Source organism: Streptomyces sp. NPDC059080 (genome assembly GCF_042739975.1).
Lineage (GTDB): Bacteria > Actinomycetota > Actinomycetes > Streptomycetales > Streptomycetaceae > Streptomyces > Streptomyces benahoarensis.
In genome coordinates this window covers 24,326-67,735 of sequence record NZ_JBHYGX010000032.1, presented here as the reverse complement: position 1 = coordinate 67,735, position 43,410 = coordinate 24,326, and the positions used below count along the sequence as shown (strand labels likewise).

Sequence of the window (43,410 nt, the reverse complement as noted above, 5' to 3'; positions counted from 1 at the left end):
GGGGGGGGGCCCCCCCCCCCCCCGGCGCCGGGGTGCCGTAGGTGTCGGGCGGGGGCGACGCTGCCGCCGGACGGAATCCGTACCGGTGCGCCCGGGGCGGCGAAGCGAGTCCGTCAGCCGCGGGGGAATCGGGGCCCGGCAGGCCGTCGAGTCCAGGCCGACGCCCCCGTAAGCGGCCCGTGCCGCCCCGTCCGCGCCCGGATCAGAGCGCCGCGAGCGCCGTCTCGAGGATGTCCAGACCCTCGTTGAGCAGGTCCTCGCCGATGACCAGCGGCGGCAGGAAGCGGACCACGTTGCTGTACGTACCGGTGGTCAGGACCAGCAGGCCCTCCTGGTGGCACGCCTTCGCGACCGCGGCGGTAGCCTCGGCGTTCGGCTCCTTCGAACCGGACTTGACCAGCTCGATCGCGATCATCGCGCCACGGCCGCGGACCTCGCCGATGATGTCGAACTTCTCCGCCATCGTGCCCAGGCGCGCCTTCATGATCTCGCCGATCCGGCGGGCCTTGGCGTTCAGGTCCAGCTCGCGCATGGTCTCGATGGAGCCCAGCGCCGCCGCGCACGCCACCGGGTTGCCGCCGTACGTGCCGCCGAGGCCGCCCGCGTGCGCCGCGTCCATCATCTCGGCGCGGCCGGTGACCGCGGCCAGCGGCAGACCGCCGGCGATGCCCTTGGCGGTGGTGATCAGGTCCGGGACGATGTTCTCGTCCTCGCACGCGAACCACTGCCCCGTGCGGCAGAAGCCGGACTGGATCTCGTCGGCGACGAAGACGATGCCGTTCTCCTTCGCGAAGTTCGCGATGGCGGGCAGGAAGCCCTTCGCCGGCTCGATGAAGCCGCCCTCACCGAGCACCGGCTCGATGATGATCGCCGCGACGTTCTCCGCGCCGATCTGCTTGGTGATCTGTGAGATGGCCTGCTCGGCGGCCTCCTGCGCGCAGTTCTCCGGGCCGGTCAGCCAGCGGTACGGGTAGGCCAGCGGCACCCGGTAGACCTCGGGTGCGAACGGGCCGAAACCGTGCTTGTACGGCATGTTCTTCGCGGTCAGCGCCATCGTGAGGTTCGTACGGCCGTGGTAGCCGTGGTCGAACACGACGACCGCCTGGCGCTTGGTGTAGGCGCGGGCGACCTTCACCGCGTTCTCCACCGCCTCCGCGCCCGAGTTGAACAGCGCGGACTTCTTCGCGTGGTCGCCCGGCGTCAGCTCCGCGAGCTGCTCACACACCTCGACGTACGGCTCGTACGGCGTGACCATGGCGCAGGTGTGGGTGAAGTCCGCGAGCTGCGCGGTGGCGCGGCGCACCACGGCCTCGGCGCTGTTGCCGACCGACGTCACGGCGATGCCGGAGCCGAAGTCGATGAGGGAGTTGCCGTCGACGTCCTCCAGGACGCCGCCGCCGGCGCGCTTGATGAAGACGGGCAGCACCGCACCGACGCCACCCGCCACGGTGGCCTGCTTACGCTCCCACAGCGCCTGCGACTTGGGGCCGGGAATCGCGGTGACGACGCGACGCTCCTGGGGGAGGGCGGGGCCTCCGGACAGTTCGGTCATGGCAGTCTCCTGGGGGTGGAAGGGGACGTACGAAAGGTCTTTTCTCGCAGGCTAGGGGTGGTGGGCCGGGTCTGGCATGTTCCGTTCGGGAGAAGTGCGCGTGTTGCGTTGTCCGCGCCGGACATAGCGACGGCGCGGGGCCAGTAGATTGAGCGGCGGCGTACCGCACGGCGGCGTACCGCACGGCGGCGTACCGCACGGCGGCGTACCGCACGGCGGCGTACCGCACGGCGGCGTACCGCACGGCGGCGTACCCGCGCCGTCGCCGACGCGGATGGTCCACGAACGACGCAGGCACAGTCCAAGGGGGACGAGGGGCACCGGATGGACACCGAGGGTATGCACGACGCACCGCACACCGTTCCGCCGCCACCGCACGGAGCACCCCGACCCGAACCCACCGTCCCGCGCCCCGCGGCACCGCCCGCCGCCCCGTCGGCGGCCGCCCCGCCGCCCCCCACGGCCCCGCCACCCGTCCCGCATGGGGCGGCGCCCGAACCCCCGGTCCTGCGCTGGCTGCGCACCCCCCGCCCCGCCGCCGCGCCAGGCATCTGGACGTACGGTCACCGCCCCCGCCCGGCCGCCGACCCCGACCGCGCCCCGTTGCGCCAGCTGATCAGCGGTGCGGTCATCTCGGGTCTGTGCGGGTGGCTGCTGTGGTCGTTGTTGTGGAACAACTACCTCGGCAACTACTGGGTGTGGCCGCTCTACGCCCTCACCCCGGACTCCTGGCGCACCAGCGGCACCTTCGCCGTCTGGATCGTCAACCTCTACTACGCGGTGTGGATCGCGGGGATCGCCACGATCTTCGGCCGCCTCGGCCGCTGGCCCGAACTGTTCCGCCGGGTGGCCGGCCCGCTGCTGCGCCGGATACGGGAGGGTGCTCCGGTGGCGAAGCCCGAACCGGCCGTGGACCGGGCGCAGTGGCCCGAGCTGCGCGCCGCGGGCGCCGTCGACGCCGCCGACAAGCTCACCGCCGAGGCCCGCGCGGGGCGGATGAACGACGTCGACGTCGCCCGCATCGACCACGCATGGCGCGCCGCACGGGGCGGCGCGGGCGGCGTCTCCTCCTTCACCGACACCGTCCTGCGGCACGGCGCCGCCGCCGAGGCGCACCCGTCCGGCGCACGCGATCTGTCCCGCCGGACCGCCCACCACGACCTCCTGGCGCACCAGGTGCGCATCGGTGTCGCCGCCGACCACGAACGCAACCCGCACCAGCACCGCGGCGCCGGACTCGCCCTCGATCCGGGCCTGTTGGGCACCTCTCTGCTCGCCGTCGGCCCGTCGGGCAGCGGTAAGACCAGCCGGGTGCTCAAGCCGGTCGTCGAGTCGATGTGCCTCCAAGCGCTCGCCCGGCGGTGCGCCGTCGTCGCCGTCGGCCCCGTGGGCGCGGACCTCGGCCCCGATGACGCCTTCGACGTGGTGGTCCGTGTCGGCCGCCCCGGTCAGGACACCGACCTCGATCTCTACGGCGGCACCACCGACCCCGACGAGGCCGCGGGCATGCTCGCCGAGGCGCTGGTCGGCGATCTGGCGACCGGGCAGCAGGGCGCGGACGGCCGACGCGCGGCGACCGCACTGGGGCAGCTCCTCGGCCCGTTCCGGACCGCCCACGGCCGTTTCCCCTCGGTGCCGGAGCTGCGCGAACTCCTCGACGGTGCGCAGGAGCCGGTGGCGGAGCTGCGTGAGGCCCTGCGAGCCGCCGGTGCCACGGCGCAGCTGCGTGAACTGGATGCCCGCGCCCGGCAGTCCGAGCGGCCGGGTGACACCGGGGCGCTGCTCGCCGACCGGATCGCGCTGCTGGACCGCCCCGCCTTCGCCGGATTCTTCGACACCACGGGGCGCACCCGTCAGGTGTCGCTGCGCTCCCTCGACCAGCCGCTGCGGATACGCGTCGAACTCCCGGAACGGGGGCACGCCGAGGCGTCACGGATCCTCGCGCGGCTGGTGCTGGCCCAGTTCACCGAGGCCGCGGTGGCCCGCACCGACCGCTCCCTCTTTGCCTGTCTGGTCCTGGACGAGGCGGCGCACACCATCACCGCCGAGGCGCTGCGGGGCTTGCAGCGGCTGCGAGCGGCCAACGCGGGCGCGGTGCTGACGCTCCGTGCGCTGGACGATGTCCCCGAGTCGCTGCGCAGCGCGCTGCTCGGCGCGGTCGGGTGCCGGATGGCGTTCGCCGGCGTCACGACCTGGGACGGGGCGCGGTTCGCCGAGGTGTGGGGCAAGGAGTGGGTGGAGACCCGCGACGTCACCGACCGGCAGATCATCGCGTACAGCGCCGCGGGCAAGGTGTTCCACATGTTCCGCCAACTGGCCACGGGCAAGGCGGCCACGGCCAAGGCGATCACCGTCCGCACCGTCGAGCGCGAACGCTGGTCCGCCTCCGATCTCGCCAACGCCGTCCCGCCCGGCCATGCGGTGCTGTCGGTCACCTCGGTACGCGGCGAACACGCGCCTCCGGTGCTGGTGGACCTGCAGCGGTAGCGGGGCGGGGTGGGGCGGCGCTCCGTGCGGGCCGCCCCAGGGAGCGCGCCAACGCTCCCTGCACGGGGCGGCCCCATGCGCGGTGCCTCAAGGGGGGTGCCCAGGCTCTCTCCGCGGCGCCCCATGCGGGTGCCCCATGCGCGGCTCACTGCGGACGAGCCGCCCCGCGCGAAGCGCCCCGGCCCCACACTGCCCGTGCCCTGCCCCCGTACCGTCCGTGCCCCATGGACGCCCGCCATGCGGCGTGGCATGGGGCGCGTCCGGAGCGGATGCGCCCTGGCCGGCGGCCCGTGCCGCCCGGTTGCTTCGACCGCCACTGAGGCAGAATCGGTGGTGACCGTTCCTACGGGACGGCCCCACCTCGGGCGTGCCGCCCCCGTCCCACCGGCGGTGGCCGCCGCCCCCGTCGCCGTCGAAGGTTCCATGCCGCACACCCTCGCCTCCCTGGTCAACCACACCGCGCTCAAGCTGACCGTGCTCGCGGGCGAGGAGCGGCTCGACGTCCCCGTGCGCTGGGCCCACGCCAGCGAGCTGATCGACCCGGTGCCCTATATGGAGGGCGGTGAGCTGCTGCTGATCACGGCGCTGAAACTGGACGCCGAGGACGAGGAGACCGCGCGCGCCTACGTACGCCGGGTGGCCCGCGCGGGGGTCATCGGTCTCGGTTTTGCGATCGGCGTCAACTACGACGAGGTGCCCGAGGCGTTCGTCGCGGCAGCGCGCGCCGAGGGGCTGCCGCTGTTCGGCGTGCCCCGCCGGACCCCGTTCATCGCCATCAGCAAGGCCGTGTCCGCCGCCGTCGCCGCTGACCAGTACCGTGCCGTGACCGCCGGGTTCGAGGCGCAGCGGGAACTGACCCGCGCCGCGCTGAGCGCCGAGGGCCCGGCCGAACTGCTGGCCCGGCTCGCCGCTCACCTGGACGGCTGGGCCGCGCTGTACGACGCGTCCGGCGCCGTGCTGGCCGCCGCGCCCGAATGGGCGGCTCGGCGCGCCGCCCGGCTCGCCGCTGACGTCGCCCGGCTGCGGGAGCGCCCCGCGCCCGCCAGCGCGGTGATCAGCGCGGCGGAGGGCGACGATCGCGTCGAACTCCAGTCACTGGGCACGGGGCGGCGGGCACGGGGCGTCCTCGCCGTCGGCACAGGGGCGGCACTGGGCACGGCGGAACGCTACGCCGTCCACTCCGCCGTTGCCCTCCTGACGCTCGCCACGGAGCGCTCCCGCGCCCTCCAGGACGCCGAGGCCCGGCTCGCCTCCGCCGTGCTGAAGATGCTGCTGATCGGCGAGCCGGACCATGCGCGGTCCGTGGCGGGACGGCTCTACGGAGGCTTGCTGGAGGCCCCGTTCCGGGTGCTGGTCGCCGAACCGGTGGCCGGTGGCAACGGTGCCGCCCGCACGGGGCCCGGTGTGCTCGACGGCCTTGCGGACGCCCTTGAGTCCGCCGCCGCCCGTACGGGGGAGGCGGTGCTCGTCGTTGCCGAGACGGGGCGGCTGACGGCTCTGGTCGCCGATGGCGGGGCCGCGGCCGACGCGTGCGCCCGCTTCGCCGCGGACGTCGAGGACCGTCCGGCCGCACCGTCCGCGCCGCGCGGCGGCGCGCCCCGTGGCGAGGCCCCGTACGGCGGTGAGGGGCTGGCGGCCGGGCTCTCCGCCCCGACCGCTCCCGCCACCGTGCCGACCGCGCACCGCCAGGCCGAACAGGCGCTCTCCGTCGCCCGTCGGCGGAGCCGCGCGCTGATCGAGCACGAGGACGTCGCCGCCGGATCCGTCCTTCCCCTGCTCGCCGACGACGCCGTCCGGGCCTTCGCCGACGGGCTGCTGCGTGCCCTGCGGCAGCACGACGCGACCGGCCGGGGCGATCTGGTGGCTTCGCTCCGCGCCTGGCTCTCGCGGCACGGGCAGTGGGACGCCGCCGCCGCCGACCTCGGGGTGCACCGCCACACTCTGCGGTACCGGATGCGGCGCGTCGAGGAGATCCTCGGCCGCTCCCTGGACGACGCGGACGTCCGGATGGAACTGTGGCTGGCCCTCAAGGTGACCTCGGGCACCGCGGACACACACGGCACACCGGGTACGCCGGGGGAATGAACACACCCGCCCCGGCCTTACGCTCCGCATGGGGCATGGGGCATGGGGCATGGGGCATGGGGCACGGGGCGCACCACTCGTGCCAGCCTTCCCCGCCCCGCCCCGCCTCCCATACGCCCCTGCCTCGTCCATCGCGGAGAGACACACGGACGGATTGCGCCGCTTCGGACAAACGCCACGGCGGCGTCGCACCCCTACGGTGGGGGCAGAGTCGACAGCGCGGATCTGCTCGCCGGTCCGTGCGTACCACCCACCACTTCGGAAGGGCCGGGATCCACTGTGCCGAACAATGCTGCAGCCCCCACCGCCTTTTGGGTCGCCGGCCGCGAGGCCACCGGTGACACCACCTTCGACGTCACCTCCCCCTGGGACGGACGTCTCGTCGGCACGGTGAGCGTCCCGACCGAGGAGCAGGTCGAGGAGGCCATCGCCGCCGCCCTCGCCGTTCAGGACGAGTTCGCCGCCACCCCCGCCCACGTCCGCGCCGCGGCCCTCAGCCATGTCGAGCACCGGCTGGTCGAGCGTACGGAGGAGATCGCGCAGCTGATCTCCGCGGAGAACGGCAAGCCCATCAAGTGGGCACGCGGTGAGGTCGGCCGCGCCGTGTCCGTCTTCCGCTTCGCTGCCGAGGAGGCCCGCCGCTTCAACGGTGGCGAGGCGCAGCGGCTCGACACCGACGGCGGCGGCGCCGGCCGCCTCGCGCTGACCCGCCGTTTCCCGCGCGGCACGGTGCTGGGCATCGCCCCGTTCAACTTCCCGCTCAACCTCTGTGCCCACAAGGTCGCCCCCGCCATCGCGGCAGGTGTGCCGATCTTCCTCAAGCCGGCCCCCGCCACCCCGCTGTCCGGTCTGATCCTCGGTGAACTCCTCGCCGAGACCGACCTCCCGGCCGGTTCCTGGTCGATCCTGCCGGTTCCCAACGACCGCATGGCGGCGCTGGTCCAGGACGAGCGGCTGCCGGTCATTTCGTTCACCGGCTCCGAGAAGGTCGGCTACGACATCCTCGACTCGGTGCCCCGTAAGCACTGCACCCTGGAGCTGGGCGGCAACGGCGCGGCCGTCATCCTCGGCGACTACGCCTCCGAGGCGGACCTGGACTGGGCGGCCCAGCGGATCGCCACCTTCTCCAACTACCAGGGCGGTCAGTCCTGCATCTCGGTGCAGCGGGTGATCGCCGACGCACAGGTCTACGACCGCCTGGTGCCCAAGATCGTCGCGGCGGTCGAGGCGCAGGTCACCGGCGACCCGTCCGACGCCGCGACCGAGGTCGGCCCGCTGGTCAGCGAGGCCGCGGCCGAGCGCGTCGAGACGTGGGTGGACGAGGCCGTCGCATCCGGTGCCAAGCTGCTCACCGGCGGCAAGCGGGAGGGCGCCTCGTACGCGCCGACCGTGCTCGCCGAGCTGCCCGCCGACACCACCCTCGCCTGCGAAGAGGTCTTCGGCCCGGTGCTCTCGGTTGCGAAGGTCGACGGGGAGGCCGCCGCGTTCGCCGCGGTCAACGACTCCAAGTACGGGCTCCAGGCCGGGGTGTTCACCCACGACGTACAGGCGGCGTTCCGTGCGCACCGTGCGCTGGAGGTGGGTGGTGTGATCATCGGCGATGTGCCGTCGTACCGCGCCGACCAGATGCCGTACGGCGGCGTCAAGCTCTCCGGCGTCGGCCGTGAGGGCGTCCGCTACGCCATGGACGACTACACCTACGAGCGGGTCCTGGTGCTGACCGGCATCGACCTCTGAGGGACGGTGCCCGGCCCACCGGCCGCGGCACACCCCGTTCGCCCGACCCGGCCTGGACCGGTGGACAGCGCGGTCGCCCCCGAGACCGTCACATGAGTCCGGGCCAGGTGCCGGTCCGTCCCCTCCCGTGGACCGGCCCCGGCCGCGGCGCGTTCCGGCATCCTGTTCCGGAGCGCGCCGCGCCCCCTTTGGGCCCGGCCCCGGGGGCGCTCCAGATCTTGACGGTACGGCCCCGCGCGGGCCGTTTCTTCGTGCCTGAGGGGGCTCGGCCCGTCTCCCGCGCCCCCTGCCCTGTGCGTGGGGCGGCGGCCCTCAGGCATGGGGCGGCCACCGTCCCGCGCATGGGGCAGCCGAGCCCCCCTCGCGGAGGGGGCAGCCCCCCGCATGGGGCAGGAGCGCGGCTCCGCCTCATGCGGCGGCCCTCGCCCCCGCCCCATGCAACAGCTCCCGCTCGGCCCCATGCGGCGGCCGCATGCGACGGCCCCATGCGACGGCCCCATGCGGCGAGCCCCTGCCCCGTCCCCACGGCCGCGTACCCCTCACCGGCGCAACACCGCCCTACGGGTTTGAGGCCCGCCATCCCCAGCCGATGGGCCTTGTGAGGGCGTCCGACGGCGCCGCGTAACTGGTGAAACTGCCGCATACCGGGTAATTCTCACAAGTAGTCCATGAGTGTCCATGGGCGCCGTCCCGTTGGCCCCGGTCCGTCGGCACGGTCCATCCGAACGCGGCGAGGTGAGCCCGACATGTCCGCTCCGACCACCCGCAACGTCTCCGAGCGCGAGGCACGGCAGGTCGCCGAGGCGGCCCGGGAACAGGACTGGCGCAAGCCCAGCTTCGCCAAGGAACTGTTCCTGGGACGTTTCCGGCTCGACCTGATCCACCCGCACCCCAGCCCGGCGGCGGAGGACGTACGGCGGGGCGAGGCGTTCCTGGCCGCACTGCGCACGTTCTGCGAAACGCGGATCGACGGCGCCCGGATCGAACGCGAGGGGCGGATCCCCGACGAGACCGTCAACGGTCTCAAGGAGCTCGGCGCGCTCGGCATGAAGATCGATACGAAGTACGGCGGACTCGGCCTCACGCAGGTCTACTACAACAAGGCGCTCGCCCTCGTCGGCTCCGCGAGCCCCGCCGTCGGCGCGCTGCTCTCCGCGCACCAGTCGATTGGCGTTCCGCAGCCCGTGAAGCTCTTCGGCAGCCAGGAGCAGAAGGACGCCTTCCTGCCCCGTTGTGCCCGTACCGACATCTCGGCGTTCCTGCTCACCGAGCCGGACGTCGGCTCGGACCCGGCGCGGCTGGCGACCACCGCCGTTCCCCACGGCGACGGATACGTCCTCGACGGCGTGAAGCTGTGGACCACCAACGGCGTCGTCGCCGACCTGCTGGTGGTGATGGCGCGAGTCCCCGCCGTGGCGGGCAACCGGGGCGGCATCACCGCCTTCGTCGTCGAGACCGCGACGCCCGGCATCACCGTCGAGCACCGCAACGCGTTCATGGGCCTGCGCGGGCTGGAGAACGGCGTCACCCGCTTCCACCAGGTGCGGGTGCCCGCCGCGCACCGTATCGGCCCCGAGGGCGCCGGCCTGAAGATTGCGCTGACCACCCTCAACACGGGACGGCTGTCGCTGCCCGCGATGTGCGTGGGCTCCGGCAAGTGGGCCCTGAAGATCGCTCGGGAGTGGTCAGCCGTCCGCGAACAGTGGGGCAGGCCGATCGCCGCGCATGAGGCCGTCGGCGCCAAGATCTCCTTTATCGCCGCGACCACCTTCGCCCTGGAGGCGATTGTCGACCTCTCCTCCCAGATGGCCGACGAGAACCGCAACGACATCCGGATCGAGGCCGCCCTCGCCAAGCTCTACGGGTCCGAGATGGGGTGGCGGATCGCCGACGAACTGGTGCAGATCCGCGGCGGCCGCGGTTTCGAGACCGCCGACTCGCTCGCCGCACGGGGCGAACGCGCCGTGCCCGCCGAGCAGTTGCTGCGCGACATGCGCATCAACCGCATCTTCGAGGGATCGACGGAGATCATGCATCTGCTGATCGCCCGCGAGGCCGTCGACGCCCATCTGTCCGTCGCGGGCGACCTCATCGACCCGGAGAAGAGCCTCGGTGACAAGGGCAGGGCCGCCGCCGACGCCGGTCGCTTCTACGCCCGCTGGCTGCCCCAACTCGTCACCGGGCCCGGCCAACTGCCGCGTGCTTACCAGGAGTTCGGTCCGCTGGCGGGGCATCTGCGGTACGTCGAACGGTCCTGCCGCAAGCTGGCCCGCGCCACCTTCTTCGCGATGTCGCGCTGGCAGGGGCGGATGGAGACCAAGCAGGGCTTCCTCGGGCGGATCGTCGACATCGGCGCCGAGCTGTTCGCGATGAGCGCCGCCTGCGTACGGGCCGAGCATCTGCGGCTGACCGGTGACCACGGGCGGGCGGCGTACCAGCTGGCCGACGCGTTCTGCCGGCAGTCCCGCATCCGCGCCGACGAGCTCTTCGCCCGGCTGTGGACCAACACCGACAGCCTCGACCGCAAGGTCGTCTCCGGCGTCCTCGACGGCGCGTACCGCTGGCTGGAGGAGGGCGTCGTCGACGCCAGCGGCGAGGGCCCCTGGATCGCCGACGCCACCCCCGGCCCCAGCCTCCATGACAACGTCCACCGCCCCATCCGCCGCCCCGGCTCCGAGGCACCGTAGGTCCGGGCGACGCGCCATGGCGGAGCGACGGGGCGCTGCCCGCTCCCATGGGGCGCCCGCCCTATGAGGCGCCCGCCCCATGCGCTCCGCCCCATGCGCTCCGCCCCATGCCCCGTGCATGGCGCCCCGCCTCACGCAGCGTCGCCCCACGCCCCACCCCACCCTGCCGATGCGCCCCACCCTGCCGATGCGCCCCACCCCGCCGATGCGCCTCAACCCGGCCGCGAGGCCCCCGCCGCCTCCGCGACCGGCCACAATGGACCCCATGACGGACTCCCTCGCCCACCCGCACCTGCGGTTCGCCCCGGTTTCCGCGGATCTGGACGCGCAGCACGGCCCCCGCGACATCGTGATCCTCGGATCGACCGGTTCCATCGGCACCCAGGCGATCGACATCGTGCAGCGCAACCCCGACCTTTTCCGGGTGACCGCGCTCTCCGCGGCCGGTGGCCGGGTGGAGCTGCTCGCCGAGCAGGCGCACCAGCTGCGGGTCCGCACCGTCGCCGTGGCCCGCGAGGAGGCCGCCCCGGCGCTGCGCGAGGCGCTGCGCGCGCGGTACGGCGCGGGCGAGCCGCTGCCGGAGATCCTCGCCGGACCTGACGCGGCCACCGACCTCGCCGCCTCCCCCTGCCACACCGTCCTCAACGGCATCACCGGTTCCATCGGCCTCGCGCCGACGCTCGCCGCCCTCAAGGCCGGACGGGTGCTCGCCCTCGCCAACAAGGAGTCGCTGATCGCCGGCGGCCCGCTGGTCAAGGCCGTCGCCGCCCCCGGGCAGATCATCCCCGTCGACTCCGAGCACTCCGCGCTGTTCCAGGCGCTGACCGGTGGCACCCGCGAGGAGGTCCGCAAGCTCGTCGTCACCGCGTCCGGCGGCCCGTTCCGCGGCCGCAGCCGTGCGGAGCTGGCCGGTGTCACCCCCGAGCAGGCGCTGGCCCATCCCACCTGGTCCATGGGGCCCGTCGTCACCATCAACTCCGCGACCCTCGTCAACAAGGGTCTCGAGGTCATCGAGGCGCACCTGCTGTTCGACGTCCCCTTCGCACAGATCGAGGTCGTCGTCCATCCGCAGTCCTACGTCCACTCGATGGTGGAATTCACCGACGGCTCCACCCTCGCCCAGGCCAGCCCGCCCGACATGCGGATGCCCATCGCGCTCGGCATGAGCTGGCCCGCCCGCGTCCCCGACGCCGCGCCCGGCGTCGACTGGGCGACGGCCCGGACCTGGGAGTTCTTCCCCCTCGACGAGAAGGCGTTCCCCTCCGTCCCGCTCGCCTGCCACGTCGGCGACCTCGGCGGCACCGCGCCCGCCGTCTTCAACGCCGCGAACGAGGAATGCGTCGACGCCTTCCTCCACGGCGGGCTGCCTTTCACAGGGATTGTGGATACGGTCGCCGAAGTGGTCGCCGAACACTCCGTGCCCGGCCGGGGAACTTCCCTCACCGTCGCGGACGTACGGGAGGCGGAGACCTGGGCGCGCGCCCGCGCCCGCGAACTGGCCGCCCGTGCGGCACGTACACCTTCGGAGGCTCGCGCATGACGACCTGGATGACCATCCTCGGCATAGTCGTCTTCGTCGTCGGCCTGCTGTTCTCCATCGCCTGGCACGAGCTCGGCCATCTCTCGACGGCCAAGATGTTCGGCATCCGCGTGCCGCAGTACATGGTGGGCTTCGGGCCGACGCTCTTCTCCCGTAAGAAGGGCGACACCGAGTACGGCATCAAGGCCGTCCCGCTCGGCGGCTACATCCGCATGATCGGGATGTTCCCGCCCGGCGACGACGGGAAGCTCCAGGCCCGTTCCACCTCACCGTGGCGTGGCGTGATCGAGGACGCCCGTTCGGCCGCCTTCGAGGAGCTCCAGGAGGGCGACGAGAAGCGGCTCTTCTACACGCGCAAGCCGTGGAAGCGCGTCATCGTGATGTTCGCCGGGCCGTTCATGAACCTGATCCTCGCGGTCGCGATCTTCATGAGTGTGCTGATGGGCTTCGGCATCAACACCCAGACCACCCGGGTCGGCTCGGTCTCCGACTGCGTCATCGCGGCGTCCGCCAAGACCGACAAGTGCCCCGCCGGTGCCAAGGACTCCCCGGCCAAGGCCGCGGGCCTGCGCGCCGGTGACAAGATCGTCAGCTTCAACGGCCGGGCCCTCCCCGACTGGGACACCCTTCAGGGCCAGATCCGCGACACCACCGGGCCCGCCACGCTCGTCGTCGAACGCGACGGCGCCCGCCACACCCTGCACGCCGACCTCATCGAGAACAAGGTCGCCAAGACCGACGGCCACGGCGGCTACGTCGACGGCCAGTACGTCACCGCCGGATTCCTGGGCTTCACCCCGGCCAGCGGCGTCGTCCAGCAGTCCTTCGGCCAGTCCGTCGACCGCATGGGCAACATGGTCCAGCAGGGCGTCACCTCCCTGATCAACCTCCCCGGCAAGGTCCCCGACCTGTGGAACGCCGCCTTCAACGGTGCGGAACGCAAGGCGGACTCCCCGATGGGCGTGGTCGGCGCCGCGCGCGTCGGCGGAGAGGTCTTCTCCCTCCACATCCCCCCGGAGCAGCGCGTCGCGACGATGCTCTTCCTGGTGGCGGGCTTCAACCTCTCCCTCTTCCTGTTCAACATGCTGCCGCTGCTCCCGCTGGACGGCGGGCACATCGCCGGCGCCCTGTGGGAGTCGATCCGCCGCGTCTTCGCGAAGGTCGTCCGCCGACCGGACCCGGGCCCGTTCGACGTCGCCAAGCTGATGCCGGTCGCGTACGTCGTCGCGGGCGTGTTCATCTGCTTCACCCTGCTCGTCCTCGTCGCCGACGTCGTCAACCCGGTCACGCTCACCGGATAGCGGGCAGCGCAGGTCACACACGTGGACGGCCGGACGTCCCGCGGAGCGCCGCGGGTGTCCGGCCGTCGCCGTACGGCGCCGCCGCGCAGCCAGGATGTGCTTCGGGGAACCCCGGTGCCGTAATCTCGGAGGCCGGAGCCCGCCGACTTCGGGACCTAGATCCACACCTTGGGGTTGCTCGCCAGATGACTGCCATTTCGCTGGGAATGCCGGACGTACCGACCAAGCTTGCCGACCGCAGGGTCAGCCGCAAGATTCACGTCGGGTCGGTACCCGTGGGCGGAGACGCACCGGTGTCGGTGCAGTCGATGACGACCACCCGCACCTCCGACATCGGCGCCACGCTCCAGCAGATCGCCGAGCTGACCGCCTCCGGCTGCCAGATCGTCCGCGTCGCCTGCCCGACCCAGGACGACGCCGATGCGCTGCCGGTCATCGCGAAGAAGTCCCAGATCCCGGTGATCGCGGACATCCACTTCCAGCCCAAGTACGTCTTCGCCGCGATCGACGCGGGCTGCGCCGCGGTCCGCGTCAACCCCGGCAACATCAAGAAGTTCGACGACCAGGTCAAGGAGATCGCCAAGGCGGCCGGTGATGCGGGCACCCCGATCCGCATCGGCGTCAACGCCGGTTCGCTCGACGCCCGCCTGCTCGCCAAGTACGGCAAGGCCACCCCCGAGGCACTCGTCGAGTCCGCCCTGTGGGAGGCGTCCCTCTTCGAGGAGCACGGCTTCCGCGACATCAAGATCTCGGTCAAGCACAACGACCCGGTCGTGATGGTCAACGCCTACCGCCAGCTCGCCGCGCAGTCCGACTACCCGCTCCACCTCGGCGTCACCGAGGCGGGCCCCGCCTTCCAGGGCACCATCAAGTCCGCGGTCGCGTTCGGCGCGCTGCTCTCCGAGGGCATCGGCGACACCATCCGCGTCTCGCTCTCCGCGCCGCCCGCCGAGGAGGTCAAGGTCGGCCTCCAGATCCTGGAGTCCCTCAACCTCAAGCCCCGCCGCCTGGAGATCGTCTCCTGCCCGTCCTGCGGCCGCGCCCAGGTCGACGTGTACAAGCTCGCCGACCAGGTCACCGCCGGTCTGGAGGGCATGGAGGTGCCGCTGCGCGTCGCCGTCATGGGCTGCGTCGTCAACGGCCCCGGTGAGGCCCGTGAGGCCGACCTCGGCGTCGCCTCCGGCAATGGCAAGGGCCAGATCTTCGTCAAGGGCCAGGTCATCAAGACCGTCCCCGAGTCGAAGATCGTCGAGACGCTCATCGAAGAGGCCATGAAGATCGCCGAGCAGATGGAGAAGGACGGGGTCACCTCCGGCGAACCCGTCGTCACCGCCGCGGGCTGAGCGCCCCGTCACCCGCCGCACGGCGCCCGTCGTGGCCGAGCCCCGCCGCCCCGTACCCAGGGGCGGCGGGGCTCGCACGTAGCGCCACGGGTGGTGTCCGACGGCGGGAGGTACAGTGCGAGAACCTGCTCCTGCCTGGCCTCCCAGGCCCGCACCGGTGAGGCTTTCCGACACGTGCTGACGACCACCACCCTCAAGGTCCTGGAGCCAGGGGAGCTCGACGCCGCCCTGGAGATCCTGGACCGCGACCCGGTCGCCAACGCCTTCGTCGCCGCCCGGGTCCAGGTGGCGGGGCTCGATCCGTGGCGGCTCGGCGGCGAGATGTGGGGCTGGTACACCGGCGGCCGCCTGGAGTCCCTCTGCTACGCGGGGGCCAACCTCGTCCCCATCTGCGCCACCCCCGAGGCCATCCGCGGCTTCGCCGAACGCGCCCGCCGTCAGGGCCGCCGCTGCTCCTCCCTCGTCGGCCCGGCCGAGGCCACCGCCGCACTGTGGTCCCTCCTGGAGCCCGCATGGGGCCCCGCCCGCGAGGTCCGCGCCCACCAACCCCTCATGGTCACCACCGCCCCGTCCGCGGAGATCGCGCCCGACCCCTACGTCCGGCGCATCCGCAAGAACGAGATGGAACTGATCATGCCCGCCTGCGTGGCCATGTTCACCGAGGAGGTCGGCATCTCCCCGATGGCCGGCGACGGCGGACTCCTCTACCAGGCACGCGTCGCCGAACTCGTGGGTGCCGGCCGCTCTTTCGCACGGGTCGAGAACGGCAAGGTCCTCTTCAAGGCCGAGATCGGCGCCGCCACGCCCCGCGCCTGCCAGATCCAGGGCGTCTGGGTCGACCCCGACCATCGCGGCAAGGGCCTCTCCGAGACCGGCATGGCGGCTGTCCTCCGCTACGCCCTCGCCGACGTCGCCCCCGTCGTCAGCCTCTACGTCAACGACTTCAACGCGGCCGCGCGGGCGGCGTACCGGCGGGTGGGGTTCGAGGAGGTCGGGGCGTTCATGAGTGTGCTGTTCTGACCCGTGCTGCGGTGGCGGCCGGGACGTGCCGTTGCCGCTGCGTGCCGCGCGGTGGGCGCCCCGCCTCGGCCGCACCGTTGTGCGCTCCGTGCCTGTGGTCGTCCCGCTTCGGTCGCGCCCCGGTGCCCACCATGCCGCGGCCGTCCGGCTCCGCACCGTTGCGCCCCATGCCCGTGGTCGTCCCGCTCCGCCCGCACCGTCGTGACCGTACGCGTGACGTGCTGTTCGGGCCGTACGCACCGTCGTGACCGTACGGCTGTGACCGTGCTGTTCGGGCCGTACGCCTTGTACGCTCCCGACCATGGATGACATCGCGGTCGGCCCCCTCGATCTCGCCGCCCGCGTGGACGATGCGCTGGCGGTGCAGGCCCTCGCCTTCGGCCTCACAGACGGGGAGATGGCCATCCGCCGCCCCATCGTGCTGCGGCATCTGCAGTGCCCCGGGGCCCGCGCGCTGGGCGCCACCACCCCCGCCGGCCGCCTCGTCGGCTTCGTCTACGGCATGCCCAACGACCGCGCTCACTGGTGGTCCGGCGTCGTCGAGCCCTATCTGCGCGCCCAACAGCTCGACCACTGGCTCGACGACTCCTTCGTCATCACCGAACTCCACGTCCACCCCGCGTACCAGCACCGCGGTATCGGCCGCCGGTTGATCACGGAACTGACCGACACCACCACGCGGCCCCGCAGCATCCTCTCGGCCCTCGACACCGAGAGCCCCGCCCGCGCGCTCTACCACTCCCTCGGCTACCAGGACCTCGCCCGCCGCGTCCTGTTCCCCAGCGCCCCCACGCCTTACGCCGTCATGGGCGCCCTGCTGCCGCTGCCCCGCCACTGACGTTGCGCCCGTACGGCGTGGGGCGGGTACGGAGGGCAGGGCATGGGGCGGAGCGCTGCATCTGGAGCGCCGGGCCCCATGCGCCGCGCCCCATGCGCCGGGCCCCATGCGCCGGGCCCCATGCGCCGGGCCCCATGCGCCGGGCCCCATGCGCCGCGCCCCATGCGGCATGCCCCGCGCCCCGGGTGGCCGCCCCATGGCGTACGCACCAGGGGCCCGGGCCCCCGCGTGACGCCCCATGCGGATGCCCCATGCGCGGGCGCGGGGGGTCCGCGCGGTGCGCCGCGCCCCCTGCGCGGCGGGCAACCCATTTCCGTGCGCCATGCCCCGGCGGCTAACCTCCAGGGAGTCACCTTTCTTACGCAGGAGAAATTCCCATGGCCCACGCCGCTCAGGTCCAGCGCATGTCCCGATTGATGATCAAGACGCTGCGCGACGACCCGGCCGACGCCGAGACCGCCAGCCACAAGCTGCTGGTACGCGCCGGGTACGTCCGCCGTACGTCCGCGGGCATCTGGACCTGGCTCCCGCTGGGCAAGAAGGTGCTGGAGAACGTCTCCCGCATCGTCCGCGAGGAGATGGACGCCATCGGCGGCCAGGAAGTCCTGCTGCCCGCCCTGCTCCCCAAGGAGCCGTACGAGGCGAGCGGCCGCTGGGAGGAGTACGGCGACCTCCTCTTCCGCCTCAAGGACCGCAAGGGCTCCGACTACCTCCTCGGCCCCACGCACGAGGAGATCTTCACCCTCACGGTCAAGGACCAGTGCACGTCCTACAAGGACCTGCCGGTGATCCTCTACCAGATCCAGACCAAGTACCGCGACGAGGCCCGACCCCGCTCCGGCGTGCTCCGGGGCCGCGAGTTCCAGATGAAGGACTCGTACAGCTTCGACACCACCGACGAGGGCCTGGCCACCTCCTACGCCCTGCACCGCGAGGCGTACACCAAGATCTTCGAGCGGCTGGGCCTGGACTACCGCATCGTCTCCGCCGTCTCCGGCGCCATGGGCGGCTCCGCCTCCGAGGAGTTCCTGGCCCCCGCCGCGGCCGGTGAGGACACCTTCGTGGACTGCCCCGCCTGCGACTACGCCGCGAACACCGAGGCCGTCACGGTCAAGGTCGCCCCGGTCGAGGACGCGGACCACGGGCCCGTCGAGGAGCTGGACACCCCCGACACCCCGACCATCGAGGCCCTCGCCGCCCACCTGGACGTCCCGGCGTCGGCGACGCTGAAGAACCTCCTGGTGAAGGTCGACGGTGAGATCGTCGCGGTCGGCGTCCCCGGTGACCGCGAGGTCGACCTCGGCAAGCTCGGCGAGCACCTCGCGCCCGCCACCGTCGAGCTGGTCACCGCCGAGGACTTCGTGGACCGCCCCGACCTGGTCCGCGGCTACGTCGGCCCGCAGGGCCTGGCCGGGACCGCGTTCCGCTACCTCGCCGACCCGCGGATCGCCCAGGGCACCGCCTGGATCACCGGCGCCAACAAGCAGGGCATGCACGCGAAGAACGTCGTCGCGGGCCGCGACTTCGAGGTCGACCAGTACCTCGACGTGGTCGTCGTCCAGCCCGGCGATCCCTGCCCCAAGTGCGGCGCCGGCCTGCGCATCGACCGCGCCATCGAGATCGGCCACATCTTCCAGCTCGGCCGCAAGTACGCGGACGCCTTCGAGCTGGACGTGCTCGGCCAGAACGGCAAGCCCACCCGCGTCACCATGGGCTCGTACGGCATCGGTGTCTCCCGCGCGGTGGCGGCGCTCGCCGAGCAGAGCCACGACGGGTCCGGTCTGTGCTGGCCCCGCGAGGTCGCCCCGGCCGATGTGCATGTCGTCGCCGCCGGTAAGGCCAAGCAGACCGAACTCGCCCTGGAAATCGGCGAGAAGCTCGGCGCCGCGGGCCTGCGGGTGCTGGTCGACGACCGCGCCGGTGTCTCGCCCGGCGTGAAGTTCACCGACGCCGAGCTGATCGGCGTCCCGACCATCGTGGTCGCGGGACGCCGCGCGGGCGAGGGCGTCGTTGAGGTCAAGGACCGCCGCACGGGCGAGCGCGAGGAGCTCTCCGTCGAGGACGCGGTCGCGCGGCTCGGCGCGTAACAGCGACGAAAGGGCCGGCCGGGGCGATGACGTCCGGGTCGGCCCTTTCGTATGCCTGGGGTGGCCTTGGCGGGGGGCGCGGGGCGAGTGATGGGCGCGTTCCCGTGGGCGGGGTGGCGCTGTCTTCCGCCTGGTGCGGGGTGCCCCATGCACCTGCCCCGTGCGCCTGCGCTCGCCCCGTGCGCCTGCCCCATGCGCATGCGCTCGCCCCATGCGGAGAAGGCCAGCGCCCCATGCGCGAAACGGCGGCTGGCCTCTCATCCGCAAAGGAATCCGAGGCACGGAGCCGAACGCTGGGGGCTTGGGGCACGGCGCATGAGGCATGGAGCCGAGCACAGGGGGCCCGACGCATGGCGTGTGGGGCACGGCGCATGAGGCGCGCCGCCCCACGCCCCACCCCGCCGCGCCGCCCCGCCGCCCCACCTCGCCGCGCCGCCCCACCCCGCCGGGCCCGGCACACCGCTGCCGCCATAGGCCGAGGCGACCGAGAACGTGACCGCTCAGAGCCAGGTGGCGAATTCCAGGAGGAGTTCGCCGTGACGGCGGTCGCCCGATACGGTTTCGCGGACTCCGGCGGCCACCGCGCGGTAGAGCGTCCAGTCGCGCAGCCGGTCGCGGTCGACCTCCAGGGACTCGGCGAGTTTCGCCACCCGGCGACGGGTCGCGGCCGCGGCGCCCGAGCCGGCCGCCAGGTCCTCGAAGCGGTCCGTGGCCAGCGCCGCGAGGTCGTAGGCCCGCTCGCCGACCACCGGGACGGGGCCCACCGCCAGCCACGGCGCCCGCTCCCCGGCGAGGATCTTGCCCTGGCGGAACGCGCCGTGCAGCACGTACTCCTCGGCGGCGGAGGACGGTAGCGCACGCCGCAGCTCCGCCGCCTGCTCCACCAGGGGAGCGGCCGTCGGCGTCAGGGCGCCCGCCGTGCGCAGTGCCTCTATCGCCTCCTCCGTGCGGTCCGACAGCGTCTCGAAGCCGTGGTCCGAACCGGGTGCCACCCATAGGCGGCGTACCGTTCCTGCAGCCTCCAACAGCGCCCGCGCCTCCGGCAGCGACCGCAGTGAGACCGAGCCCTGGAGACGTTCCAGGAGCAGCGCACCGCTCGCCTCGTCCGCCCGCAGCAGCCGGACCGCGCCCCAGCCGTCCCACAGCCGCAGTACCGCGGCCTCCCGCGCGTGCGAGCGGCCCGGGACGGGGAACTTGAGCGCCGCCGGGGTCCCGTCCTGCTGCCGGACGAGCGCGACCAGGCTGCTGCGGCCCCCGGGCGTGTCCACCCGCTCCAGCGTCAGCCCCCACGCGTCGAGCCGCTCGTGGACCGCCGACGGCAGCGCGGCCAGCCAGGCGCGCACGGGAGCGGCCGGGTCGCTGCCGAGGGAGTTCACCAACCGCCGCGGCGGTTCGACGGGTGCCGTTGCCATGCCTTGCCGTCCCTTTCCAGGATCAAGGGCCGCCCGGCCTGCCAGGGCCCGCGGCCGGTCGTCAGAGCGCGTTCGCGGAGGCGCTCACGGACGGGGACGGGGCGCCGTTCGCCGCCCGTTCCGCGAGCCCAGGGAAGGCTACGCCGCTGCCGCGCCAGCGCACCGCACGCACCGCCGCCTCACGGAGCGCGGCGGCCGCGTCCGCGCGGCGCTCCTCGTCCCCCGCACGCACCAGCCCCGCGTAGACGGCGGCGAGCCGGTCCTCCAGCTGGGCGGCGAGCCGGACCGCGGCGGCGGCGTCCGGCACCGGGAAGGGCAGCTCGTACGCGGCGGCCGCCGCCGCGGGGGTGCCGCCGAGGTCGCGCACCGTGCGGTGCAGCGCGTCGCGGCGCGCGCGGTGGGCGTCGTAGGCGTCGCGGGCCTCTTTGCGGCGGTCGGCGGCGATCCGCCCGCCGACCACGCCGTAGCCGTAGACGGCGGCGTGCTCGGCGGCCAGGGCGCTCTGCACGGCGGACAACTGCGTGGGGCGGGCGTCGGCGGTGCGCGGGGTGGGCGTCACGGGGCGGGCCTGTTCCTTCGGTGGGTGGGGGGTGTGCCGGGACGGGGCACGGCGCGGTCCGCATGGTGCGGGTGCCCCATGCGGACCGGAGCAGGGCCCGGGGACCGTACGTAGGGGGCGCCCGTCCGGTCCGGGGCGGCGGTCCGGCGTACCGGCCGTGTCACCCGGCGGCGGTCAGCAGATACGCGTGGGCGGCACCGGCGGCGGCCACCGAGGCCAGCAGACGGGCCAGATCGGGCGGCGCGGTGCGCAGCGTGCGGGCGCGGGCGTCGGACAGGCGGCGCTCGGCGTCGGCCAGCGCGGCGCGCGCCGCCTTCTCGTCGCCGGGCACACCGGAGCCGGACGCCGCGGACCCGGCGTCGGCCTTCTCCGGTGCCCCGGCCTTCGGCGACGCGTCGGAACCCTCCGAGGCGTCCGGCTTCCCCGAGGCGCCGGGTACGGACGGCCCGGCCGGGCCCTCCGTACTGCCGGAGGGGGAGGGGGCGCCGCTGCCACCGGCGGGCCGGGCGCCGAACGCCTCGGCATGGCGCGCCACTTCGGCGCGGAGCGGCCCCAGACGGGGACCCAGGGCGGGATGGGCGGCGAGGGTCGCGTCGTAACGGGCCAGCAGGCGCGTACTGTCGCCCGCCGCCGCGGCACGCAGCCGCTCAGCGGCCGCCGTCTGCCGCGCACGAGGCGGCCCGGAGCCGTCGGAACAGCCGGTCAGCAGGGGGGCGGCACCGAGCGCGGCACCGGCCAGCAGGGTAGTTCTGCGCGTGAGCGCCACGTTCGGCACGTTCCACATCCCGGGTTTTCCGTAGTGATCACCGCAGGCGAGCGTATCCGCGACCGGCCACCGAATCGTCAGTACCCCGCCGGAACAGATAGGCTTTGACCCGACACGCGACCCACCCACAACAGCACACGCGGCCGAGGAGTCACCCGGATGAGCACCACCCAGAGCGAGAGGCTGCGCGGGCTGCTTGAACCGCTCGTTGCCGCGCGAGAGCTGGATCTGGAAGAGATCGACGTGACCCCCGCGGGCAAACGGCGGGTGCTGCGGGTCGTGGTGGATTCCGACGCGGGCGTCCAGCTCGACGAGTGCGCCGAGCTCAGCCGCGAGGTCTCGCAGGCGCTGGACGACTCCGATGTGATGGGCGGCGCCCCGTACACCCTTGAGGTCACCTCGCCTGGTGCCGACCGGCCGCTGACCGAGCTGCGGCACTACCGCCGCGCCGTCGGCCGGCTGATCAAGGCGCAGCTGCGCGAGGGCGGCGAGCTGGTGGCCCGTATCCAGGCGGTGGACGAGGACGGCCTCGATCTTGAGGTACCGGGGGTCAAGGGCCGCAAGCCGACAGAGCGGCGCCTCGCCTTCGACGTGATCGGCAAGGCGCGGGTCGAGCTGGAGTTCAACCGTAAGAGCGAGTCGTCCGATCAGCGCGGTGCGCAGGACGACGAGAAGATCGACGAGAGTCAGGAGGAGGCGTAGCCGTGGATATCGACATGAGTGCCCTGCGGGGTTTGGTGCGGGAGAAGGAGATCTCGTTCGACCTGCTGGTCGAGGCGATCGAGTCGGCCCTCCTCATCGCCTACCACCGCACCGACGGCAGCCGCCGTCGGGCACGGGTGCAGCTGGACCGTGGTACCGGCCATGTGACGGTGTGGGCGAAGGAAGACGCGGCGGACCTGGAGCCGGGCGAGGAGCCCCGCGAGTTCGACGACACCCCGTCCGGTTTCGGCCGGATCGCGGCGACCACCGCCAAGCAGGTCATCCTGCAGCGGCTGCGGGACGCCGAGGAGGAGATCACCTTCGGCGAGTTCGCCGGGCGTGAGGGCGACGTCATCTCCGGCGTCGTCCAGCAGGGCAAGGACCCCAAGAACGTCCTCGTGGACATCGGTCCCATGGAGGCCATGCTCCCCGTGCAGGAGCAGGTCCCCGGGGAGGACTACTCGCACGGCACCCGGCTGCGGTCGTACGTCGTCCGGGTGGCCAAGGGCGTCCGCGGTCCGTCCGTGACGCTGTCGCGCACGCACCCCAACCTGGTGAAGAAGCTCTTCGCCATGGAGGTGCCGGAGATCGCCGACGGTTCCGTCGAGATCGCTGCCATCGCGCGGGAGGCCGGGCACCGTACGAAGATCGCGGTGCGCTCCACGCGGTCCGGACTCAACGCCAAGGGCGCCTGCATCGGCCCCATGGGCGGCCGGGTGCGTGCGGTCATGGCCGAGCTGCACGACGAGAAGATCGACATCGTGGACTGGTCCGACGACCCGGCCGAGCTGGTGGCGCACGCGCTGTCGCCGGCGCGGGTCAGCAAGGTCGAGGTCGTCGACCTCGCCGCGCGTTCCGCCCGGGTCACCGTCCCCGACTACCAGCTGTCCCTGGCCATCGGCAAGGAGGGGCAGAACGCCCGCCTCGCCGCCCGGCTGACCGGCTGGCGCATCGACATCCGCCCGGACACCGAGCAGCAGGCCCCCCGGGACTGAGCCGCACGGCACGCCCCCGCGGACCGCTCATGAAAAGGAGTGGTGCCGCGGGGGCCGACCGGGAATTCTGAGCAGTCGTCCGGCCTTTACCCCATCGGGGTGAGGTCGGCGCGGGGAGGTAGACTTAATCAGTGTCTGGCCGGACGCATGCCCGCGCATGCCCTGAGCGAACCTGTGTGGGATGCCGGGAGCGAGCGGCCAAGGGCGATTTGCTGCGCATCGTGGCGATCGAGGGTGAGTGTGCCCCCGATCCTCGCGGTACGCTGCCCGGCCGGGGTGCTCATGTGCACCCGACACGGGTCTGTCTCGACCTGGCGGTCCGCCGCCGGGCGTTCAACCGGGCCTTCCGGGGCCCGGGGCCGTTCGATGCAGGGGCCTTGCGGCAGTTCATCGAAGGCGTCGAGCAGCGGCCCGGGCAATAACGCACAGTACGAATGCACAGCGCACGGAAAACCCCGTGCGGTCAGGTACCTCGCGAGTCGGAAGTAGGTCGAGATTGCGATGAGCACTCGATGAGTACGCGATGAGTACGCCCATGAAGTAGCGACGGTCCGGTGGACAACCCGGACCTAGAAGGAGCGAAGTGGCTAAGGTCCGGGTATACGAACTCGCCAAGGAGTTCGGAGTGGAGAGCAAGGTCGTCATGGCCAAGCTCCAAGAACTTGGCGAATTCGTCCGATCGGCATCCTCGACGATCGAGGCGCCGGTTGTTCGCAAGTTGACCGACGCTTTCCAGGCGGGTGGCGGCAGCGGCCGCGCCGCCGGTAAGCCCGCGGCGCCGCGTAAGGCTGCGCCCGCAAAGCCGTCCGCGCCCTCCCCGGCGCAGGCGGCCCGTCCGGCTGCCCCGAAGCCGGGCGCCCCCAAGCCTGGTGCGCCCAAGCCGGGCCCCGCGGCCCCGGCCGCACCCGAGGCACCCGAGGCACCCAAGACACCCGAGGTGCCCAAGACACCCGAGGTGCCCAAGAGCAGCGCGCCCACCCCGGGCCCGCGCCCGGCGCCGGCCCGGCAGGCTCCCAAGCCCGCTCCGGCCGCCCCCGCGCAGCCCGAGTTCCAGGCCCCGCCGTCCGCGCCCGCCGCACAGTCCGGCTCGCGCCCCGGCGCCACTCCCGGCCCGCGTCCGGCGCGCCCCGCGCCGCAGGGCGGTCAGGGCGGTCAGGGTCGCGGCAACGCCCCGCGTCCCGGTGGCGAGCGTGCCCCGCGTCCCGGCGGCGGTCGTCCGTCCGGCCCGCGTCCGGGCAACAACCCCTTCACCTCCGGTGGCTCCACGGGCATGGCCCGTCCGCAGGCCCCCCGTCCCGGTGGCGCGCCGCGCCCCGGCGGTCAGGGTGGTCCCGGTGGTCCCCGTCCGCAGGGCGGCGGCCAGGGTGGGCCCCGTCCCCAGGGTCAGGGCGGCGCCCGTCCGACCCCCGGTGGCATGCCCCGTCCGCAGGGTGCGGCCCCCGGTGGCGCCCCGCGTCCCGGCGGCGGTAACCGCCCGAACCCGGGCATGATGCCGCAGCGTCCGGCCGCCGGCCCGCGTCCGGGCCCCGGCGGCGGTGGCCGCGGCCCCGCCGGTGCCGGTCGTCCCGGTGGCGGCGGTCGTCCCGGTGGTGGCGGCGGCTTCGCCGGTCGTCCCGGTGGTGGCGGTGGCGGTCGCCCGGGTGGCGGCGGTGGCGGTTTCGCCGGTCGTCCCGGTGGCGGTGGCCCCGGTGGCGGCTTCGGTGGCCGTCCCGGTTTCGCCGGCCGTCCCGGCGGTCCTGGTGGCCGCGGTGGCACGCAGGGTGCGTTCGGCCGTCCCGGCGGTCCCGCGCGTCGTGGTCGTAAGTCGAAGCGGCAGCGGCGCCAGGAGTACGAGGCCATGCAGGCCCCGTCGGTGGGCGGCATCATGCTGCCGCGCGGCAACGGCGCGACGGTTCGCCTGTCGCGTGGTGCCTCGCTGACCGACTTCGCCGAGAAGATCAACGCGAACCCGGCGTCGCTGGTCCAGGTCATGCTGAACCTCGGCGAGATGGTGACCGCGACCCAGTCCGTCTCCGACGAGACGCTGGAGCTGCTCGCCGGCGAGATGAACTACGTCGTCGAGATCGTCAGCCCGGAGGAGGAGGACCGCGAGCTGCTCGGGTCCTTCGACATCGAGTTCGGCGAGAACGAGGGCGGCGAGGAGATGCTCGTCTCCCGTCCGCCGGTCGTGACCGTCATGGGTCACGTCGACCACGGTAAGACCCGCCTGCTGGACGCGATCCGCAAGACGAACGTCATCGCGGGCGAGGCCGGCGGCATCACGCAGCACATCGGTGCGTACCAGGTCGCGACCGAGGTCAACGACGAAGAGCGCCGCATCACCTTCATCGACACCCCCGGTCACGAGGCGTTCACCGCCATGCGTGCCCGTGGTGCCAAGTCGACCGACATCGCGATCCTCGTGGTGGCGGCCAACGACGGTGTCATGCCGCAGACGATCGAGGCCCTGAACCACGCCAAGGCGGCCAACGTGCCGATCGTGGTCGCGGTCAACAAGATCGACGTCGAGGGCGCCGACCCGACCAAGGTGCGCGGTCAGCTCACCGAGTTCGGTCTGGTGGCCGAGGAGTACGGCGGCGACACCATGTTCGTCGACATCTCCGCCCGTGAGGGTCTCCACATCGACCAGCTGCTGGAGGCCGTGGTCCTGACCGCGGACGCCTCGCTGGACCTGCGCGCCAACGCGGAGCAGGACGCACAGGGCATCGCGATCGAGGCCCACCTCGACCGCGGCCGCGGCGCCGTGGCGACCGTCCTGGTCCAGCGCGGCACCCTGCGCGTCGGCGAGACCATGGTCGTCGGCGACGCCTACGGCCGCGTCCGCGCGATGCTCGACGACAAGGGCAACAACGTCGAGGAAGCGGGTCCGTCGACCCCCGTCCTGGTCCTGGGTCTCACCAACGTCCCGGGCGCCGGCGACAACTTCCTCGTCGTCGACGAGGACCGTACGGCCCGTCAGATCGCCGAGAAGCGCGCGGCGCGCGAGCGCAACGCCGCCTTCGCCAAGCGCACCCGCCGGGTGTCCCTCGAGGACCTCGACAAGGTGCTCAAGGCCGGCGAGGTGCAGCAGCTCAACCTCATCATCAAGGGTGACGCGTCCGGTTCGGTCGAGGCCCTGGAGTCCTCGCTGCTCCAGCTCGACGTCGGCGAAGAGGTCGACATCCGGGTGCTGCACCGCGGCGTCGGTGCGGTCACGGAGTCCGACATCAACCTGGCGTCCGGCTCCGACGCGATCGTCATCGGCTTCAACGTGCGCGCCGAAGGCCGTGCCACGCAGATGGCCGACCGCGAGGGCGTCGACGTCCGGTACTACTCGGTCATCTACCAGGCGATCGAGGAGATCGAGGCGGCCCTCAAGGGCATGCTCAAGCCGGAGTACGAGGAGGTCGAGCTCGGTACCGCGGAGATCCGCGAGGTCTTCCGCTCGTCCAAGCTCGGCAACATCGCGGGTGTCCTCATCCGCTCCGGCGAGGTCAAGCGCAACACCAAGGCGCGCCTCGTCCGCGACGGCAAGGTGGTCGCGGAGGACCTCACCATCCACGGTCTGCGTCGCTTCAAGGACGACGTCACCGAGATTCGCGAAGGTTTCGAGGGCGGTATCAACCTCGGCAACTACAACGACATCAAGGTCGACGACGTCATCGCGACGTACGAGATGCGCGAGAAGCCGCGCGGCTGATCACGTAGCGCACTGTCCGCGCGGAGCCCGGCCCCCTTCGGGACGGCCGGGCGGCGGGCGGACCCGGGGCCGGTCGGCGGAGCGTATTTCCGTCGATCGGCCCCGGCCGTTGCGTGTACGGTGCGAGGGACTCGCGATTCCGAGGCCCCACGGGTGGCTCTACCCGTCGTACATGTACGTAGGGACACTGTCCTTTGATCTGCTTCTCGGCGACGTACGGTCGCTCAAGGAGAAGCGCTCCGTCGTCCGCCCGATCGTCGCCGAGCTGCACCGCAAGTACGCGGTGAGCGTCGCGGAGGTCGGGAACCAGGATCTGCACCGCCGGGCCACCATCGGCCTCGCGGTGGTCTCCGGGGACGCGGGGCATGTCACCGAGGTGATGGACCGCTGCGAGCGCCTGGTCGCTGCACGGCCCGAAGTGGAGCTGCTGTCGGTACGCCGACGGCTGCATGGCGACGACGACTGGTCATGACGGCCGGGCGGACGGACGCCGGTGGAAGCACAATTGTGGAAGATACGAAGGAGACGGACCAGTGGCCGACAATGCGCGGGCGAAGAAGCTGGCGGACCTCATCCGGGAGGTGGTCGCCCAGAAGCTGCAGCGCGGAATCAAGGACCCGCGCCTCGGTACGCACGTGACCATCACGGACACCCGGGTCACCGGCGACCTGCGGGAGGCGACGGTCTTCTACACGGTGTACGGCGACGACGAGGACCGGGTCAGCGCCGCCGCGGGCCTGGAGAGCGCCAAGGGCATCCTGCGCTCGGCGGTCGGCGCCGCGGCCGGGACGAAGTTCACGCCGACGCTGACGTTCGTCGCGGACGCCCTGCCGGAGAACGCCAAGACGATCGAGGACCTGCTCGACAAGGCGCGGGCCTCGGACGCCAAGGTGCGCGAGGTGTCGTCGGGCGCGCAGTACGCCGGCGAGGCCGACCCGTACCGCAAGCCGGGCGACGACGAGGACGATGAGGGCGCAGCCGCAGAATGAAGCGTAAGAACACCGGGCCGGACGGTCTTGTCATCGTCGACAAGCCGTCCGGCTTCACGTCGCACGACGTCGTGGCGAAGATGCGGGGCATGGCGCGGACGCGCCGGGTCGGCCATGCCGGGACCCTCGACCCGATGGCGACGGGCGTCCTCGTCCTCGGCATCGAGCGGGCCACCAAGCTGCTGGGCCATCTCGCGCTGACGGAGAAGGAGTACGTCGGCACGGTGCGGCTCGGGCAGAGCACCGTCACCGATGACGCGGAGGGCGAGATCACCGCGTCGAAGGCGGCGCACGGCCTGGTGCGGGCGGACCTCGACGCGGGGGTTGCCGCACTGTCCGGCGCGATCATGCAGGTGCCGTCGAAGGTCAGCGCCATCAAGATCGACGGCAAGCGGTCGTACTCGCGGGTGCGGGACGGCGAGGACGTCGAGATCCCGGCCCGGCCGGTCACCGTCTCGTCGTTCGTCGTCCACTCCGTGCACGAGGCCGAGGCGGAGGACGGCACCCCGGTGACCGACCTGCTGGTCTCGGTCACCTGCTCCTCGGGGACGTACATCCGCGCCCTGGCCCGGGACCTGGGCGCGGGGCTGGGCGTCGGCGGCCATCTGACGGCGCTGCGGCGTACCCGCGTCGGGCCGTACAAGCTCGACCGGGCGCGGACCCTGGAGCAGTTGCAGAGCGCGGTGGACGACACCGAGGGCGCGGGGCTGCCGGTGATGCCGATCGGTGAGGCGGCGGCTGCCGCCTTCACCCGCTGGGACGTCACCGTGGCGCAGTCCCGGCTGCTGGTGAACGGCGCGCGGATCCCGATGCCGCTGTTCGAGACCGACGGCCCGGTCGCGGCCTTCGACCCGGACGGCACCTTCCTCGCCCTGGTGGAGAACCAGGGCGGCAGGGCCAAGAGCCTGGCGGTGTTCGCGTAGAGCGGACGGTCGTACGGTGTGGCCGGGGGAGCCGGTCCGGGGCCTGGGGCTTCGGGCCGGCTCTTCGGGTTGGGGGAGGAGACGGGCGGTCGCTCGTGGTGGTGGCTGTGCCCGGCGCGTGGGGCATGTGCCCCGTGCGGGCGCGCCCCGTACGTGACGCCCCGTGCGTGGTGCCCTGCGGCCCCATGCGGCGGCCCCATGCGGCGTCTCCGCCCCGCCCTCCACGCGAGGGCCGGGGCCCGCCGCCCGCGCCCCATGCGCCCGCCCCACGGGGCCCGCATGGTGCCCGTCCCGGGCCCTTCAGGGCGGTGAGGTCACCCTTCTGGGGTGGCGGGGGGCCCGGCATGGCAGTCTTAGACCTGCGTCATGCCGAATTGACGCAGTGGACGGACAAGAGTTCGGGCGAGGAGCGGGCACAGTGCAGCGCTGGCGTGGCTTGGAGGACATCCCCGAGGGCTGGGGGCGCAGCGTCGTCACCATCGGCTCGTACGACGGAGTGCACCGCGGCCACCAATTGATCATCGGTGAGACCGTCGCGCGCGCCCGGGAGCTGGGGATCCCCGCGGTGGTCGTCACCTTCGACCCGCACCCCAGCGAGGTCGTCCGCCCCGGTACCCACCCGCCGCTGCTCGCTCCGCACCACCGGCGCGCGGAGCTGATGGGGGAGCTGGGCGTCGACGCCGTTCTGGTCCTGCCGTTCACCTGGGAGTTCTCGCAGCTCGCGCCCGCCGACTTCGTGGCGAAGGTGCTGGCCGACAAGCTGCACGCGCGGATCGTCGTCGAGGGCCCCAACTTCCGCTTCGGGCACAAGGCGAAGGGCACCGTCGAGACCCTCGCCGAGCTGGGCGTTGCCCACGGCTTCACCGTCGAGGTCGTCGATCTCGTGGAGCGGGGTTCGGCGGGCGGCGGGGTGCCGTTCTCGTCCACGCTCACCCGTCGGCTGGTCGCCGAGGGCGACGTCGCGGGCGCGGCGGAGGTCCTGGGGCGGCCGCACCGCGTCGAGGGCATCGTCGTCCGCGGCGCGCAGCGGGGCCGTGAAATGGGCTTCCCCACCGCCAATATGGAGACGCTGCCGCACACCGCGATCCCGGCCGACGGGGTGTACGCCGGGCTGCTGCACGTCGAGGGCGAGGCGATGCCCGCGGCCGTATCGGTGGGCACCAACCCGCAGTTCGACGGGAAGACCCGCACGGTCGAGGCGTATGCGATCGACCGGGTGGGGCTGGATCTGTACGGGCTGCACGTCGCGGTGGACTTCCTCGCGTACATCCGGGGGCAGGAGAAGTTCGCCACGCTCGACGCGCTGTTGGAGCGGATGGCGATCGATGTGAAGCAGGCACGTGAGCTGATCGCCGCCGCGGGCTGAGCCCGACGGGGCGGGCCACGCCGCGCGACAGGGCGTCCGGGGAAGCCCCCGGGCGCCCTTCGTCGTCCGCCCCGTGCGCCCGCATGGTGCGACGGCTGCCGCGTCACTGCGGAGGCTGCTGCTGCCATCCCTGCTGATCGTGCTGCGGCGCGTCCGGGGCGGGCTGCTGCTGTTGCCAGTGGGCGGGCGGCTGCTGCGGCTGCTGGGTCCAGCCGCCCTGCTGCGGCGGGTAACCGGCCGGCGGCTGCGCCTGGGGCTGCTGCTGCTGCGGTTGACCCTGCTGCGGGTACTGCTGCTGCGCGTACGGGTCCTGGGCGTACGGGTCCTGCGCGTACGGATCCTGGCCCATCTGCTGGCCCTGCTGCGGGTACATCCCCTGGGCCTGCTGGGCGCGCGAGAAGTCCTCGGCGACCAGGGCGGACAGGTGGAAGTACGCCTCGCGGGTCTTGGGCCGCATCATGTCGAGGTCGACCTCGGCACCGGCGGCCAGATGCTCGTCGAACGGCACGACGACCACACCGCGGCAGCGCGTCTCGAAGTGCGACACGATGTCGTCGATCTTGATCATCTTGCCGGTCTCACGGACCCCGGAGATCACCGTGATGCCGCGCTGCACCAGGTCGGCGTAGCCGTGCGCGGAGAGCCAGTCCAGCGTGGTGCTGGCGCTGCTCGCACCGTCGACGGACGGCGTGGAGATGATGATCAACTGGTCGGCGAGGTCCAGGACGCCGCGCATGGCGCTGTAGAGCAGGCCCGTACCGGAGTCGGTGAGGATGACGGGGTACTGGCGGCCCAGGACGTCGATCGCGCGGCGGTAGTCGTCGTCGTTGAACGTCGTGGAGACCGCGGGGTCGACGTCGTTGGCGAGGATCTCCAGGCCCGACGGCGCCTGTGAGGTGAACCGGCGGATGTCCATGTAGCTGTGCAGATGCGGGATCGCGTGCACCAGGTCACGGATGGTCGCGCCGGTCTCGCGGCGGACACGTCGGCCGAGGGTGCCCGCGTCCGGGTTCGCGTCGATCGCCAGGATCTTGTCCTGCCGCTCGGAGGCGAGCGTGGCGCCGAGCGCGGTGGTGGTCGTCGTCTTGCCGACGCCGCCCTTGAGGCTGATCACCGCGATCCGGTAGCAGGACGTCACGGGCGTGCGGATCAGCTCCAGCTTGCGCTGACGCTCCGCCTCCTCCTTCTTCGCGCCCAGCTTGAACTTGGACGGCTGCGCGTTGGCGCCCGGCTTGCGCCGCTTGGGCTGGTTGCGCAGGAGGCGGTCGGAGGTCAGCTCGACCGCGGCGCTGTAGCCCAGCGGCGCGCCCGGGGCGGCACGCTGCTGCGGCTGCTGCTGACCCGGCTGCGAGTACGAGGCGTAGTTCGCGGCACCACCGGCCTGCTGACCCGGAAGCGGCTGATGCGGAACCTGCCCTTGCTGTGCCGCCTGTGCGGCCTGTGCCTGTTGTGCCTGCTGTGCGGCCTGTGCCTGTTGTGCCTGCTGTGCGGCCTGTGCCTGTTGTGCCTGCTGTGCGGCCTGTGCCTGCTGTGCCGCTTGGGCCTGCTGCTGCGCGGCCTGCTGGGCGGCCTGCGCCTGCGGGTCGTAGCCGGTCTGCGCGGGCTGGCCCTGCTGCGGGTACCCGGCCTGGGCCTGCTGCTGGGCGGTCTGCTGGGCCTGCGCGTCGTAACCGGCCTGCGGGGCGGCCTGCTGCGGGTGCGTCTGCGGCGACTGCTGCGGGTATCCCTGCGCGGCGGGCTGCGGATAGCCGTACGCCGACTGCTGCGCGGGCACCTGCTGTTGGGGCTGCTGCGGGTAGCCGTACGCGGGCTGCGGATAGCCGTACGCGCCCTGCTGCTGGGGCGCCGGCTGCGGGTAACCGCCCTGCTGCGGGTACCCGCCTTGCTGGGGGTAGCCCTGCTGCGGGAAACCGGCCTGCGGCGCGGCCTGGGGCTGGGCCTGCTGCGGGGGCAACTCCTGCCCCGGATACGACTGTTGGGCCTGCTGTGGGGGCAACTCCTGTCCGGGATACGGCTGTTGAGCCTGCTGCGGCTGCGGCTGCGGCTGCGACTGCTGCTGGGCCTGCGCCTGCTGGGCCTGCGCCGTGCGCGGATCGGCGGGCTGGTACTCCGGCGGCAGCGGCGGCAGCCCGCCCTGACCGGGCACACCCTGCGCGGCGGCGTCCGGCTGTGCGGGCCACGGGGCACCCTGCGGCGGCACGCCCGGCTGCGCCCCGCCCTGCTGCGGAGCGTCCTGCGGGGCGCCACCCTGCTGCGGCGCCTGGGGCAGGGCCTGCTGCGGCTGCACGGCGGCCTGCGGCGCCTGCTCCAGCTGGGCGGCCTGCGCCTGATCGGGCTGCGGGGCCTGCTGCGGCACCGGTTGCACGGCGGCCTGCGGTGCCTCCGGGCCCGGCTGTTCCGGTGCCTGCGGGGCGGGCGCGGTGGCCGGCGCGGCAGCGGCCACGGACGCCTCGGCCGCCTGCGGCGCCGCCGGTGCCGTCTCCTCGGCCGGTGCGGCGTCGTCCTCGTCGTCGTCCCACAGCGAGGCGGACGGGTCGGCGCCCGTACCGGAGCGGACGTTGCCGCCGCCCGCCGGGGCGTCGGCGGCGGGCGCGGGTGCCGGGGTCTCCGCCGACGGCGCGCCCTGGGGTGCGTCCGCGGGCTCCTGCGGGCGCAGCATCGGGAAACCGGGCGGCGCGGTGTCGGCGGGCGGCGGCACCGGGGCGCCGACGGGGCCGGGAGCGCCCTGCGGGCCACCGGCCGACGGCGGGCCCGCGACGCCCTGGCCGGGCAGCGGCTGCCCGACAGGGGGCGGGGGAGGGGCGGGCGCCATGGGGGTGCCCGCGCCGCCGCTGGTGTCGTTGCTCGCGTACCAGGCTGGGGCCGCGAAATCGATCTTGAATTCGCCCGTCAGGTCGAACTCGGCCTGCTCGTCGTCAGGGTCGTTCCCGTCCGGGCGGAAAGCCTCCCGCTCGTTCACTGTGCCTCCTGGTGTACTGCAACGCACCTGAACGGCAGGACCGGATACAGGCGGATCGATCGGATGTCACGGAATTCGGAACACGCCGCCCGGGATTGCGCCAACACTGCTTTCTCCATCCCCGTATCGGCTGCCGTCCGGTGTGCTCCTGCGGCGTCATACAGCCTAATCAAGAGTCGGGCCCGAACGGCAGTCGACGTCATGTCGTCTTCTGACCCTGTGGCACGCCTACGGGCGCATCCGAGGATGCGCCCGTAGGAAATGCCCCGGCCTGCGGGCGCGGTGCGCCCGGGCCGTCAGTCCATCCGGCGCGGCCCGCCGAGCAGGTTGGTCTCCGCCTCGGTGGGCTGCGTCATCACGAACTGGTGGCTGTCGCGGGTGCACCAGAGCATCGCGTTGTCGCTGAGCGTCGGCAGCACCGCGCCGACCTGCTCCGGCAGCCGCATGACGCGCGTCACGACCTCCGCCTCCTCCGGCGACAGCCGCTGAAGCCCGACCAGATCCGCCCGGCTCAGCATCTGGGGCGACCGCGGTCCGAGGAACGGCAGCACGGTGAGCACCGACTGCCACGGGCTCGGCGCCAGCTGATTGCGCGGGGGGCGCGCGCCCATGTCCCGCACCACCAGCACGGGGCTGGAGACCGACGGTCCCTGGGGCGCGATCTGACGCACCTCGTGCACCGACACGCACTGCTGACCGCCACCGGCGGCCTGCGCCATCTGCCCCCAGGCCGGCGGCCGCGCCGTCTCCACCGCGACCCGCGCCCCGGTGGCGACCGTACGCAGCGCCAGCACCTGCGCCATCCACATGCTGCCGACCAACGCGATCTCCAGCGGCGCGGGGCGCAGCAGGCTCAGCACCGCGGGCTGGTTCTGCGGGTCGATGCCGATGATGACACCGTCGTCGCCGACCGGCAGGGTCAGCGAGGCCAGCGAATCGGCCGTCAGCACATGCGGGCTGCGGCGCGGACCGCGCAGCCCGAAGCCCGGCTGCGGCGTCGGCCCGGACTGCCCCGACCGCTGCTCGTCCGGACGCGGCTGGTGCGACGGGCGGCGCTCCTGGCCGGTGTCCGGCGCGCCGATGGGCGGATTGCGCCAGCCCGTCCCCGAGTTGTTCACACGCGGCTGATAGGTGGGAGAGGCCATCAGCGGGTACCTCCGAGGGGGAGCGTGGCGAGCAGGCCGGGCAGCTGTTCCCGGTCGAGCCGGACGAGACCGACCTTCGCCGAGCCGGAACGCCGCTCCAACTCCCGCTGTGCGGCGTCGAGTTCGTTCTCGCTGCGGGTCGACAGCCGGACGTAACCCGAGATCGCGGGCGCCCGCCCGCTGCCGTGCGTCGCGGTCAGCGCGAAGGTGCTCGCCATCGCCGGGGTGCTGGTCAGCAGTTGGGTGACGGCCGCCAACGGCGCGCCGCCGGGGCCGAGCTGGGGCCAGCGCCCGATCCAGTACGTGGTGTGCCAGCGGTCGTCGCAGCGCCATGCCCGCGTCGTCTCCTGGGTGCGGCGCCCGGAGCGGCTGTCCCGCGCCATGGTGCCGTTGGCGGCCCGCGGGCTCACGCACACCGCCGTGCCGACTGCGGCCACGACCTCCCGCTCGGCCAGCACACGCGCCCGGACGCCGTGCGAGGTCAGACGGCTCACCAACTGGTCGGCGGCGCGCAGCAGCGACCGCTTGGCGCCTTCCATGCCGCCGCCACGCGCCTCGATCGCCTCCGCGCACAGCTCCGGATCGAGCTTGAGCGCGATCCACGTCAGCTGCACGGCCGGGGTCTGGGACTGTGCCTGTAGTGGCGCGTACGACCGGGCGGCGACGGCCTGTTCGGGCAGGTGCGGCGCCGGGGCCGGCTGGGTGTACTGCACGTACTGCACGGATTCGAGGTGGATGTCCTCGATGTCGAGCGCGGTGTGCAGCACATCGAGCGGCAGCATGTGGCTGCCGCGGGCGGGCCGCAGCGGTTCGTCCCGGGGCTCGACCTGCACCAGCGCGGTCAGGAAGGTGCCGTCCCCGACGAAGCCGACGGCGCGCTGCTCGGCGTCGGTGTACTCGTACGTGCGCAGCGCCGGGTCGCACTCGACGACCGGGGCGAAGGCCGGCTCGACGCCCTGCGTCACCGCCGCGCTCGCGGCCTTGCCGCGGCGCTTCATCGCGCGCACAGTCGTGATCCACTCGGGGAGCGGGATCCGGCGGCGCCGGCCGAGGGCGAAGATGACGAGGACGGCGGCCAGTACGGCCGCGACGGTCAGCGCGATCACGTTGACGGACGCCCCGACCAGGACCAGTGCGGCGGCGATCTCGATGATGGCCAGCTGCTGGACGCGGACCGGGCCGATGCTGCCGATCTGCGGACGCAGGCGTGGGGCCACCGGTCCGCCCGACGAACTCCGGCCCCCTTCCCTGCCGTTGGCCGGATCTGATCCGTCCTGGCCGCCGTTTCCCGCGTTGCGCGGTGCCGTGGAAGGCTGTTCCTGCTGTTGCCGCCCGTTGCGGCGTCGAGCCCTGGTGGCGCTGGACATCCCCCGGCCTGCTCCTCTACTGGTGACGTGGCCTCGCGGCGTATCAATCGCCGTTGAGACTGGTGCGTTGGAAGGTGGCACCCGTACCGTACGGGTCGATCGATACACGGCATAGTAGAGGGCGCTACGGCGTGAGTGCCGGGGGCGGTCGATGTGGATCCGACACGCGGGGAGAGAAAGCAACAATGGCATCACGTCGGGACGAGCTCAATGCGTATTCATTCGCGCGCAAGCGTACGAATGCCGCATTTCTGAAGCCGCTGCCGAGCGGGTCGATCGAGAGTGCGCCGCGCCCTCTGAAGGCTGTGCTGCCGAGCGTCCTGATGGGCGTCGTGATCCTGGTCGGCTTCGGTGCCTGCGGCATCATGAAGCCGGTGGCGCCCCAGGGGTGGGACGCGGTCGGGGAAAACGTCATTGTGGGATCCGATTCGACCACCCGTTATGTCGTTCTCAACAGCGACAACAGTCAGGGTAAGAAGGAGAAACTCCTCCACCCCGTCCTGAACCTCGCCTCCGCGAAACTCCTTCTCGATCCCGACAAGTACAAAGTCGTGAACGTCAAGGAATCCGAGCTGGACGGAAAGATCGCGCACGGTCCCGCCGTCGGAATTCCTTTCGCCCCCGATCGTCTCCCCAATGCCACGGACGCGGGCAAGGCGAAGACCTGGGCCGTCTGCGACCGACCGGGCAGCGGCGTCAACAGCAAGGCCCAGCAGGCCGTGTTCGTGCTCGGGGGCAAGGACAAGAGCCTCGTCGAGGACAAGGGACGTCTCGACATGCACCAGGTGCTCTTCGTGCGCGACCCGCAGAAGAAGCTCTGGCTGGTCGACCACAACGGCTTCAAGTTCGCGCTCGACGCCACCCTGGACGGGCGCAACGCCCAGCTGGCGGGCACGGGCTCGAAGGACCCCGACCTGCTCCTGCGCCGCGTGCTCTTCAAGGAGGCGGAGCCGCAGGACGTGACGCAGCAGTGGATCGACACCCTCATCCAGAGCCCGGTGCCGATCTATCTTCCGATGATCAAGGGAGCCGGCCAGCCCTCGCACGCCGAGGGCGTCCCGCCGCAGTACCGGACCATCGGCACCGTCCTGGAGATCCCCGGCAGCGCGGATCAGAGCACGACGGATGGCGAGAAGGCGGGCAAGGAATACGTCGTCACTGCGGAGGGTGTACAGCAGGTGTCGGGCTTCGTCGCCAAGCTCCTGATGGAGGGACCGAACGCCCAATTGGTGCACCCCGATGGCTCGCTCATGAAGGCGGAGCAGGTCTCTACCTCCAGCATCACCCCGATGACGGATGACAAGGGGCGGTTCATCTCGTACCTGGGCAAGGTGCCGCACACCGATGTGGACATGCCCTGGCCGACCGAAGAGGTCGACATGGCCAACAACTTCGCCGAGGGCTCCCAGACCGGCGGTCTGACCACCCCGACCGACAACGGCGTCTCCTGCAGCGTCTACGACGGCACCACCATCAAGCTCCCCGGCGGCGCGGACAAGGCCCTCGGCTACCCCAACGGCCTGCCGAACATGGGCACCTGGATCGGCAAGGACTACCCGGCGAAGATCGCGAGCGGTGCCTCCTCCTACGTCACGCCCGGCAGCGGCCAGCTCCTCCAGCGAGTCCGCACGCCCCAGGAGAAGGACGGCTCGCTCTACCTGATCACCGATACCGGACTGCGCTACCGGGTGCCGGTCAACAACGACAGCTCCGAAAAGGCGGGCAACGCCAAGCAGGAGGTCAACCAGGCGGCCCTGCGGCTCGGGTACAAGGGCGTCCACGCGGAGCCCATGCTGATGACGTGGGTGGACCTGCTGTCGGAGGGCCCGGCGCTCAGCGTCGGGGCCGCCCGGAAGACCGGCACGTCGTAACGGGGCGGCGGGAGGCACGGCCGCCCGCGCTGCCTCGCGCCGGATTCCGCGGGCGGGCCACCGGATTTCGGTGGCCCGCCCGGCTATTTCCGGATTTGCTCCACGGCTTCCCTTACTCCCCGGAAGAAGCCCTGGAAAATCTTGATGCGTTTCTCCGCGGGCCGATAGAATCGCATGTGTCCGCTTCGCGTGATGATTCCTCGAACTGGCCTTACTGGGCGGCTAGTTGGGGTTGTGGTGATCCCGTCACAACATTGCTCCCTCTGTTGGGGGCGGCCGTACGGAGTGGTTAAAGTGGACGATGGCGTCGGCAGGCGGCGCCGACCGCGCGGCGCCGTCAGGGGTGCGGTGCGGGTGACGTGCGAGTCTCATGGGGGACGTTGCGATGAGTGGTAATCAGTTCACAGTCACCGAAGAAGAGATGGTCGCGTTCAGCGGCAAGATCGGATCGGTCACTCAGGCGATCGAGGGGGAGATCCGGCACCTGAACACGGTCGTCGACAACATCACCTCCGGCTGGAAGGGCCAGGCGGCCAATTCGTACAACCAGCTTCAGTCGAAGGTGAACGAAGACGCGACTCGCATCAACCAGCTTCTGAGCGAGATCAAGGAAGCGATCGACGGCACGACCAAGAACTACTCGGCCTCGGAAGAAGCGCAGAACGCCTCGATGTCCCACGTGGCCTCCTCCTCGGACTCCCCCTTCGGGTGAGCCCGGCGCCGCTACGGCGGTACACGGTGAGTCAGCAACCGCGGTAATGATGATTCGGCGTTCGCCCAACGGTACCGCGGCCATGTGAATCGATCAGTTCCAGAAACTCCCGAGGAGACATCATGTCGGGCCACATTCTCGTCAATTCCGAGACGATCGAGCAGGCGTCCCAGGACGTGAAGCGCACCGCCAGCCAGATCCGGCATCAGCTGGACGACCTGGAGGCCGGTGTCAAGCGGATCGCCAGCACCTGGGAGGGTGCGGCGAAGGAGGGCTACCAGGCCCGCCAGCGCGAGTGGGACAAGCGTGCGCACTCCCTGCAGCAGACGCTGGAGGCCATCTCCAAGGCGCTCCACGAGGCGTCCGTGAACTACCGCGAAACGGAGCACCGGAACGCCGCCATGTGGTAGGAGCTTCCGACGCCGCAGGTGGAGACGGCTAACGGCTGAGCAGCCACAAGGCTCGCACAGTGGCAGAAGAGGGCGGGCGCGCTGCACCAGTGCGCCCGCCCTTCTGGCGTCCACATCCGCACCGCTCGTTTCCGTACCCAACGCCACCTCGGCACCGCTTCTTCGCCTCGTCCCGTCCACCACGCATGGAGAGCAGACAACCCGTGGGATCTCGCGCCAACGGTCACCGAGCAGGGCACCACCGCCGCGCGGCGGGCGCATTGGTGACAACGGCCTGCACCATCGCTCTTTCCGGTGTCACCGCCCTCCCGGCGGCCGCGGACGAGAACGTTCCGCTGAACAGCGGTGAGTGCAAGTTCAACACCACCGACATCAAAGAGACCCCGTGGTCCCTGCAGCGCCTGATGACGCAGCAGCTGTGGGCGCACACCAAGGGCGAGGGGGTCCGCGTCGCCGTCATCGACACGGGCATCGATGCCGGGAACGACCAGATCAAACCCGCCATCGGGGCCGGGGGCAAGACCTTCGTCAAGGGCGGCAAGGCCACGGAGGACCGGGTGGGCCACGGCACCAAGGTCGCCGGCATCATCGCCGCCCAGCCGCGGTCCACGTCCGGCTTCTACGGCCTCGCGCCCGCGGCCGAGGTCATCCCGTTCCAGCAGACCGACCAGGAGAAGCCCGGCACCGCTGACAGCCTTGCGAAGGCCGTCAGCGCGGCCGTCGACGAGGGCGTCGACATCATCAACATCTCCCAGGGCACGGACGCGAGCGAGGATTTGCTCCCCACCCTGAAGGCGGCAGTCGCCAAGGCCGCGGACAGGGGCGTCCTCATCGTCGCCTCGGCGGGCAACGACGGCGCCTCCGGCAAGGAGAAGCGCATGTACCCGGCGGCGTTCCAGGAGGATGACAACGTCCTGGCCGTCGCCGCCTCCGACCGCAACAACGAACGCGCGGCCTTCTCGCAGCCCGGCGACTACGTCGACATCGCGGCGCCCGGCGTCGACATGGTCTCCACGGTGCCGGGCGGCGGCAACTGCGTGGACCAGGGCACCAGTTTCTCCGCCCCGTACGCGGCCGGCGCCGCGGCGCTCCTCAAGTCCCTGCACAAGGACTGGAAGCCGCAGGAGCTGATCTGGCACCTGGAGCAGACCGCCGAGCGCGTCAACCGCGGCCCGGACCACAACATCGGCTGGGGCGTCATCGACCCGGTGGCCGCCCTCAACGACACCACCAGGCCCACCGGCCAGCCCACCCCGGACAAGCCCACCAGCCAGAACAACACCAAGATCCAACCGGCCGCCCTCACCATCGGCGAGAGCCCGGAGGACCGGCGGGCGCGGATTTCCCTCTACATTGTGGGCGGAGGACTGCTGGCGGTCGCCGCAGTGGTGGGTGCGTCCATCGCGCTTCGGGACTGGCGGCGGAAGACGGCAATCGCATCACACGGGGAGACACATCATGGGTGATCAATACCGAGTTGATCTCAGCGCACTCGAGGACACGGTCCGGAAGCTCAACGTCATCCTCAAGGACCTCGGCAACGCGCACGCGGATACGCGCTACAAAACGTCGCTGTCGCCGAACGCGTTGGGAGGGGACGCCCCCGGTGCCACCTTCCTGGAGGCGCGCAAGCTGACGAATGCCCATACGGAGATGAAGACGCACATCGAAGGCATCGTGGCGCATCTCAACAAGGTCATGGACACGTTCGGCACCAACACGCGCAAGGCGCACGGCAACTATCAGAACCAGGAAGCCGAAACCGCCGGGAGCATGTCAGGTGAGTAGGACAACGTCCCGATCGGCCGGGGGCGGCGGGTCCGTAGTTGGTGTGCAAAGAAGCAGAGGGGGAATCCGGTCATGAGCGATGGCGACTTCGAGTACATCCCGGCAACGATGTGTTATGCCGCGAAGCACGAAACGAACTTCGCCGAGATGGACATGGACACCATGCAGGGCATGGTGAAGGCGTCCAATCCGAGTGAGGTGCACAACGTCTCCCATGGCTGGAAGGACGTTCACGACCAGCTCGTGGGAGGCAGCAGCGGAGGCATCAAGGGAGCCTTCGACAAGGCCGTCGAAGAAGTTCTCGAACACTGGCAGGGGCCGTCGGCGGAGAAGTTCCGGGCGCAGGCCAACAAGATCAGCAAGAAGATCTCGGACTGCTCTCTCTACGCGGACTACACGTCGCGCGCGATGAAGAACGCGGCGAACGTGCTGGAGCAGCTCAAGCCCGAGGTCGAGTCGATGGACAAGCCAGGCAAGGTCGACAGTGCCGTCAACTGGTTTGAGGACGGTGGAAGCCGCGACGATTCGGGACTCAAGCGCGATCTCGCCAACCCGGGCATGACCACGCAGCAGGCGCTGGACAACAACTCCGGCAGCCTGTCGTCGGGCAAGGAGCAGCAGCTCCGTATGGCCGTCAAGATGGAACAGCTGGGGGCGGCTTACGTCTCGCAGGCCAAGGCGATGGGGACGTGGAAGGGCAATCCGCGAGTCGACAAGCATGAGGACTACCCGGGCCCGCCGGGCGGCGAACCGCCGGCCCCCATCCCGATGCCCATGCCCTCTGGGGGCGGCCCGGGGCCGAGCAAGGTGGGCTCACCGTCGATCAAGCCGCCGGTCAAGGGCCCGGGATTCTCCTCCGATGACCTGCGTCCCCCCAAGACGTCCGGAATCAGCGGCGGTATCGGAACCCAGCCCGGCAAGGGCTCGTACACACCCGACGTCAGCACCGGGCTCGACAGCTTCCAGCCCCCGAAGGGCGGCGGAGGCGGCCTCTCCGGCGGTATCGGTGGCGGTACCGGCGGTGGTGTCGGCGGCGGCCTGAACGGCGGTGCCGGTGGCGGTATCGGCGGCGGCACCGGAGCCGGTGGCGGCGGTATCGGCGGTGGTATGGGCGTCGCGGGTGGTGGCGGAGCAGGTGCCGGCGCTCGTGGCGCAGGCCGCACCGGAACGCCCGGGATGGGCGGCGCCGCGGGTGCCGGTAAGGGCGCCGGGGCCAAGGGCGCGGGCGGCGCCGGCCGAGGTGGAGCCCTTGCCCGTCAGAAGGGCGGCGTCATCGGCGCCGGTAAGGGCAAGGCCAGCGGTGCCGGGCAGGGAGGCTCGGGACTGCACCGCAGCCGCGGCGGAGCGCAGGCCGGTGCCGGCGCCGGCGGCCGTCGTCCCACGGGCATGGCGGGCGCACCCGGGGTGCACGGAGCCAAGGGCAAGGAGAAGGGACAGAACAACGGCGAGCGTCCCGACTACCTTGTCGAGGACGAAGAGACCTGGGCGTCGGAGCGTAACGTTGCGCCGAAGGTCATCGAGTAAGAACCTGTCGGCTGTCGATCGGTGGTAACAAGATGGGGCCCTGGCTCTCCGGGCGGGGCCCCGTCCTGTTGGGAGAGGTGTAATGACATGAGCTTCACTCGGAAGCTACGTGTGGTGGGTGGCGCGGTGGTGGCCGGTGCGCTGCTCTTCGGCACCGCACCGGTTGCGTCGGCGGACCAGATCAGAGACGCGCAGTGGGCTCTGAAGGCATTCGATGCCGAGAAGATCTGGGACCTTTCGACGGGGAAGGGCGTGACCGTCGCGGTTATCGATGACGGAGTCAATTCGCACCACCCGGACCTGCAGGGCAACGTCCTGAGCGGCAAAGATTTCATCGATGGTGGGTCGGTGGAGCCCGAGGACGGGGACACCCACGGTACGCAGATGGCTGCGACAATCGCCGGACACGGGCATGGTTCGGGGGACACGGAGGGCGTCAAGGGATTGGCTCCCGATGCCAAGATCCTCCCTATCCGCGACCTGGGGCGGGGCGCCAATGGGTATGCGCCGTCCATTCGTTACGCAGTTGATCGCGGCGCGTCTGTCATCAACATGTCGCTGACCGGCCCTTCTTCCGACGGGGAGAGCGAAGCGATTTCCTATGCCTTGAAGCATGACGTGCTGATCATCGCCGGTTCGGGAAACCTGGGCCAGGGCGGACCCGACGCCATTCAATACCCGGCCCGATACCCGGGTGTGGTGGCCGTCGGCGGTGTGGGGAAGACCGGCGAGATCTGGTCCGGTTCCAACTACGGGCCGCAGATCATGCTGACCGCGCCCGCAGTCGGCATTGTCTCTGCGGGGAGCAGCGGGAGTTCCCTGTACCAGAAGGGCACGGGTACTTCCGACTCCACTGCTTTCGTGTCGGGCGCAGCGGCGCTTCTCCGGGCGAAGTTCCCTGACCTCACCGCAGGTCAGATCGTCAACCGCCTCACCAAGAGCGCTGGTCTCCCGGCTTCGGCGAAGGGGACTCAGCTTCCCGATCAGAAGTACGGCTACGGATTCATTCAGCCGCTCGCCGCGCTCAAGCGGGATATTCCGGCCGGGCCGAAGAACGGGCCGTTGAAGATGCCGACGGCTGCTTCCTCGCCGGCCGCAGGGGATTCTGCGGTTTCGCAGGGCAACGACGGGTCTGGGGACTCGGCGCAGGCCGCGGACAAGGCAGGGATGAGTCCGCTCTTCATCGTTATCGTCGTCGTCGGGGGTCTCGTCGTCATCGGGATCCTTCTGGCGATCGTGCTGATGGTGGTGCGGGGCAAGGGCCGGCGGAATGGGCCGCCGCCGGGTGGGCCCGGTGCTCCCGGTTTCGGCGGGCAGCAGGTGCCGTATCAGCAGCAGGGTGGTGCTCCCGGGCAGTACTCCGCGCCGCCGGGCCAGTACCCGCCGCCTCCCGGGCAGTGACGCAGGGATGAGGCTGTCGCTGGCACGTTGAGTGGGCGGCTGAAGTGGACGACGAGCGGGGGGGGGGGGGTGGGGTGGCCAGGGGGTGAGACCAGCCCCCCCGCGCACAGCTGTCGCAGGCACATCCCCGCGACGCGCGCGCGGCTCTCGCGCGCGCGCGGGCCC

The 43,410-nt window shown here is 71.9% G+C and carries 32 protein-coding genes; 25 read left to right on the top strand and 7 right to left on the bottom strand.

What is annotated here, in order from left to right; translation table 11 throughout:
- Positions 1-202: 202 nt before the first annotated feature.
- On the bottom strand, positions 203-1,552 hold the full coding sequence (gene gabT / locus ACFWWQ_RS22615; protein ID WP_384598912.1) for a 4-aminobutyrate--2-oxoglutarate transaminase: 1,350 nt from the start codon (positions 1,550-1,552) through the stop codon (positions 203-205).
- A 324-nt stretch (positions 1,553-1,876) separates the two neighbouring features.
- Between gabT and ACFWWQ_RS22610 the strand changes: the two genes are divergently transcribed.
- The 10 genes from ACFWWQ_RS22610 (at position 1,877) to ACFWWQ_RS22565 (ending at position 18,677) form a co-directional block, all read left to right on the top strand.
- Positions 1,877-4,039: an ATP-binding protein gene (locus tag ACFWWQ_RS22610; RefSeq protein WP_384598909.1), complete on the top strand. Its 2,163-nt coding sequence runs from the start codon at positions 1,877-1,879 to the stop codon at positions 4,037-4,039.
- A gap of 423 nt (positions 4,040-4,462) precedes the next feature.
- A complete protein-coding gene (locus ACFWWQ_RS22605; RefSeq protein WP_384598906.1) occupies positions 4,463-6,124 on the top strand; it encodes a PucR family transcriptional regulator in 1,662 nt (553 codons plus the stop codon).
- A gap of 279 nt (positions 6,125-6,403) precedes the next feature.
- Positions 6,404-7,861: an aldehyde dehydrogenase family protein gene (locus ACFWWQ_RS22600; RefSeq protein ID WP_384598903.1), complete on the top strand. Its 1,458-nt coding sequence runs from the start codon at positions 6,404-6,406 to the stop codon at positions 7,859-7,861.
- Positions 7,862-8,607: 746 nt separating this feature from the next.
- Positions 8,608-10,548 (top strand): acyl-CoA dehydrogenase family protein, encoded by a 1,941-nt coding sequence (locus ACFWWQ_RS22595; protein ID WP_384598899.1) that lies wholly within the window; start codon positions 8,608-8,610, stop codon positions 10,546-10,548.
- Positions 10,549-10,813: 265 nt separating this feature from the next.
- Positions 10,814-12,088: a 1-deoxy-D-xylulose-5-phosphate reductoisomerase gene (gene dxr, locus ACFWWQ_RS22590; protein WP_384598895.1), complete on the top strand. Its 1,275-nt coding sequence runs from the start codon at positions 10,814-10,816 to the stop codon at positions 12,086-12,088.
- Positions 12,085-13,389, top strand: coding sequence for a M50 family metallopeptidase (locus ACFWWQ_RS22585; RefSeq protein WP_384598892.1), 1,305 nt, complete (start codon positions 12,085-12,087; stop codon positions 13,387-13,389). The genes dxr and ACFWWQ_RS22585 overlap by 4 nt, the downstream gene beginning before the upstream one ends.
- 185 nt (positions 13,390-13,574) lie before the next feature.
- Entirely contained in the window at positions 13,575-14,732 is a 1,158-nt protein-coding gene (ispG, locus tag ACFWWQ_RS22580) for a flavodoxin-dependent (E)-4-hydroxy-3-methylbut-2-enyl-diphosphate synthase (protein ID WP_143943317.1), read from the top strand.
- A gap of 174 nt (positions 14,733-14,906) precedes the next feature.
- A complete protein-coding gene (locus ACFWWQ_RS22575; RefSeq protein ID WP_384598888.1) occupies positions 14,907-15,752 on the top strand; it encodes a GNAT family N-acetyltransferase in 846 nt (281 codons plus the stop codon).
- 301 nt (positions 15,753-16,053) lie between these two features.
- Positions 16,054-16,590 (top strand): GNAT family N-acetyltransferase, encoded by a 537-nt coding sequence (locus tag ACFWWQ_RS22570; protein ID WP_384598885.1) that lies wholly within the window; start codon positions 16,054-16,056, stop codon positions 16,588-16,590.
- A 377-nt stretch (positions 16,591-16,967) separates the two neighbouring features.
- On the top strand, positions 16,968-18,677 hold the full coding sequence (locus tag ACFWWQ_RS22565) for a proline--tRNA ligase (RefSeq protein WP_384598882.1): 1,710 nt from the start codon (positions 16,968-16,970) through the stop codon (positions 18,675-18,677).
- 500 nt (positions 18,678-19,177) lie between these two features.
- On the opposite strand, the gene ACFWWQ_RS22560 is transcribed toward ACFWWQ_RS22565, so the two are convergent.
- The 3 genes from ACFWWQ_RS22560 to ACFWWQ_RS22550 form a co-directional block, all read right to left on the bottom strand.
- Positions 19,178-20,089, bottom strand: coding sequence for an aminoglycoside phosphotransferase family protein (locus ACFWWQ_RS22560; protein ID WP_384598878.1), 912 nt, complete (start codon positions 20,087-20,089; stop codon positions 19,178-19,180).
- A gap of 61 nt (positions 20,090-20,150) precedes the next feature.
- On the bottom strand, positions 20,151-20,648 hold the full coding sequence (locus ACFWWQ_RS22555) for a ferritin-like domain-containing protein (RefSeq protein WP_384598875.1): 498 nt from the start codon (positions 20,646-20,648) through the stop codon (positions 20,151-20,153).
- 160 nt (positions 20,649-20,808) lie between these two features.
- Complete coding sequence (locus ACFWWQ_RS22550; RefSeq protein ID WP_384598872.1) at positions 20,809-21,414, bottom strand: hypothetical protein; 606 nt, start codon at positions 21,412-21,414, stop codon at positions 20,809-20,811.
- A 159-nt stretch (positions 21,415-21,573) separates the two neighbouring features.
- Between ACFWWQ_RS22550 and rimP the strand changes: the two genes are divergently transcribed.
- From rimP to ACFWWQ_RS22510, 8 genes are all read left to right on the top strand, one after another.
- Entirely contained in the window at positions 21,574-22,116 is a 543-nt protein-coding gene (gene rimP / locus ACFWWQ_RS22545; RefSeq protein WP_384598869.1) for a ribosome maturation factor RimP, read from the top strand.
- 2 nt (positions 22,117-22,118) lie between these two features.
- Positions 22,119-23,111 (top strand): transcription termination factor NusA, encoded by a 993-nt coding sequence (nusA, locus tag ACFWWQ_RS22540; RefSeq protein ID WP_384598866.1) that lies wholly within the window; start codon positions 22,119-22,121, stop codon positions 23,109-23,111.
- Positions 23,112-23,242: 131 nt separating this feature from the next.
- Positions 23,243-23,533 (top strand): YlxR family protein, encoded by a 291-nt coding sequence (locus tag ACFWWQ_RS22535; protein WP_384598863.1) that lies wholly within the window; start codon positions 23,243-23,245, stop codon positions 23,531-23,533.
- 161 nt (positions 23,534-23,694) lie between these two features.
- On the top strand, positions 23,695-26,790 hold the full coding sequence (gene infB, locus ACFWWQ_RS22530; RefSeq protein ID WP_384598860.1) for a translation initiation factor IF-2: 3,096 nt from the start codon (positions 23,695-23,697) through the stop codon (positions 26,788-26,790).
- Between the two features lie 172 nt (positions 26,791-26,962).
- On the top strand, positions 26,963-27,262 hold the full coding sequence (locus ACFWWQ_RS22525; RefSeq protein ID WP_384598857.1) for a DUF503 domain-containing protein: 300 nt from the start codon (positions 26,963-26,965) through the stop codon (positions 27,260-27,262).
- A 61-nt stretch (positions 27,263-27,323) separates the two neighbouring features.
- On the top strand, positions 27,324-27,779 hold the full coding sequence (gene rbfA, locus ACFWWQ_RS22520) for a 30S ribosome-binding factor RbfA (protein ID WP_384598854.1): 456 nt from the start codon (positions 27,324-27,326) through the stop codon (positions 27,777-27,779).
- On the top strand, positions 27,776-28,702 hold the full coding sequence (gene truB, locus ACFWWQ_RS22515) for a tRNA pseudouridine(55) synthase TruB (RefSeq protein WP_384598851.1): 927 nt from the start codon (positions 27,776-27,778) through the stop codon (positions 28,700-28,702). Before rbfA ends, truB begins: the two co-directional genes overlap by 4 nt.
- A 418-nt stretch (positions 28,703-29,120) precedes the next feature.
- Positions 29,121-30,068 (top strand): bifunctional riboflavin kinase/FAD synthetase, encoded by a 948-nt coding sequence (locus tag ACFWWQ_RS22510; protein ID WP_384598847.1) that lies wholly within the window; start codon positions 29,121-29,123, stop codon positions 30,066-30,068.
- A 103-nt stretch (positions 30,069-30,171) separates the two neighbouring features.
- Here ACFWWQ_RS22510 and ACFWWQ_RS22505 read toward each other — a convergent pair whose 3' ends face one another.
- The 3 genes from ACFWWQ_RS22505 to eccE form a co-directional block, all read right to left on the bottom strand.
- On the bottom strand, positions 30,172-33,027 hold the full coding sequence (locus ACFWWQ_RS22505) for an SCO5717 family growth-regulating ATPase (RefSeq protein WP_384598844.1): 2,856 nt from the start codon (positions 33,025-33,027) through the stop codon (positions 30,172-30,174).
- 296 nt (positions 33,028-33,323) lie between these two features.
- Positions 33,324-34,172, bottom strand: coding sequence for a hypothetical protein (locus ACFWWQ_RS22500; protein WP_384598841.1), 849 nt, complete (start codon positions 34,170-34,172; stop codon positions 33,324-33,326).
- Complete coding sequence (gene eccE / locus ACFWWQ_RS22495) at positions 34,172-35,539, bottom strand: type VII secretion protein EccE (RefSeq protein ID WP_384598839.1); 1,368 nt, start codon at positions 35,537-35,539, stop codon at positions 34,172-34,174. Before eccE ends, ACFWWQ_RS22500 begins: the two co-directional genes overlap by 1 nt.
- Before the next feature lie 185 nt (positions 35,540-35,724).
- On the opposite strand from eccE, the gene ACFWWQ_RS22490 reads away from it, so the two are divergent.
- The 7 genes from ACFWWQ_RS22490 (at position 35,725) to ACFWWQ_RS22460 (ending at position 43,245) form a co-directional block, all read left to right on the top strand.
- A complete protein-coding gene (locus ACFWWQ_RS22490; protein ID WP_384598837.1) occupies positions 35,725-37,410 on the top strand; it encodes a type VII secretion protein EccB in 1,686 nt (561 codons plus the stop codon).
- A gap of 385 nt (positions 37,411-37,795) precedes the next feature.
- Complete coding sequence (locus ACFWWQ_RS22485; protein WP_384598835.1) at positions 37,796-38,122, top strand: WXG100 family type VII secretion target; 327 nt, start codon at positions 37,796-37,798, stop codon at positions 38,120-38,122.
- A gap of 122 nt (positions 38,123-38,244) precedes the next feature.
- Positions 38,245-38,532 carry a WXG100 family type VII secretion target gene (locus tag ACFWWQ_RS22480; protein WP_384598833.1) on the top strand — a complete coding sequence of 96 codons (288 nt, stop codon included), beginning with the start codon at positions 38,245-38,247 and terminating at the stop codon, positions 38,530-38,532.
- A 185-nt stretch (positions 38,533-38,717) separates the two neighbouring features.
- Positions 38,718-39,998: a type VII secretion-associated serine protease mycosin gene (gene mycP, locus ACFWWQ_RS22475; protein WP_384598831.1), complete on the top strand. Its 1,281-nt coding sequence runs from the start codon at positions 38,718-38,720 to the stop codon at positions 39,996-39,998.
- Complete coding sequence (locus ACFWWQ_RS22470) at positions 39,991-40,320, top strand: hypothetical protein (protein ID WP_384598829.1); 330 nt, start codon at positions 39,991-39,993, stop codon at positions 40,318-40,320. The genes mycP and ACFWWQ_RS22470 overlap by 8 nt, the downstream gene beginning before the upstream one ends.
- Before the next feature lie 72 nt (positions 40,321-40,392).
- Positions 40,393-41,844, top strand: coding sequence for a hypothetical protein (locus ACFWWQ_RS22465; protein WP_384598827.1), 1,452 nt, complete (start codon positions 40,393-40,395; stop codon positions 41,842-41,844).
- An 87-nt stretch (positions 41,845-41,931) separates the two neighbouring features.
- Complete coding sequence (locus tag ACFWWQ_RS22460; RefSeq protein ID WP_384598825.1) at positions 41,932-43,245, top strand: S8 family serine peptidase; 1,314 nt, start codon at positions 41,932-41,934, stop codon at positions 43,243-43,245.
- Positions 43,246-43,410: the final 165 nt, after the last annotated feature.

Coding starts and splice junctions, on each gene's coding strand:
- ACFWWQ_RS22560 (WP_384598878.1), bottom strand. CDS start 20,089: ATGGCAACGGCACCCGTCGAACCGCCGCGGCGGTTGGTGAACTCCCTC.
- truB (WP_384598851.1), top strand. CDS start 27,776: ATGAAGCGTAAGAACACCGGGCCGGACGGTCTTGTCATCGTCGACAAG.
- ACFWWQ_RS22610 (WP_384598909.1), top strand. CDS start 1,877: ATGGACACCGAGGGTATGCACGACGCACCGCACACCGTTCCGCCGCCA.
- eccE (WP_384598839.1), bottom strand. CDS start 35,539: ATGTCCAGCGCCACCAGGGCTCGACGCCGCAACGGGCGGCAACAGCAG.
- gabT (WP_384598912.1), bottom strand. CDS start 1,552: ATGACCGAACTGTCCGGAGGCCCCGCCCTCCCCCAGGAGCGTCGCGTC.
- ACFWWQ_RS22585 (WP_384598892.1), top strand. CDS start 12,085: ATGACGACCTGGATGACCATCCTCGGCATAGTCGTCTTCGTCGTCGGC.
- ACFWWQ_RS22595 (WP_384598899.1), top strand. CDS start 8,608: ATGTCCGCTCCGACCACCCGCAACGTCTCCGAGCGCGAGGCACGGCAG.
- rimP (WP_384598869.1), top strand. CDS start 21,574: ATGAGCACCACCCAGAGCGAGAGGCTGCGCGGGCTGCTTGAACCGCTC.
- ACFWWQ_RS22525 (WP_384598857.1), top strand. CDS start 26,963: ATGTACGTAGGGACACTGTCCTTTGATCTGCTTCTCGGCGACGTACGG.
- ACFWWQ_RS22460 (WP_384598825.1), top strand. CDS start 41,932: ATGAGCTTCACTCGGAAGCTACGTGTGGTGGGTGGCGCGGTGGTGGCC.
- mycP (WP_384598831.1), top strand. CDS start 38,718: ATGGAGAGCAGACAACCCGTGGGATCTCGCGCCAACGGTCACCGAGCA.
- ACFWWQ_RS22480 (WP_384598833.1), top strand. CDS start 38,245: ATGTCGGGCCACATTCTCGTCAATTCCGAGACGATCGAGCAGGCGTCC.
- ACFWWQ_RS22500 (WP_384598841.1), bottom strand. CDS start 34,172: ATGGCCTCTCCCACCTATCAGCCGCGTGTGAACAACTCGGGGACGGGC.
- ACFWWQ_RS22565 (WP_384598882.1), top strand. CDS start 16,968: ATGGCCCACGCCGCTCAGGTCCAGCGCATGTCCCGATTGATGATCAAG.
- ACFWWQ_RS22570 (WP_384598885.1), top strand. CDS start 16,054: ATGGATGACATCGCGGTCGGCCCCCTCGATCTCGCCGCCCGCGTGGAC.
- ACFWWQ_RS22465 (WP_384598827.1), top strand. CDS start 40,393: ATGAGCGATGGCGACTTCGAGTACATCCCGGCAACGATGTGTTATGCC.
- dxr (WP_384598895.1), top strand. CDS start 10,814: ATGACGGACTCCCTCGCCCACCCGCACCTGCGGTTCGCCCCGGTTTCC.
- ACFWWQ_RS22605 (WP_384598906.1), top strand. CDS start 4,463: ATGCCGCACACCCTCGCCTCCCTGGTCAACCACACCGCGCTCAAGCTG.
- ACFWWQ_RS22485 (WP_384598835.1), top strand. CDS start 37,796: ATGAGTGGTAATCAGTTCACAGTCACCGAAGAAGAGATGGTCGCGTTC.
- ACFWWQ_RS22470 (WP_384598829.1), top strand. CDS start 39,991: ATGGGTGATCAATACCGAGTTGATCTCAGCGCACTCGAGGACACGGTC.
- ACFWWQ_RS22490 (WP_384598837.1), top strand. CDS start 35,725: ATGGCATCACGTCGGGACGAGCTCAATGCGTATTCATTCGCGCGCAAG.
- ispG (WP_143943317.1), top strand. CDS start 13,575: ATGACTGCCATTTCGCTGGGAATGCCGGACGTACCGACCAAGCTTGCC.